This window comes from Aquimarina aggregata, from assembly GCF_001632745.1.
GTDB lineage: Bacteria > Bacteroidota > Bacteroidia > Flavobacteriales > Flavobacteriaceae > Aquimarina > Aquimarina aggregata.
The window spans coordinates 230,686-288,356 of record NZ_LQRT01000060.1 but is presented as its reverse complement, the minus strand read 5'-3'; the positions used below and the strand labels follow the sequence as shown (position 1 = coordinate 288,356).

43 protein-coding genes and 1 pseudogene (1 of these 44 running past the window's edge) are annotated in these 57,671 nt (G+C 33.2%); 22 read left to right on the top strand and 22 right to left on the bottom strand.

Annotation, left to right across the window (positions count from 1 at the left end; genetic code table 11):
* From AWE51_RS25815 to AWE51_RS25805, 3 genes are all read left to right on the top strand, one after another.
* Window positions 1-1,244 carry the 3' portion of a hypothetical protein gene (locus AWE51_RS25815; RefSeq protein ID WP_066320279.1) on the top strand. 229 nt of this gene lie to the left of the window's left edge, so the window shows 1,244 of its 1,473 coding nt (coding positions 230-1,473); its start codon lies beyond the left edge, outside the window; its stop codon occupies window positions 1,242-1,244.
* 19 nt (window positions 1,245-1,263) lie between these two features.
* Window positions 1,264-2,166, top strand: a complete 903-nt coding sequence (locus AWE51_RS25810) for a histone deacetylase family protein (RefSeq protein ID WP_066320276.1) — start codon at window positions 1,264-1,266, stop codon at window positions 2,164-2,166.
* 74 nt (window positions 2,167-2,240) lie between these two features.
* On the top strand, window positions 2,241-2,588 hold the full coding sequence (locus tag AWE51_RS25805; RefSeq protein WP_066320273.1) for a DUF2116 family Zn-ribbon domain-containing protein: 348 nt from the start codon (window positions 2,241-2,243) through the stop codon (window positions 2,586-2,588).
* Window positions 2,589-2,644: 56 nt separating this feature from the next.
* Here the strand turns inward: AWE51_RS25805 and AWE51_RS25800 are convergent, their stop codons facing one another.
* Window positions 2,645-3,112, bottom strand: coding sequence for a CBS domain-containing protein (locus AWE51_RS25800; protein ID WP_066320271.1), 468 nt, complete (start codon window positions 3,110-3,112; stop codon window positions 2,645-2,647).
* A gap of 222 nt (window positions 3,113-3,334) precedes the next feature.
* Here AWE51_RS25800 and AWE51_RS25795 point away from each other — a divergent pair, with 222 nt between their 5' ends.
* From AWE51_RS25795 to AWE51_RS25785, 3 genes are read left to right on the top strand one after another with little or no spacing between them, the layout of a single operon-like run.
* A complete protein-coding gene (locus AWE51_RS25795; RefSeq protein ID WP_066320269.1) occupies window positions 3,335-5,707 on the top strand; it encodes a M28 family peptidase in 2,373 nt (790 codons plus the stop codon).
* A gap of 10 nt (window positions 5,708-5,717) precedes the next feature.
* The gene (locus AWE51_RS25790) at window positions 5,718-6,086 is read left to right on the top strand and encodes a hypothetical protein (RefSeq protein ID WP_066320266.1); all 369 of its coding nucleotides are present in this window, start codon (window positions 5,718-5,720) and stop codon (window positions 6,084-6,086) included.
* Entirely contained in the window at window positions 6,086-6,892 is an 807-nt protein-coding gene (locus tag AWE51_RS25785; RefSeq protein ID WP_066320262.1) for a Rossmann-fold NAD(P)-binding domain-containing protein, read from the top strand. The genes AWE51_RS25790 and AWE51_RS25785 overlap by 1 nt, the downstream gene beginning before the upstream one ends.
* A gap of 62 nt (window positions 6,893-6,954) precedes the next feature.
* On the opposite strand, the gene AWE51_RS26800 is transcribed toward AWE51_RS25785, so the two are convergent.
* The 4 genes from AWE51_RS26800 to AWE51_RS25770 form a co-directional block, all read right to left on the bottom strand.
* Window positions 6,955-7,110, bottom strand: coding sequence for a hypothetical protein (locus AWE51_RS26800; RefSeq protein WP_157766236.1), 156 nt, complete (start codon window positions 7,108-7,110; stop codon window positions 6,955-6,957).
* Between the two features lie 370 nt (window positions 7,111-7,480).
* Complete coding sequence (locus AWE51_RS25780; protein WP_066320259.1) at window positions 7,481-8,227, bottom strand: succinate dehydrogenase/fumarate reductase iron-sulfur subunit; 747 nt, start codon at window positions 8,225-8,227, stop codon at window positions 7,481-7,483.
* 5 nt (window positions 8,228-8,232) lie between these two features.
* Window positions 8,233-10,248 carry a fumarate reductase/succinate dehydrogenase flavoprotein subunit gene (locus AWE51_RS25775; RefSeq protein ID WP_066320257.1) on the bottom strand — a complete coding sequence of 672 codons (2,016 nt, stop codon included), beginning with the start codon at window positions 10,246-10,248 and terminating at the stop codon, window positions 8,233-8,235.
* 13 nt (window positions 10,249-10,261) lie between these two features.
* On the bottom strand, window positions 10,262-10,924 hold the full coding sequence (locus AWE51_RS25770; RefSeq protein WP_066320250.1) for a succinate dehydrogenase cytochrome b subunit: 663 nt from the start codon (window positions 10,922-10,924) through the stop codon (window positions 10,262-10,264).
* A 215-nt stretch (window positions 10,925-11,139) separates the two neighbouring features.
* Between AWE51_RS25770 and AWE51_RS25765 the strand changes: the two genes are divergently transcribed.
* Window positions 11,140-12,276 carry a methionine aminotransferase gene (locus tag AWE51_RS25765; protein WP_394332246.1) on the top strand — a complete coding sequence of 379 codons (1,137 nt, stop codon included), beginning with the start codon at window positions 11,140-11,142 and terminating at the stop codon, window positions 12,274-12,276.
* A gap of 29 nt (window positions 12,277-12,305) precedes the next feature.
* Here the strand turns inward: AWE51_RS25765 and dinB are convergent, their stop codons facing one another.
* Window positions 12,306-13,406: a DNA polymerase IV gene (dinB, locus tag AWE51_RS25760; protein ID WP_082832624.1), complete on the bottom strand. Its 1,101-nt coding sequence runs from the start codon at window positions 13,404-13,406 to the stop codon at window positions 12,306-12,308.
* 194 nt (window positions 13,407-13,600) lie between these two features.
* Between dinB and AWE51_RS25755 the strand changes: the two genes are divergently transcribed.
* The gene (locus AWE51_RS25755) at window positions 13,601-14,731 is read left to right on the top strand and encodes a helix-turn-helix domain-containing protein (protein ID WP_157766235.1); all 1,131 of its coding nucleotides are present in this window, start codon (window positions 13,601-13,603) and stop codon (window positions 14,729-14,731) included.
* 75 nt (window positions 14,732-14,806) lie between these two features.
* Complete coding sequence (locus tag AWE51_RS25750; RefSeq protein ID WP_157766234.1) at window positions 14,807-15,817, top strand: hypothetical protein; 1,011 nt, start codon at window positions 14,807-14,809, stop codon at window positions 15,815-15,817.
* Between the two features lie 48 nt (window positions 15,818-15,865).
* Here the strand turns inward: AWE51_RS25750 and AWE51_RS25745 are convergent.
* Window positions 15,866-16,249 (bottom strand): annotated as a pseudogene (locus AWE51_RS25745) (Y-family DNA polymerase); the annotation flags it as partial.
* Between the two features lie 140 nt (window positions 16,250-16,389).
* Here AWE51_RS25745 and AWE51_RS25740 point away from each other — a divergent pair.
* The 8 genes from AWE51_RS25740 to AWE51_RS25705 all read left to right on the top strand — a co-directional run bounded on the left by AWE51_RS25740 (window position 16,390) and on the right by AWE51_RS25705 (window position 23,858).
* Complete coding sequence (locus AWE51_RS25740) at window positions 16,390-17,049, top strand: Rossmann-fold NAD(P)-binding domain-containing protein (protein ID WP_066320235.1); 660 nt, start codon at window positions 16,390-16,392, stop codon at window positions 17,047-17,049.
* A 140-nt stretch (window positions 17,050-17,189) separates the two neighbouring features.
* Complete coding sequence (locus tag AWE51_RS25735; RefSeq protein WP_157766233.1) at window positions 17,190-17,888, top strand: hypothetical protein; 699 nt, start codon at window positions 17,190-17,192, stop codon at window positions 17,886-17,888.
* Between the two features lie 60 nt (window positions 17,889-17,948).
* A complete protein-coding gene (locus AWE51_RS25730; protein ID WP_066320230.1) occupies window positions 17,949-19,058 on the top strand; it encodes an AraC family transcriptional regulator in 1,110 nt (369 codons plus the stop codon).
* A 17-nt stretch (window positions 19,059-19,075) separates the two neighbouring features.
* A complete protein-coding gene (locus AWE51_RS25725) occupies window positions 19,076-19,918 on the top strand; it encodes a DUF2911 domain-containing protein (RefSeq protein ID WP_066320227.1) in 843 nt (280 codons plus the stop codon).
* 50 nt (window positions 19,919-19,968) lie between these two features.
* Entirely contained in the window at window positions 19,969-20,436 is a 468-nt protein-coding gene (locus AWE51_RS25720) for a CYTH domain-containing protein (RefSeq protein WP_066320385.1), read from the top strand.
* Between the two features lie 116 nt (window positions 20,437-20,552).
* Window positions 20,553-21,458, top strand: a complete 906-nt coding sequence (locus AWE51_RS25715; protein WP_232517457.1) for a hypothetical protein — start codon at window positions 20,553-20,555, stop codon at window positions 21,456-21,458.
* Between the two features lie 284 nt (window positions 21,459-21,742).
* Window positions 21,743-22,642: a hypothetical protein gene (locus AWE51_RS25710; RefSeq protein ID WP_066320223.1), complete on the top strand. Its 900-nt coding sequence runs from the start codon at window positions 21,743-21,745 to the stop codon at window positions 22,640-22,642.
* 337 nt (window positions 22,643-22,979) lie between these two features.
* Window positions 22,980-23,858 carry a transporter gene (locus AWE51_RS25705; protein ID WP_157766232.1) on the top strand — a complete coding sequence of 293 codons (879 nt, stop codon included), beginning with the start codon at window positions 22,980-22,982 and terminating at the stop codon, window positions 23,856-23,858.
* A gap of 90 nt (window positions 23,859-23,948) precedes the next feature.
* On the opposite strand, the gene AWE51_RS25700 is transcribed toward AWE51_RS25705, so the two are convergent.
* The 3 genes from AWE51_RS25700 to AWE51_RS25690 all read right to left on the bottom strand — a co-directional run bounded on the left by AWE51_RS25700 (window position 23,949) and on the right by AWE51_RS25690 (window position 28,823).
* Window positions 23,949-25,886, bottom strand: coding sequence for a T9SS type A sorting domain-containing protein (locus AWE51_RS25700; RefSeq protein ID WP_066320218.1), 1,938 nt, complete (start codon window positions 25,884-25,886; stop codon window positions 23,949-23,951).
* Window positions 25,887-26,152: 266 nt separating this feature from the next.
* The gene (gene pbpC, locus AWE51_RS25695; protein WP_066320217.1) at window positions 26,153-28,507 is read right to left on the bottom strand and encodes a penicillin-binding protein 1C; all 2,355 of its coding nucleotides are present in this window, start codon (window positions 28,505-28,507) and stop codon (window positions 26,153-26,155) included.
* Window positions 28,508-28,526: 19 nt separating this feature from the next.
* Window positions 28,527-28,823, bottom strand: a complete 297-nt coding sequence (locus AWE51_RS25690) for an antibiotic biosynthesis monooxygenase family protein (RefSeq protein ID WP_066320215.1) — start codon at window positions 28,821-28,823, stop codon at window positions 28,527-28,529.
* Window positions 28,824-29,237: 414 nt separating this feature from the next.
* Between AWE51_RS25690 and AWE51_RS25685 the strand changes: the two genes are divergently transcribed.
* Complete coding sequence (locus tag AWE51_RS25685) at window positions 29,238-31,478, top strand: M12 family metallo-peptidase (RefSeq protein WP_066320213.1); 2,241 nt, start codon at window positions 29,238-29,240, stop codon at window positions 31,476-31,478.
* A 78-nt stretch (window positions 31,479-31,556) separates the two neighbouring features.
* Here AWE51_RS25685 and AWE51_RS25680 read toward each other — a convergent pair whose 3' ends face one another.
* The 7 genes from AWE51_RS25680 to AWE51_RS25650 form a co-directional block, all read right to left on the bottom strand.
* On the bottom strand, window positions 31,557-32,705 hold the full coding sequence (locus AWE51_RS25680) for a DUF418 domain-containing protein (protein ID WP_066320211.1): 1,149 nt from the start codon (window positions 32,703-32,705) through the stop codon (window positions 31,557-31,559).
* Between the two features lie 23 nt (window positions 32,706-32,728).
* A complete protein-coding gene (locus AWE51_RS25675; protein WP_066320204.1) occupies window positions 32,729-38,254 on the bottom strand; it encodes an alpha-2-macroglobulin family protein in 5,526 nt (1,841 codons plus the stop codon).
* A gap of 170 nt (window positions 38,255-38,424) precedes the next feature.
* Window positions 38,425-39,804: a COG3014 family protein gene (locus AWE51_RS25670; protein WP_066320383.1), complete on the bottom strand. Its 1,380-nt coding sequence runs from the start codon at window positions 39,802-39,804 to the stop codon at window positions 38,425-38,427.
* Window positions 39,805-39,913: 109 nt separating this feature from the next.
* Entirely contained in the window at window positions 39,914-40,504 is a 591-nt protein-coding gene (locus AWE51_RS25665) for a penicillin-binding protein activator LpoB (RefSeq protein ID WP_066320200.1), read from the bottom strand.
* Window positions 40,505-40,568: 64 nt separating this feature from the next.
* Window positions 40,569-40,988 (bottom strand): hypothetical protein, encoded by a 420-nt coding sequence (locus tag AWE51_RS25660; RefSeq protein ID WP_066320194.1) that lies wholly within the window; start codon window positions 40,986-40,988, stop codon window positions 40,569-40,571.
* 295 nt (window positions 40,989-41,283) lie between these two features.
* On the bottom strand, window positions 41,284-42,360 hold the full coding sequence (locus tag AWE51_RS25655; RefSeq protein WP_066320192.1) for an isoaspartyl peptidase/L-asparaginase family protein: 1,077 nt from the start codon (window positions 42,358-42,360) through the stop codon (window positions 41,284-41,286).
* A gap of 12 nt (window positions 42,361-42,372) precedes the next feature.
* Window positions 42,373-43,356: a toll/interleukin-1 receptor domain-containing protein gene (locus AWE51_RS25650; RefSeq protein ID WP_066320190.1), complete on the bottom strand. Its 984-nt coding sequence runs from the start codon at window positions 43,354-43,356 to the stop codon at window positions 42,373-42,375.
* Between the two features lie 324 nt (window positions 43,357-43,680).
* Here AWE51_RS25650 and AWE51_RS25645 point away from each other — a divergent pair, with 324 nt between their 5' ends.
* The 4 genes from AWE51_RS25645 (at window position 43,681) to AWE51_RS25630 (ending at window position 52,777) form a co-directional block, all read left to right on the top strand.
* On the top strand, window positions 43,681-44,754 hold the full coding sequence (locus tag AWE51_RS25645) for a PA0069 family radical SAM protein (RefSeq protein ID WP_066320187.1): 1,074 nt from the start codon (window positions 43,681-43,683) through the stop codon (window positions 44,752-44,754).
* Window positions 44,755-45,293: 539 nt separating this feature from the next.
* On the top strand, window positions 45,294-47,306 hold the full coding sequence (locus tag AWE51_RS25640) for a M12 family metallo-peptidase (RefSeq protein ID WP_082832622.1): 2,013 nt from the start codon (window positions 45,294-45,296) through the stop codon (window positions 47,304-47,306).
* A 75-nt stretch (window positions 47,307-47,381) separates the two neighbouring features.
* Window positions 47,382-50,936: a VPS10 domain-containing protein gene (locus AWE51_RS25635; protein WP_066320181.1), complete on the top strand. Its 3,555-nt coding sequence runs from the start codon at window positions 47,382-47,384 to the stop codon at window positions 50,934-50,936.
* Between the two features lie 620 nt (window positions 50,937-51,556).
* Entirely contained in the window at window positions 51,557-52,777 is a 1,221-nt protein-coding gene (locus AWE51_RS25630; RefSeq protein WP_066320178.1) for a S8 family serine peptidase, read from the top strand.
* Window positions 52,778-52,870: 93 nt separating this feature from the next.
* Here the strand turns inward: AWE51_RS25630 and AWE51_RS25625 are convergent, their stop codons facing one another.
* The 5 genes from AWE51_RS25625 to AWE51_RS25605 all read right to left on the bottom strand — a co-directional run bounded on the left by AWE51_RS25625 (window position 52,871) and on the right by AWE51_RS25605 (window position 57,639).
* A complete protein-coding gene (locus AWE51_RS25625) occupies window positions 52,871-54,544 on the bottom strand; it encodes a helix-turn-helix domain-containing protein (protein WP_066320175.1) in 1,674 nt (557 codons plus the stop codon).
* A 118-nt stretch (window positions 54,545-54,662) separates the two neighbouring features.
* The gene (locus AWE51_RS25620) at window positions 54,663-55,313 is read right to left on the bottom strand and encodes an HD domain-containing protein (protein ID WP_066320173.1); all 651 of its coding nucleotides are present in this window, start codon (window positions 55,311-55,313) and stop codon (window positions 54,663-54,665) included.
* A gap of 11 nt (window positions 55,314-55,324) precedes the next feature.
* Entirely contained in the window at window positions 55,325-56,326 is a 1,002-nt protein-coding gene (locus AWE51_RS25615; RefSeq protein WP_066320171.1) for an acyl-ACP desaturase, read from the bottom strand.
* 12 nt (window positions 56,327-56,338) lie between these two features.
* Complete coding sequence (locus AWE51_RS25610; RefSeq protein WP_317041856.1) at window positions 56,339-57,079, bottom strand: lysophospholipid acyltransferase family protein; 741 nt, start codon at window positions 57,077-57,079, stop codon at window positions 56,339-56,341.
* A 149-nt stretch (window positions 57,080-57,228) separates the two neighbouring features.
* On the bottom strand, window positions 57,229-57,639 hold the full coding sequence (locus tag AWE51_RS25605; protein WP_066320169.1) for a BrxA/BrxB family bacilliredoxin: 411 nt from the start codon (window positions 57,637-57,639) through the stop codon (window positions 57,229-57,231).
* Between the last annotated feature and the right edge of the window lie 32 nt (window positions 57,640-57,671).

Below are 57,671 nucleotides of genomic sequence, written 5' to 3'. Positions count from 1 at the left end.
AATTTGAAAGACCAAAAACCCAAGCAAAAAACATCATTGATGCTGTAGAATCAAATAATGGACAATATTTATTTTTAGTATCAAATAACTCTAAAAAGAAATTAGAACTTATTACAATTGATTCGCAAACAAAGACAACTGATTTAATAACTACTCCTATTTTATCAAAAAATGAACGTTATTTAGAAGCTTTTGCCCATAAGAATCAAATTTTTATACTCACCCTTATCCCTAAAACTTCAAAAATAAACGTTCACAAGATAAAAAAGGCTGCCAATATAGAAACTTTGGAGTATGATCTTACAAATGAGATTTTCTTTGATAAATATGATAAACCAATGCTACTGTACAGGGCTTTCGCTTCATTAAATAGCTCTAAACTTAATATTGAGCGCATAGAATCTGACATCCCTAATGCTTTAGAAGCTAGCTCAAAAAAAACAAAACTTTACATACAGGATGATCGTATTATATTATCACTGGATATTAGCAATCGATATAGTCAACTTATTACCCTTGATCTTAAAACAAATAGCTTTGATCTTACCTCTATTGAAAAACCTCAATTGGATGGTGTTAATAGAAACAATAAACAATTTGTTAAATCAAACTCTTTTTTATCAAAGAAACTACTCTATCAAATTAGTGGTATGCGAGGTGAAATGAAATTCAATGTAACTGATTTAGACTCTAAAAAAATAATAAAAGAAATTACTTTACAAAAAGAAGACTCAATTTCTTTCAAGAACACTCCTATTATTCAGGAAGGAGGATATTACAATTCACACCGTGAAATGGAAAAAACTCAAAAATTCTTACGAAAAATTGCACTATCCAACATTGCTGTTTCTGTACTACATAAACAAGATACCATACGCGTTACTTTGGGAGGTGTAAAGGAAATTGCTGCAGGTGGTGGTGGATTTGGTATGCCAATGGTTGGGTTTGGAGCAATAGGCGGGGCAGTTGCTGGCTTAGGAAATACATTCGTAACACCGACATTTTATGCATATTCGGGCTACACACATACAAAATCTACTCGTATTGATTGTTTATTTGATGAAAACATCACACATGTTCAAGGAGAAGTAGCTGTAAATGCCTTTGATCATATTAAAGAATTTTCTGACGGTATACTTTTTAATAAAAAAGCCGAGACTGTTTTTAAATTTAATGACTATTTTATACATGGATATTATAATTCTCTTCACAAAAAGTATTTTCTAAGAAAATTTGAGGATTGAATATTTAATAATTTTTTACATGCTCAAAATAGCCTATCATCCAATCTACACACATCCTTTGCCTGAAAAGCATAGGTTTCCGATGATTAAATATGAGTTGTTACCTAAACAGTTGTTACATGAAGGAACTTGTACGGTAGATAATTTTTTTGAACCTGAAATTCCAGATTCAAAACCTATTTTAGCCATTCATACGGAAGAATACTATAAAAGTCTGATCGAATTATCTTTAATCCCAAAAGTAGCTAGAAAAATAGGGTTCCCATTATCCAAAGAGTTGGTTGATCGAGAGATCATTATAGCAGACGGTACGATAAAGGCCTCTGAATATGCGCTGCAGTATGGTATCGCAATGAATATAGCAGGAGGCACTCATCATGCCTATACAGATCACGGAGAAGCTTTTTGCTTATTTAATGATCAAGCCATTGGCGCTCGATATCTTTTAGAAAAAGAGCTCGTAAAAAAAGTACTAATTGTAGATCTTGATGTACATCAAGGAAACGGAACTGCAGAAATTTTTAAAAATGATCCTAGTGTATTTACCTTCTCGATGCACGGAGCAAATAATTACCCTTTTAAAAAAGAAAAATCTGATCTGGATATAGCGCTTTCAGATCAAACTAATGATGATTCTTATCTAAAGGCTCTAAAAGAAACATTACCTAAGCTTATCCGAGACCAACAGCCAGATTTTATCTATTATCTTTCAGGAGTTGATATTTTAAATACAGATAAATTGGGAAAATTAGGTTGTACCCTAAAGGGTTGCGAAGAACGGGATCGATTTGTGTTACAAACTTGTTTTGATCACAATATTCCTGTAATGTGTGCTATGGGCGGGGGATACTCTCCTGATATAAAAATCATTATAGAAGCTCATGCAAATACCTTTAGATTGGCACAAAGTATCTTCTTTTAAACACTACTGAAATTCGCTTAGTCATTTGTACACGGATATTTATTAGTATATTGACCTTTAAATGAAGAATTAAGATGCAAAAAGAGTGTCCCGTATGCGGAGATAGAATTATTGGTCGTGCAGATAAAAAATTCTGTAGTGACTACTGCCGAAATGCTTTCAATAATCAATTAAATAAAGACAGTAAAAATTTAGTTCGTAATATTAATAATTTACTGCGCAAAAATTACCGTATTCTCGAAGCTCTTAATCCAAATGAAAAAACTAAGACAACCAAAGCGAGGCTTATTGCCAAAGGTTTCGATTTTCAACATTTTACAAGCATTTATGTAACCAAAACTGGCAATACCTATTATTTTGTGTATGATCAGGGGTATTTACCTTTAGAAAATGAATTTTATGCCTTGGTAAAAAGAAATTAAAAAAAAGGTACAAATCCTTAACGGCTTTGTACCTTTTAATAGCATTGACGTTTGTGTCACTTATGCCAATTTTGGCTATTCATCCTTAATGCTGCTTTCATAACATCTTTTTGACTTATTTGACCGACTAATTTTCCATCTTCAAGGATAGGAAAACGTCTTCTCTTTGTCTGGATAAATTTATTGGCCGCATCGAAAATATTAAGATTTCCATCTATTGTTTCGACATCCTTAACCATAAATTTATCGACTGTAGCATCGTCAATAGGCATGTTATAATAACGACTTTCGTTTAATTGTTTAATACAATCTCCTTCAGAGATTATACCCAGTAATTGATTTTGATCATTTACAACCGGCCCCCCAGAGATCTTATGCTTGACTAGGGTTTCAATTACTTCCATAACTGGTTGATTTGGGCTAAATGTAATCAGATCTCTTGTCATATAATCCGAAACTTTTATTTGTGTCTCGTCTTGCTTCTTAGTCTTAGATCGAGCCCCTTGAAAACTGATTATTCCCATATTAATTAGTGATTTAGTGAATCTTAAATATAGTGATTCCCAATTACTTATTCAAATTACATTAGAACTTTCGCACATTTCAAACCTGATTTTTGACACATTCTTAACGTTTCTTTTTTAATTACAAGATATCAATAAACGTGTAGTAACAATATTCATTTTAAATTGGCATTAGTTTAATAATTGTAGCGTTTTTCTTACCTTTAACAAAACCAATACACAATGCGCAAGTTTCCCTCATTAATTACCCTTTTTCTCATCATAATTTCTATCTACTATACTTTTCATAGTAGTAAATCACATACCATAACAGATCTTAACACACCTAAACAAGAATTTTCTACCCTACGCGCGCTGGAGCATGTCAAAAGCATTGCAGAAAAACCTCATTACCTAGGAAGTCCTGCCCACGAGGAAGCTAAATCATATATTGTAAATGAATTATCTAAAATGGGGCTACAGCCTCAAATTCAAGAAGGGTTTTCTATTGGTAAATCAGGCAACTGTAGCAGGCCACAAAATATCCTTGCCAAAATAAAAGGAAGTAGTAATGGTAAAGCATTAATGATAATGTCTCATTATGATAGCTCTCAACACTCCTCTTTTGGTGCAAGTGATGCCGCAAGTGGGGTTGCAACAATTTTGGAAGGTATTAGAGCATATCTTGCAACTAATAAAACACCAAAAAATGATATCATTATTTGTATTACCGATGGAGAAGAATTAGGACTTAATGGAGCAGATCTTTTTGTCAAAAAACACGAATGGAGTAAAAATATAGGGCTTACTCTTAATTTTGAATCTAGAGGGAGCGGTGGAGATTCATATATGCTTATAGAGACCAATGGGAAAAATGGGAAAATGATTGAAGAGTTTTCTAAAGCAGGAGTACGATACCCTGTAACCAATTCGTTAGCATATAGTATTTACAAAATGTTACCTAACGATACAGACCTTACTGTACTAAGAGAACAAGGGGATATAGAAGGTTTTAACTTTGCCTTTATAGATGACCATTTTGATTATCATACTGCAAATGATACATGGCAAAATTTAGATCTTACAACCTTACAGCATCAAGGAAACTATCTAATGCCTCTAATATCTTATTTTTCTGAAGCAGATATCACTAATCTAAAGTCTGATAAAGACTATATTTATTTTAACATCCCAATTTTCAAACTTGTAAAATATCCTTTTAGCTGGATTTATATATTGTTAATCATATCAATTGTTTTATTTATCGCATTGATTATTTATGCCAAATTTGCCTATAGAATTCAATTTTCTTCTGTTTTAAAAGGTTTTGGTCTGTTTCTATTAGCATTAAATCTTGCTGGGTTTCTCACCTTTGGACTTTGGGAATTGTTTAAAATAATCTACCCCCAATATCAGGAAATACAGCATGGATTTACGTATAATGGCTATATATACATTGCCCTATTCATTGTGTTTTCAGTTTCAATTTGCTTTAAAGTATATGCCAGATTTGGAAAACCTGAAAAACTAACCAGTTTAATGATTGCTCCCTTATTTATGTGGTTAGTAATTTCGATCATGTCGGCCGTATATCTAAAGGGTGCAAGTTATTTTATAATCATTATGCTTTTTGGATTACTTTCTTTCTTTGTCTTGATAAGACAAAAGAAACCTAACCCTTACTTAATGGTAATTCTAGCATTTCCATCAATTTTTCTTCTTTCACCATTTATTGCGTCATTTCCGGTTGCTTTAGGATTAAATATTCTTTATGTATCAGCTATATTGTCTGTACTATTATTTGGAATATTATTACCTGTTTTTGGGTTCTATAAACGAAAAAATCTTGTTGGTAATATTGGTCTTGTTCTTACTTTAGTTTTATTGATTACAACTCACATAAAATCCGATACGACAGAAAATAGACAAAAACCCAATAGTCTTATTTATATACTTGATGCAGATCAAAATAAAGCGGTTTGGGCATCTTATGACAAACACCCGGACCCTTGGACCGAAAATTATATTAATGCTGATGAAAATATTGCAGAAACTTACAATGCAAATACACTAATTAGTAAATACGGACGCTCATTTACCTATGCTAATCAAGCCCCTACAAAAAACATACGTCAATCAAAGTTAGACATCAGTAAAGATACTATTATTGGAAATCATAGATATGTAGATCTATGTATCGCGCCACAACGAGATATAAATAGAATAGACATCTTTAATGAAACCGTTTTTAATTTTAAAAACTTAAAAGTTAATGGAGAAACAGCTACTGATTTTGAATATTCTGATAGTATAACTTATAATGCATTTACCAAAAGATGGAAAGAACATTTGTTGTCCTATTTTGTACATAAAAATGAGCCTTTAGAATTACAAATGGAATTTCATAAAGATTCATTGCCGAAATTCGTATTCTACGAATCGTCTTATGATCTCCTTACCAATGCGCTTTTTTCTGTACCTAAAAGAGAAACTACAATGATGCCCAAACCTTTTATTGTAAATGATGCTGTAGTGATCAAAAAAAGTTTTGCTTTGCAGGAATATGTAGAAAAAAAGGAGGATACTTTAGCTGTGAGCAAAACCTTGCCTCAATAAAATTTAGCTAGTGCAAAATAACATTTTAAGACAGATAACAGACATTCAAGTACAAGCGAATCGATTAATAAAAGAAAAAGTAGATCTTGAACAGATATCACAATTTGCTCTATATACAGATGAAATGAAATCTTTTCTTTTACAAACAATTAAAGATGATTTTATACAAAATCATATTGCAGAAATACCAAATCTCAATTTAGACGAAAACACTAGACCAACTGGGATTTTAATACTTTTATCATTTATTATGGGAGGTGCCGGAAATTCTTATTACCATGATAAACAAAAAATCGATCATGCTAAAAAGATTATAAGAGAAATTAGAAATAAGTATGCATCTATAGAATTCATGCTTAAAAATTATTTTAACTCGTAATGACAAAAATTAGTATCCTAGGAACAGGATGGTTAGGATTACCATTAGCAAAGGCATTGATTGCTTCAGGCAATATCATAAAAGGCTCTACCACTTCAGAAAATCGATTGGATATATTAGAAAAAAACAATATCGATCCATATCACATTACACTTACTGAAAATGGACCGAATGGCGATATCCATTCTTTTTTAAACCATAGTGAACTATTAATTATCAATGTACCTCCTGGATTAAGGCGAGATCCAACTATTAATTTTGTTGCCAAAATACAGCATCTTATTCCCTATATAGAAAAATCTACTATCAAAAACGTGATTTTTGTAAGCTCTACGTCGGTTTTTGCTGAGCAGGAAGGTTTTCCCTTAATTTCTAACAAAACGCTTCCAAACGCGACTTCAAATGCCGGAAAACAACTTATTGAAGCTGAACAATTACTCCAACAAAATAAAAATTTTAGAACTACGCTACTTCGATTTGCCGGACTTTTTGGCCCTAATAGACATCCAGCCCAGATGCTATCCAGAAGAACCAATATCAAAAACCCAAATGCTCCAGTCAACCTAATTCATCTCGAAGATTGTATCGGGATCATTAAAAAAATTATAGAAACGAGTACTTGGGGACAAACATTGAATGCTTCTCATCCCGATCATCCAATAAAAGTTGATTACTATAGTGAGGTTTGTAAACAAATGGGATTACCCTTTCCTGATTATAATTTTGAAACTACTTCTAAAGGAAAAACAGTTGATTCAAAAAATATTATGAAAGTATTAGATTATAAATTTAGATTTAAACTATAAAAAAAGCCACTCAAATAAAATTAAGAGCAGCTAATTCAAATTATTTTTTTAACTAATTAAGATTATTTCTCAGCAGGTAGTTCTTCTTCTTCTTTTGTAATTACGATTTCTGAAAGCGACGGTCTTGTGCCTGTTCCTCCAATTACGAAACGCAAAGATTTTTTAGTTATACCTTTTATTTCTCCTTTTCCAATAAAATCAATTGATAATTTGTTCATATTAATTTAAATTTATTTTTAGTTATCTACTCTATTAAAGGCTTTTCGATTTCCACCTATCTATTTCTTAACAAAAATTATCTTCTAAGTTATTATGTCTGTGACTTACCCAATCAAAACAGGTTAAGATGAACGTCAAAAATCTATAGTGTAATTTTTAAAATTGGACTGTTTCATTCTCATACATATTAAAAAAAAATTATTTATTTTACTAATTACTACAACCATAAGATTTTTAAATTCTTGATTTCCATTAATTAGTGTAATTGGTAAAATAAATGTTACCCCTAAAAAGCATTTTTTTCAAAAAAAAAAAAACTCTAAATCAATATTTGATTTAGAGTTTTTAAAATTATTAGATTTTAAAGGATTATCCTTTAATACTTGCTTTTAAATATTCGCGATTCATACGAGCAATATTCTCTAAAGAGATTCCTTTAGGACATTCGATCTCACATGCTCCAGTATTGGTACAGTTACCAAAACCTTCTTCATCCATTTGATTTACCATGGCTAACACACGATCAGTGGCTTCTACTTGTCCTTGTGGCAACAACGCAAACTGTGACACTTTAGCCGAAGTAAATAACATCGCTGAAGCATTTTTACAAGCTGCTACACAAGCACCACAACCAATACAGGTTGCTGCGGCAAATGCATCATCTGCATTGTCCTTATTTACTGGTATCGCATTTGCGTCTATTGTATTACCCGATGTATTAACAGAAATATATCCTCCTGCATGTTGGATTCTATCAAACGCACTACGATCCACCATTAAGTCTTTCACGACAGGAAAAGCCTTGGCTCTGAACGGTTCAATATAAATTGTATCACCATCGTTAAATTTACGCATATGTAACTGGCAAGTTGTAACCAAACGATCTGGTCCATGTGGCTCTCCATTAATTTGTAAAGAACAGGATCCGCAGATTCCTTCTCTACAATCATGATCAAATACTACAGGCTCCTCTCCTTTAGTAATTAATTGTTCGTTTAACACGTCTAACATTTCTAAAAAAGACATGTCTCCTTCAATTCCTTTCACCTGATAGTCTACTATCGCTCCTTTTGAAGAGGCATCTTTTTGACGCCATATTTTTAGTGTAAGATTCATAGCTTTTATTTATAAGAACGTGTTTTTAATTCGATATTTTCAAAGACCAAGTCTTCTTTATGCAGTTGAGCATCTTTAGGCTCTCCTTTATACTCCCAAGCAGAAACATATTTGAAATTTTTATCGTCTCTTAATGCTTCACCTTTTTGTTCTCCTGATTGCTCAACAGATTCTTCTCTAAAATGCCCTCCACATGATTCATTACGGTCCAATGCATCTTTTGCAAATAACTCTCCTAATTCTAAGAAATCTGCTACTCTACCTGCCTTTTCTAATTCGGGATTCATGCTATTTGCATCTCCAGGAACCTTTACATTTTTCCAGAAATCCTCGCGTAAAGCCGAAATTTCTTCGATAGCTTCTTTTAGGCCTTGTTCATTACGAGACATTCCACATTTGTTCCACATGATTTTACCTAATTTTTTATGGTAATAATCTACAGAATGTTCTCCTGATCCCCCCATTAATTTCTCGATTCGATCTTTAACATCTTTTTCTGCTTGATCAAATTCTGGAGTATCTGTAGGGATCTTTCCTGTTCTAATATCTTGAGATAAATAATCTCCTATCGTATATGGCAATACAAAATATCCATCTGCAAGCCCTTGCATTAATGCAGAAGCTCCCAACCTATTTGCACCATGATCAGAGAAGTTTGCTTCTCCAGCTGCATAACATCCAGGAACTGTAGTTTGTAAATTATAATCTACCCAAAGACCACCCATTGTATAATGCACCGCTGGGTAAATCATCATTGGTGTCTTATATGGATTTTCATCAACGATTTTTTCATACATCTGAAATAAGTTACCGTACTTATCTTCGATAACCTTTTCTCCTAACTCGCGAACTTGATCAGCACTAGGATTATGCAATCCAGAAGTTAATGCTTTTTCTTTTCCGTAACGTTGAATTGCTGATGCAAAATCAAGATATACAGCTTCTCCGGTTTTATTAACTCCAAATCCAGCATCACAACGTTCTTTTGCTGCTCTAGATGCCACATCACGTGGTACCAAGTTTCCAAAAGCGGGATAACGACGCTCTAAGTAATAATCTCTTTCTTCTTCTGCTAATTGTGTAGGCTTTAATTTTCCTTCACGTATAGCTTGCGCATCTTCAATCCTTTTAGGCACCCAAATACGTCCGTCATTACGAAGAGATTCTGACATCAATGTTAACTTAGATTGATGATCTCCTGAGACTGGAATACATGTTGGGTGAATTTGAGTATAGCATGGATTTGCAAAGAAAGCTCCTCTACGGTGTGCTCTCCACGCCGCCATAACATTACTTCCCATAGCATTTGTACTTAAAAAGAAAACGTTTCCGTATCCTCCAGAAGCTAAAACAACCGCATGGGCAGAGTGACGTTCTATCTCACCTGTAACCAAATTACGTGCTATAATTCCTCTGGCTTTTCCGTCTACTTTTACTAGATCTAGCATTTCGTGACGATTAAAAGCCTGTATTTTTCCTCTATTGATCTGGCGATTCATTGCAGAGTATGCGCCTAACAATAATTGTTGACCCGTTTGTCCTTTGGCATAAAATGTTCTTGAAACCAATACCCCTCCAAACGAACGGTTATCTAATAAACCACCATATTCACGTGCAAAAGGTACTCCTTGTGCAACACATTGGTCTATAATATTACCCGAAACCTCAGCTAACCTATGTACATTAGCTTCTCTAGAACGGTAATCTCCTCCTTTAATAGTATCATAAAAAAGACGATAGTTAGAATCACCATCACCTTGATAATTTTTTGCAGCATTAATTCCTCCTTGTGCCGCAATTGAGTGCGCACGACGTGGAGAATCCTGATAACAAAATGTTTTAACGTTATATCCTAACTCTGCCAGTGTAGCGGCAGCACTTCCTCCTGCTAATCCAGTTCCAACAACGATAACATCAATGTTTCGCTTATTAGCAGGGTTAACCAGGTTAATTGTATTTTTATGTTTTGTCCACTTATCCGCCAGTGGACCTTCAGGTATTTTAGAATCTAAAATTGACATACTAGTGGTGTTTTTAATGTTGATTAAAATGAAGTGCTATTGCAACAACAATAAATCCTAATGGAATAACAATCGAAAATGCTTTAGCAAACTTAGATGCTGCAGCAGAATATTTATTATTAAATCCTACAGATTGGAACGAAGATGCAAATCCGTGCCATAAATGCAATGTTAAAAACACAAATGAAAGTACATACAATCCTGTTCGAACCGGGCTTTCAAATTTATGTAACAATTCTGGATAGTATCGTGTTGGATCTTCTGGAGCAAACTCTATGTATTTATGAACCATTTCTGGAACCCAAAAGTCATAAAAATGCAACCCTAAAAAGGCTAATACTACCAATCCAGAATAAATCATATTCCTAGACATCCATGAAGCATTTGCTCCACCATTATACTTTGCATACTTAACTGCTCTAGCTTTGTTGTTTTTTAATTCTAATACAAATCCCATTACAAAATGAAAAATTACTCCAAAAATAAGCACAGGTTGTAATACAAATTGTACTACCGGATTGGTTCCCATAAAATGAGACAATTCGTTAAAGATATCTGCGCTAAAAATTGAAGTGAAATTTATTGTAAAGTGTTGTAATAAGAAAAAAACTAAGAAAAGTCCCGAAAGTGCCATGGCCACTTTTCTAGCTATTGAAGATTTTATCAATCCACTCATTATTTAAAATGTTTAATTATTCTTTACAACAAAAATAGGGCTCACTACTATTTTAGCCAAGCTTTAAGATGTCTTTATTTCACTATTTATAATTAATATAAAGAAGAAAAACTTTGTTTATCATTAGCTCCTAAAACGTTTGAAATATAGAATTAACTTTAAACAAAAAACAGTATTGTTTTTTACATTTATACTAATTTTACCATATGCAAAATATGAATTCCAAACTTCCGCAAGTTTCTACAACTATTTTTACAGTAATGAGTAAACTTGCATCACAGCACGATGCTATCAATTTATCACAAGGTTTTCCTAATTTTGGAGCAAGCCCTAAACTAATAGACTTGGTGACCCAAGCCATGCAAAAAGGATATAACCAATACGCCCCCATGCCTGGTTTACCTTCTTTAAGAGAAATCATCGCGCATAAGACGAATTCGCTATATGAATCTAATTACAATCCTGAGACAGAAGTAACTGTCACATCAGGTGCTACGCAAGCAATTTTTACCATTATTGCTGCATTTGTACATCCGGGGGACGAAGTAATTGTTTTTAAACCTGCATATGATTCTTATGAACCTTCAATAGAATTATATGGCGGAACGATCGTTCCTGTTCAGCTCTCTGCACCTTATTTTAATGTCGATTGGCAAGATGTAGCGTCAAAAATCACTTCTAAAACCAAAATGATCATTATAAATACCCCTCATAACCCAACAGGCAGTGTTTTATCTAAAGATGACATGTTGCAATTAGAAAAGCTTTTAAAAAATACCGACATCATTTTATTAAGTGATGAAGTATATGAACATATTATTTTTGATGAGCAACAACATCAAAGTGCTGCGCGATTTCCTGGATTAGTAGAACGCTCCTTTATCACGGGTTCTTTTGGAAAAACTTTTCACACAACAGGTTGGAAAATGGGGTATTGTCTTGCGCCAGAAGCTCTTATGGTTGAATTTAGAAAAGTGCATCAATATAATGTATTTTGTACTAGCCATCCCATGCAATACGCACTTGCCGAATATTTAAAAACTCCAGATCATTATCTCTCACTTCCAGATTTTTACCAAAAAAAGCGGGATTTATTTTTATCACTACTCAAAGATTCTCGTTTTACGTTCTCCCCTGCTCCAGGAACATATTTTCAAATACTGGGATATTCAAAAATTACGGACGAAGGTGATATGGCTTTTGCCGAGCGATTAACAAAAGAACATAAAATTGCATCGATCCCCATATCTGTCTTTAATTTAAACCAACAAGATGATAAGGTATTGCGCTTTTGTTTTGCCAAAACGGAGGACACTATAAAACGTGCTGCAGATATTTTGTGCGGGATATAGCTACAATTGGAAAAACCCTGGAACTCTAATCAAAAATCAAAGCGCAACTGGATAATCTCGACTTCTTCTTTTTCTTTTTTGTGATCTTGACCTGTATTGAGGTTGGATAACGAAATTCCTAAAAGTCGGACAGAGTTTTTCATTTTATCTTGATACAATAACTCTTTTGCTGTTTCTAATAAAATAGTAGCATCGTTTACAAAATAAGGCAACGTCTTACTTCGGGTTTGCAAGGTAAAATCACTGTATTTTATCTTTAAAGTAACTGTTCGCCCGGCTACTTTGCTTCTTTTTAATCTTTTTTGAAGTTCTTCGGCAATATTTTCTAACCGTTCTAGCATATAAATTTCAGAAGATATGTTTTCGCTAAACGTTCGTTCTGCAGCAAGAGATTTTCGTTCTCGATTAGGTTTCACTTCACTTTTGTGTATACCCCTTACAATTCTATAATAATGCCCTCCAGATTTACCAAAGTGTTGTGTAAGGAATTCTTCGGATTTTGATTTTAAATCTTTGCCAGTATAAATCCCCATTTGATACATCTTTGCTCTGGTTACTTTTCCTACACCATAGAATTTTTTGACATCCAGATCTTCAAGAAAATCGATAACTTCTTCTGGGTTTACAGTTTTTTGTCCGTTTGGTTTATTATAATCACTGGCAACTTTAGCAATAAATTTGTTAATTGATATCCCGGCAGAAGCTGTTAGACCTACCTCATCCAAAATCTGCTGTCTTATTTCTTGAGCAATTAAGGTGGCGCTTGGATTACCCTTTTTATTTTCGGTAACATCAAGGTATGCTTCATCGAGAGATAGTGGTTCTACCAAATCTGTATATTGAAAGAATATTTTTCTAACTTGAGATGAAATCTCCTGATAACGATCAAATCGAGGTCTAACAAAAATTAAATCCGGACAAAGTTTTCTTGCTGTAAATCCTGGCATTGCTGATCGTACTCCAAACTTTCGGGCTTCATAACTAGCTGCACTAACTACCCCACGTTTACCACCACCACCAACAGCTAATGGTTTTCCTTGCAGTTCTGGATTATCCATCTGTTCTACAGAAGCATAAAATGCATCCATATCTACATGAATAATTTTTCTATGTGTTAACTTTTCTTCCAATAAAAAAAGATTCTGGTTCTTACAAAGTTATGACACATTTAAGTTAATTAACAACAAAAATATTTTTAAAAAGTAAATTAGCAAGAGCCATAATTTTTTGGCTATTTTTGGCAACCAAAATTAGTAAAAAACATTACTTAGAGTTGATACAAAAATCCAAATAATCAACTTTTAGATTTTAACCTACATCTCTTTTGAAAACCATAAATTACAATCTTTTTCAGTTATTCATACTATTTGTTTCGGTGCATGGGATTATTTTTAGTCTTGCCGTTTTTCTGGCAAAAAAACACAGATCTAAGAGTAGTGTTTATCTTGGACTAACCGTTCTTTTTATATCCATAAGCAATATTCAACACATGCTCATTGATATTAATTTTTTTTCTGAAACTTCAATAGTTCGAAACACTTACATTCCATGGCAGTGGCTTGTTGCACCTATGTTTTATCTTTTTGCCCACTATTTTTTAAACAAAAAAAAAATCAAAAAAAAACACCTATTTTATCTCATCGGTCCGTTTATAATTATTACTGCCATTCATGGCGGTCAATTTCTTTATCAACAATATCTAAATCCTCAATATATCATAACCAAGTATTATGAGCGCGGATTGTTTTTATATACAAACTTAATTTCCTTTGTACAAACTCCGGCAATAATTTATTTGATGTATACTATAGTATTAAAATTCGAGAACCTTTTCGATAATGAAAATACTTTAAGAAAAATCAAGAAAGAAATCAATTGGTTAAAGTACATCATTCATTTTGGTGCAGCAATAGCTGCAATAGGAACATTTTCCGCAATTATAGGAATTATATTGGATATGAAACAATCTTTTTACGCATATCCTTTTTTTATTTCTATTTCAGTATGGGTTTATTGGATCGGATACATAGGGATTCGAAGATCATCTTCTCATCTAGAAATAAAAAAAATTAACAATTTATCATCATATCAAAATAAAGGTATGGCCACTTTTGAGAAAATCAATCAACATATAATATTGAAAAAAGTATATCTAAATCACAATATTAACCGTGATACAATAGCCGAAAATTTTGAAATCAGTAATGGATACTTATCACAATTAATTAATACTCATACCGAAGGAAATTTTAATGATTATATCAACAAATTACGAGTAGAACATTCAAAAAAAATATTGTTAGATAGTCAATATAATAGCTACACTATAGAATCTATTGGATTGGAATGTGGATTTAAATCCAAATCAAATTTTTACAGTGCATTTAAAAAATTTACAAATCAGACTCCCAATCAATATAAAAAAAACAAAATAAGTTCTGAATCCTTAACTTAAAACGTATCCAGAACTTTGGTTTGCCTAATAAATCTAGCTTTGCCTAGAATTCTTAACAACAAAAAAATATCATTTATGAGAAAAATCGCTTCGTTATTAATTTTTTGCATGATCATTATTTCATGTGAAAAAGATAGCCTTGAAAGTATGCCTGAAAAACAAACTACTTTCGATAATCAAGATATTATAGGTCCTGAAAATAAAGCATCAAGTGGAAGAACTTTTACAGATGCTACGGGAACCATCGAAATCTATATTGGTAGTACTCAAGTTTTTCATAATGGCAATCCCAACCTAGTATCTGGAAATGCATATGTCCCTAATGGGTTTGTATGTATCGGAGGAGGTGCAAGAATAAATATTCCTTATGCTTATCCCCCTTATTCATCTGATCCTGGATCATTGTTAACTATGTCCGCTCCTTTAAACAATGGTTTATTTAACGGATGGCAGGCAGAGGCAAAAGCCCATTCTAGACCCAACGGAAACCCTTGGTCTCTTCTAGTAGATGTTGTCGGAATGAGACTTAAAGACAATAATGGAAATTACATTCCTGCTCAAGACCTTAAAAACAGTTTACGTCTTTTTTCCAGAACATCTGCTAGAGCAGGTCACCCAAGTACTTCAGTAGCTGTTTCAAACGGTTATCAATTAATAGGAGGAGGAGCTAAAGTAAATTGGTCAGGATATGGAAATCTTCTGACAGAGTCTTATCCTTTAGGTAATTCTTGGAAAGTGAAAAGTAAAGATCACTTGGTTGTATCTCCTGCCACAATAACAGCATATGCTATAGGAATCAAAAATACAATTCCAAATTTCGGATCTTTTAAAATAGATCAAGTAGCAGATTGTAAAACTCCAAATTATTATGCCAGTATATACAGTAGAGATGCATTTTTTGAACGTAGTGAAGGTTATCTTACTACTTGCGCGGGTGGAAAAACCACTTACAATGGAAACGGAAGAATGTTAGTAGGCCTATCAAGTTTTCAACGAGATGGAAGTTTTGTAGAATCCAAAGATCACTTATCAACAGATACGGGTACTATCTGTGCTTATGCGGTCGGCATTAAAAAAATCCTTTAAAACTTACATTACAAATAAAACTTTGGGGTTTAACTAATTATAGTTGAACCCCATTATATTTTCGGTAACATCAAGATATGCTTCATCGAGAGATAGTGGTTCTACCAAATCTGTATATTGAAAGAATATTTTTCTAACTTGAGATGAAATCTCCTGATAACGATCAAATCGAGGTCTAACAAAAATTAAATCCGGACAAAGTTTTCTTGCTGTAAATCCTGGCATTGCTGATCGTACTCCAAACTTTCGGGCTTCATAACTAGCTGCACTAACTACCCCACGTTTACCACCACCAACAGCTAATGGTTTTCCCTGCAGTTCTGGATTATCCATCTGTTCTACAGAAGCATAAAATGCATCCATATCTACATGAATAATTTTTCTATTAGCAAGTACTTCCTCCACAGTACAAAAATAAGGGATATTGATCATTCAAATTGTAATATATTTATACAGAATAAAAAAAGGAGATTAAACATACTTCTTCTGTTATCTCGAGCGGAGTCGAGAGATATTTCTGATCGTATTGCACCTCGACTCCGCTCGGTGTGACAGTTAATTATTTAATCAAAATGTCAAAAACTGCAATTATATTAGGCGCCACAGGATTAACGGGTAGTATTTTGCTAAAAATGCTAATTGAAGACACTAGATATCATAAAATCAAGTTGTTTTCCAGAAAAAGTTGTGGTATTGCTCATCCTAAAATAGAAGAACATTTAATTGACATGCTGCAATTAAGAGATCAAGCTGAGAAATTTACCGCCAATGAAGTTTTTTGCTGTATTGGTACCACTAATGCAAAAACTCCTAATAAAGAATTCTATCACCAAATTGATTACGGAATCCCTGTAAGCGCTGCAAGATTGTGTAAAACCAATACAATTAATACACTTATCATTGTTTCTGCTCTTGGAGCCGATTCTGAAAGTCGGATTTTTTATAATAGAACCAAAGGTGAAATGGAAAAAGCTGTTTTAGAATTCGATATTTCAAAGACACATATACTCCAACCATCTCTAATTGCAGGAAAAAGGAATGAAAAAAGATTTGGAGAATATTTCTTTAAAATCGTTATGAAAATAATGAACCCCTTATTTTTAGGTCCATTAAAGAAATATCGCTCTATACATCCCGAAACGATAGTCTCGGCAATGATTTGGCTTGCTAATCATGAGTTTAATGAACAAAAGATTGTTTCTGATAAGATAAAGGATTTTGTGGTTACCTAATATTTAAGCTAATTATACACAAATGATACGTACACATACGGTATTTGTACGTCTTAAGCCCCATTTTTATTCACTTTTTCAAAAACCGCATATACATTTGTTTCAAATAAATTTTAATTCTTAAAAATTCAATGAAACTTATGAAATTAATAAAAATTGCAGCTTTAGGACTCTTAGTATGTCTGTCTAATTTTAGTCTAAATGCACAATCTAAGAAACAGTCTTATAGTTTTAAAAAAGGTGAAATACTAGACATCTTACTCCTAACAACAAAACCAGAAGGAGGTGCATTATTTGATCGCTATAAAAAAACAGCTTTTCCTGTTGCATCAAAAAGAAGTTATAAACCACAACCAGGGTTTATTATCAAAGAAAGTACACAAAGTAGTTTTCATCCTCAGAATTTCCTATTCGGAAAATGGGATAATTTAGAAAGCAGAGAAAAGTTCTTAGCCGAAATTGAAACTGAAGTTCCAGATTTTCACAAACAACGTAGAGATATTTGGTCTATCTTTAATATGACCTATTATGAAATGACTAAAGACATCTCCTTCGAAATCGATAGGAATAAATATAATGTTGTAACCTCGTATTGGAAAAAAGATGCTAATGCATTTAATACTTTCAAAAAAGAATGGATACAAAAATCTAAAAATAAGGGTGGAAAAAACATTCTTGCTCTTACCAAAGGCATATCTCCTTTAGGATACTATTACAATCCTGATTATATGGTGATAACACAATGGGAAAACAAAGCCGCTTTTGATGCTTTTTACAAAGAAAATCTTAAAATGAATCACAAAGGAGTAAAAGATGTTAATCAGTTTGTGATTAACTAACTATTTTGTACTCTAAATTCAGAAAAAGTATTCGAATTATAAAACACTCAAAACTGCGCTATGCAATCTATTTTAAATCAACTTGTTTATTTTGGATATTTACAAAGTATATTTCTATTGCTTATCTATGTATTTTCTCCAAAAAACAGAAAGAACATCAATGAATATATTGCCATTTTTGTGCTGGTTTTAATGATTGGGCTCACGGGTCGAGTATTGTTTTTATCCGGAATTTTTGGCGCTAATCATCGCTTAATTGTTTTTTCTGAATTTGCTACTTTATTATTTGGAGCAACAATCTATTTGTTTACTAGATCTTCTTTACTTGGAAAACGATTTTCAAGTAAAGATCTATTACATTATGCCCCTGCTTTTTTCTACAATACTATTGCAACAATAATCTTTATACTACCTTCTGACGAGATTATCAAAGAACGAATTGATAGTGGAGAACAATTTAGAAACATACTTTTATGTGTGGGTATTGGACTAATTTTTAATATCACGTATTGGATAATGAGTCTAAGGTTATTTTTAAAATTTAGAGCAAAAATTCAAAATGAAATTAGTTATACTGTACAAAGTCGATTTTTTTTAAATTTTTTAATTGCTATTGGTCTGTGTTTATTGTGTTGGACAACTATGTATTTTTCATGGATAGTAGGTTCCACTCTTTTCAATAAATCCGCATGGCAAATTATTTGGTTAAGCATTGCCTCTATCATTCTTTTTATCGCATTTTACGGAATGAAAGAGCCTGATTTATATAAAATCACCTCATTGGTAAAAACAAAAAAGTACTTACAATCAAAATTATCTAATGAGGATCTTACCCAATTAAAATCAAATCTAGATCGATTAATGGAAGAAAAAAAACCGTTCCTCAATCAAAAATTATTAAAATCCGAATTAGCCGAAATGATTGGGGTAAGTAATCCTGAAATAGCTAGACTGCTAAACGAAAGGATTGGGATGAATTTCTTTGAGTATATTAATTACTATCGTATTAAAGAATTTGTAGAGCTTGCCAAATCTGATAAAGCCAAGAACATGACTTTTTTTGGGCTTGCGCAAGAAGCAGGGTTTAATTCAAAAACTACTTTTAATAAATCCTTTAAAAACCTAATGGGAACTACTCCAAAAGATTATTTCTCGAATAATACACACTAATCTATAAAACTAAAACCATGATAAAAATTCTCTACCTAATCATACTTTGCGCACTAAGTATGACTACCACAATTACCGCACAAATTAAGACTCCAGCACCTAGTACATCTGCAAAAGTTATACAAACTGTCGGACTTACAGATATTGAAATTGCATATTCCAGACCCAGTGCCAACAATCGTTTGATTTTTGGAGATCAAGGCCTCATACCATATGGTAAGTTATGGAGAACCGGAGCAAATGCAGCAACCAAAATTACTTTCGGTGACGAAGTAACCATTTCTGGGAAAAAATTGAAAGAAGGTGCATATGCTATACTTACAAAGCCTGGTGCTTCAGCATGGGAGGTATACTTTTACACCTATGAAACTGGTAACTGGAGTAATTATAAAGATAAAAAACCAGCATTAGTAGCAACTGTCAACTCAATTCTGACAAATGATAAAACAGAAACGTTAACTATCGGTTTTGATGATATCAAAATGAATAGTGCTTCACTTTTATTTTTATGGGAAAATACAAAAATAGCATTACCTTTTGTTGTAGACGTTGACGATAAAGCAATGGCTAGCATAAAAAGTACTCTCGCCGGCCCAACCGCAATTGATTATTTTAGAGCAGCTTCTTATATGCATGATGCGGGTAAAGACTTAAACACGGCATTATCGTATATTCAAAAAGCAAATAACAGCAATCCACGATTCTTTCAGTTAAGGAGAGAAGCACTTATTCTTGCCGATCTTGGCAGAAAAAAAGAAGCTATTGTAGCTGCAAAAAAATCTACTGAATTAGCTATTAAAGCTAAAAATGATGATTTTGTTCGACTTAATGAAAAATCTATCAAAGAATGGTCTAAATAATAATTATTGTGTAGTATATACCGATGGGTTTACTGTATCTTCGTTATACTATGATTGAAATAGAACGTAAATTCCTGGTTTCTTCAGAAGCTTTTAAGAAAGTATCCAAAACAAGTACTCGCATAGTACAAGGATATCTAAATTCTAATCCAGAACGCGCAGTACGTGTTCGAATTAAAGGTGAGAAAGGCTTTCTCACTGTAAAAGGAAAAAGTAATAACACTGGTACCTCCAGATATGAATGGGAAAAAGAGATTAACGTGGTCGAGGCAGAGCAACTCTTAGCACTTTGTGAAAAAGGAAAAATTGAAAAAATACGATATGAAATACCTTCTGGAAATCATATTTTCGAAGTAGATGTCTTTTCTGGTGAAAATCAAGGATTAATTTTGGCAGAAATAGAATTAAATCAAGAAGATGAACCTTTTCTAAAACCAGATTGGTTAGGTAAAGAAGTTACCGGAGATATACGATATTTTAATTCTAATTTGGTTAAAAATCCTTTTCGATTTTGGTAAAAAAAAGGCCTTAAGTTTTAGTTTTTTTTAATTAACAAAACAGTAACATATTTTAACCGTAAGGCATGTGCAATTAAAACGTCTAAGCGGACTTATTATTAACCAAAAACATGAATATGTTACACAAATCTAAGCGATCCTTAATAGGGATCATGTTACTTATGTGCCCTTTTTTATCGGCTTTGGCACAAATCCCAGTAAACGGATTCTACCCTGAAAAACACTCACTTACAATTGCACCTAGTTACTCGTTTAAAAGTTCTGATCAATTTTATAGAGGATCTACCCTGTCTGAAGGAAATCCAGCTGGTTTAGGAGAAATTTCTTCTTCTATTATTTCCTTTTATGGACAATACGCTATCTTGGATTGGCTATCGACAACAGTTACTTTACCTTTTATTAGCATCGAAAGTGAAGATGGTGCATTAGATCCCGTTCAAAATGTAGCACAAGTTGAAGGAGTCCAGGATTTAGGACTATTTGTAAAGGCAAGAGTATTAGAAAAAAACTTCGACGATTCTTCTAAGATCACTTTAGGAGGAGCTTCTGGAGTTACTTTCCCTGTTGGAGATTATGAAGGAGCTGGCGTACTTTCTTTAGGTAATCAAGCAACAACCGTTAATGGTTCGGCTATTTTTCAATACACCACACCTTTTAAAATATTTAGTGAAATTCAACTAGGATATAGTTTGCGTAATAGTAGTGATTTTGATATCCCAAATGCAATGATGTATGCAGCAAAGCTTGGCTATCACAATAACTTATTTTATGTTCATACCAAACTAGAGATACAAGATTCTATGTCTGGTTTTGACATTGGTACTCCAGAATTTGGTGCTGCTGGTGGTCCTGCTATTTTGCCAGAAACCGAAGTAGATTATACTAATCTATCTTTTGATTTTTATGTTCCTGTTTATAAAAATACAATAGGTGTTTCTGCAGGTTATGCAGCAACATTAACAGGAAGAAACTACAACAAAGAATCTGGTGTATCTTTTGGGTTAGTCTACAATGCAAGATAAATAGCTAAATCAAAATACTATTTCTTATTTATATATTCTATTGTATATGTTGATAGCCTATATACAATAGAATATATAAAACTTTTATAAAGCAAGGTAAAGCATAAATTCCTACATATAAATGAAGAATTTACCTACTTGTATACCTTAACAAAACAACAGAAACCCCATAAATAATTGATATTTAAATACTTATTTAGATATTTTAACACCATATTAACGTTAATTTTTGTTAAAACCATGATAAATCCCTAATTTCATGTAACTAACTTAAATTAATATGTATGCAAACTACTTCTAGAAATTTGATATTGTTACTGTTTTTATTATCAATATCGTCAATTACTGCACAGACCATAATAAATGGTTTTTTTCCAAACAAAAAAGAACTCACTGTTGCATCATCCTACTCTTTAAAAAGTTATGATAACTTCTATAGAGGAGAAACACTTACTGCCGGAAATCCTGCCAATATGGGAGAAATATCATCATCGATTTATAGTTTATATGGAGAATACGGTATTTTAAACTGGTTATCAACCTCTGCTACTATTCCATACATCTCGGTTGAAAACGAAACTGGGGCACTTGATCCTGTGCAAGGTGTTAGTCAAGTTGAAGGCGTTCAGGATTTAAACGTATTTCTTAAAGCCAAAGTCCTAGATAAAACCTTTAGAAACAGCTCTAGAATATCTCTAGGTGGTGCTACTGGTGTTACCGTACCTGTTGGAGGTTATGAAGCAGCTGGTGTATTATCATTAGGTAGCGGAGCTACTGTATTTGACGGTTGTGGATTTGTACAGTTTACTACCCCATCTAACTTATTTCTTGAAGTACAAGCAGTTTATAGTTTAAAAAATAGTTCTGACTTTGAAATACCAGATGCAGTTATGTATAGTGCTAAACTCGGTTATTATAACGATTGGTTTTATGCACATGCTAAAATTGGTGTTCAAAACTCGCTAAGCGGATTTGATATTGGCTCACAAGAATTTATAGATGCTGGTGGTCCAAATGCTTTACCCGAAGCCGAAGTTGATTATGCCAATTTCTACTTAGATCTTTATGTGCCACTCTATAAGAAGACTCTAGGTGTTTCTTCAGGGTATGCCGTAAATATGGATGGTCAAAATTACAATAAAGAATCAGGCTTTTCATTTGGACTAGTGTATACTGTTAGATAAATTAATCATATTCATGTTGTTATCCCCCAATGACAACATTTTATAATCACCATCAGACTAAATTTAGTTTTGATGGTGATTGTATTTTAGGTAATATCAACTTTTTTCTTTTTGTTTATCACGTATCTCTTCCTAAACCTCATTAAGCTTTTAGACATAAAATAGTGTAAAAATATCAAAAATTGAGTATTTTATCGATAATATTTGCATTATATGGATTTTTTAAATACTTTACGCTAAATTATTTACATAATTTTAACACTTAACTCCATTTTTTAACCAACCAAAAATATTCAACGCCTATGATACTATGATTACAATTTCTACCCCCAAAAAGATGATCTTACTACTATTATTAGTAAGCGTCTCATCACTATCTGCCCAAACTATTCTTAATGGCTTTTTTCCGAAACAGAATGACTTAACCATTGCTTCATCCTATTCATTTAAAAGTTATGATAATTTTTATATGGGTGAATCATTATCCCAAGCTAACCCTGCCAATATGGGAACAATATCATCATCGATTTTGAGTCTTTACGGAGAATATGGTTTTCTAGATTGGTTATCAACAACTGTGACAGTTCCTTATGTATCCGTAAGAAACGAAAATGAAATTGCAGACCCTATTTTGGGAAGCAGTGAAATAGAAGGTGTACAGGATTTAAGCCTATTCTTTAAAGCCAAAGTTTTAGAAAAAGAATTCGATAATGCTGCTAAATTATCTCTTGGCGGTGCTACTGGAATTACATTACCTATTGGTGGATATGAGGAAGCCGGAATTTTATCTATTGGTAGTGGAGCAACAGCTTATGATGGTTGTGGATTTGTTCAATTTTCGACTCCTTCGAATCTATTTATAGAAATACAAGCCGCTTATAGTTTAAGAAGTAGTTCTGACTTTGATATTCCAAATGCCATGTTGTATAGTGCAAAACTTGGATATTACAATAAGTGGTTTTATGCACATGCAAAAGTTGGTGTTCAAAATTCATTAAGTGGACTTGATATTGGTACACAAGAGTTTATAGATGCTGGCGGTGCTAATGTTCTATCTGAAACTGAAGTAGATTACACCAATCTTAACTTAGACCTTTATGTACCTGTTTATAAAAATAACTTTGGAATATCTACAGGATATGCCGTAAACATGGATGGAAGAAATTATGATAGAGCTTCTTCTTTTTCTTTAGGCTTAGTTTATAAAACCAATTAATCTAAAAAAAACACCATCAAAACTAGTTTTGATGGTGTTATATACTTGAATCAATTGCACTATTTTAACGTGGTTTTTATAATTTTTGAATTATTCAGAAATTACGAACTTCTTCACTACAGAGTTATTGTTTTCTGTAATTTTTAGAAAGTAAGAACCTCGGGGCAATCTATTTACATCTAACTGTAATTTTCCTGATTTAATATCATGATTAAAACTCTTTGTCTTAATAACTCTTCCTGCAATATCTAATATTGATGTACTAATACTAGATCCTTCTTTAATTTTGTAACCAATATTAAGAATATTGGTAGTTGGATTAGGATACAGGTTTAAGTTATTTAATGCAATAGCATTAACGGTTCCTTTTGTAGTTGTTGCTACAACTCTGGTTGTACCTACACAAAAGTTTTTAGTTTCTGATGACGCAAAAGAAGCTCCTGATGCAAGTGTACCTGATGCATCTGTTAATGCATAAGACCCAGAACCATAACTACAACACATCCCGTCACCATACGTATCATTAATCGTTAAGTCATAACAACCAGACTCTAAACAAAGATCTATTGCTAATGTACTTCCATCTGCTTGATTTGGATATGTTCCTCCAGATTTAACTACGACACCTTTGCTATCTTTGACAGTCCAGCTTGTTTCTTCTGGATAATCATCAAATTTAAGTGTAAGCGTAACATCTGTACATGTCGGAGGGTTACCTCCACCACCATCAGGGTCATATCCATCAATTTTCTTAAGACCACTTCCAGGTGCCAACCATTGCTGGAGATTAGGAAATGAAAGATCAAAACGTCCGTAAAGGTCAGACAAATTATTACCGCAAGCAGCTCCACCTCCGTGTAATTGACCAACAATTCTTTTATTTTGATCAAATAATGGTGATCCCGACGAACCTGGTTCTGTAGTACCGTCATCCCAATCATTTACTTCCCAATGTGTATCTACAGTGTTTCCGTTAAAAGTTCCTATAGACGGTGCATCGTTATCAAAGGAGATTTTTTTAACATCTCCACTAGGATGATGAATTCCTGTAGTTTTAGTTGGGTTAGCGCCTGTAGCGTCCCATCCAGAATAATACACTTTATAACTGCTAGGAGGGGCTGTTGATAATCTTAACAATGAATAATCTGTAGCAGCTCCTTTTTTAAGCAATTGTGATCCTGAAACCGATTGATTTAGGGATCCATCTGTATTATTGCAACCGGCAGATTGGTAGTTAAAAACAAATACCCAATTGGATGTATCACTACCCGTACAATGATTTGCTGTTAAAAAATATGGAGTTCCATCGTTTGCTGTATTATTAATCAATGCTCCAGTACAAAATCTACTTCCATTTGCTAATGTAATTAATGCGACGGATCTAATTTGATCTTTCCAAGGGTTGCCTTCTGCGCAGTTAACATTGTTATTACAAGAACCAGAATCCCCAAAAGCTTTAGCTAAGCCATAAATACCTCTGTAATCATGAGCTACTTTAGCGATTTGTAAAGATGGGTTTTCATTAACTAAGCTAGGCTGATAATACTCAATAATTATCTTATCACCCATTATAGGGGCCGTACCCAATTTTCTTGATTCTTTATTATTTAATGCTGTAAAAGCTCCTTTAACATCTGTTTTATCTTCGTTGTAGATAAATAATTTAGATCCTTCAGGTAAATAAAAATTAGAAAAGGTAAGATTAAGGGATTTTGCTCCTTTAGACTCTAACTCTAGTAGCCAAAATTTATCCCCATTCTCATTCGTAAACCACTTCCCAGAATTTTTTGGGTTTAGGTTTACATCATGAGCATATGCAAAACGTAAGGGAACATCTTTTGATGCTTCTTCACCATCTTCTTTTAGCAATTTTACAACATCAACTTTGGGTAATTCTACTGTTGAAATTTCGGTAGATTTCGAAAAATTTTCTTTCGAAAATAAGGGCTCTCCACCCTGACTAATTTGCGCATAAGCGCTCGTAATTAAGCATAAAAATATGCTTAAACTAATGGTTAGGTTTCTCATTTTAAGAGTATTTGTGTTAAATATAGTACAATTGGTCAATATTAGTTAAATATACAACTCTTAAAAAAATAATCCATCCCCTAAACGCTTCTTTTTATGACTGTTAAGAAAAGATTAACTAGATAACTTATGGTTCTAACAATGATTTAACACAAAAACAAAAAAAAGTTAAACCATTAAATTACAGCTAGTTACGGGTTTCAAATATAAAAGTCACTTTAAAACCTTATGTTTAAAATTAAACTAATCAATTATTATAGTTTGGACTATTCTTTAACCGTTAGTTTTCTTTTTAGCTCATTACCTTTTTCATCTACGATTGTAATTAAATGATCTCCTACTTTGGGTAATACAGGCATTTCATGAAATTGCTTTGTGGTTCCTACAAATTGGTTATCTATATACCAAAAGACTCTAGTTTCTGGATCTGTATGTGCAATTTTAAGAACGACTTCATTGATTTTACCATCAAATCCTTTAGGTAAATAGACGCTGCTATTTTTTTTAGGAAAAATAAAATCCATTCTTGCCTGAGATTCTTTTATACAATCTGATCGATAAGGCGGTAGTGACCTATAATCGGCATTATTTGTTTTGAAGAAATACTCTTGTAAGGGGGGCAATACAAACCATGGTTCATGGATAATCTCGGTAATTGGCTCACATGATGAGTTAACACGATATTGCATACTTAAATCTAAGTGTACTAATTTATGTAAAGAACAAGGTCTGGTTTCTCTACCAGAAATAGGAATATACATTTGTTTTGTAGGGCAATGATTACTGGCCAAAAAGCCACTTTTAGAGCAAACATTAGTCATTACTAAGTCATCATAGGGGATTGGAAACCATTTTGAATCAGGTAATAGATTAAAAACATCAAATAATACGGGAGCTGCAGCATTTAATCCTGTTAATCCAGGACGTCCCTCTCCATCTGCATTGCCAATCCAAACACCAATGACATGATTTTGGCTTGTTCCAATAGCCCAAGCATCTCGGTTTCCAAAACTTGTTCCTGTTTTCCAGGCAATTTCTTTAGAAGAATCATAAAACTCCCATGCTTCGTCTCCCTCTGGACGATTAACTTTTTTCATAGCCTCGTATGTTAGCCATATACTTCCTGCTCCGTATATTGGTTTTTGGCTAGTTTTCTTTCCGAAATCGACACTATCATCTGCTAGAATAATAGGTTCTGCAAACTCATTTATAAAATATTCACTTGATGTATCTTCAAAATGTTTTAAAGTACCCGTAAACCCAGCATAAGTTTTACACAAGTCCCATAAATTACCCTCTGCTCCACCAACAATTAGTGATAATCCATAATGATCTGCACTGTATGTTAAGCCTTTTATTTTAAACATGTTTAACTCCTCTCTAAATCTCTGTAAACCGTACTGTTGTAGCAATCTAACTGCAGGAATATTTAAAGAACGAGCAAGAGCTCTGCTCGCGGGAACAGCTCCGCTATAACTCTCATCATAATTTTTAGGAGTATATCCTGCAATGACAGTAGGAACATCAGAAACTAGTTGTTGCGGCAGTAACTCTCCTTTATCCATCATAGCAGCATATAATAGCGGTTTTAATGTACTACCTGTACTTCTGTTCGCTTTAATGATATCAACATCTTTTTGATGATTTTTATCTGTACGGGTATTACCCACATAACTTAATACTTTTCTTGTATCTACATCCATTATCAAAACTGCCATATTATGAACTTCATTTTGTTTTAATGATTCATAATGTTTTGATACTATTTTATTTACTTGTTTTTGTACTATTAGATCGATGGTAGTTTGTATTCTTTTACCAGTATGTTTTTTTGCTATTCTATCTAACAAATGAGGCGCAGTTTGTGGCAATACATAAGGTTTGCTAGGTAGCGTTTCACTAATAGCCAACTCATACGTTAAGGAATCTATTGTACTTTGCTGCAAAAGTGTTTCTAATAATCGATTCCTTTTTTGCTTTAAACGTTCTTGATTTTTACCTGGATATATTAATGAAGGGGCATTTGGCAATACCGCTAGAGTTGCACTTTCTGCCCAAGATAATTGATACGCGGGCAATCCAAAATATCGCCATGCAGCCATATCGATACCAACAACATTACCTCCGTATGGAGCATGAGATGCGTATAGCTCTAAAATGTTTTCTTTTGAAGTACTAAGTTCTAACCGTGTGGCCAGAATAAGTTCTTTTAGTTTTTCAAAATAGGTTCTACGTTGGCCTTTTCTAGATAGACGAATAACTTGTTGTGTTATGGTACTACCACCACGAACGACTTTTCCTGCTTTACTATTTTCTTGGATCGCTTTAAGAATGGCTACTGGATTAAATCCAAGGTGTCGATAAAATTGCTGGTCCTCAAAGGCAATAATACATGCTTTAAATTTATTTGGAACACTATCTGTTTCAGGGAAACGCCACTGACCATCACTTGCAATTTTTGCTCCTAATAATGTTCCATTTTTAGTCTCTATTACTGTTGCTGTTGGATTTTCAAACAAAGGAGTTGGTAAACAGAAATAATACCATATCACTACTAATCCAAAAACAATAAAACGCTTTGGATGTTTTTTGATATAATTCTTAAATTTTATTCTAATCATTTATCCTACTAAATAAACATTAGTTTTCTAAAACAGAAAAATAATGCTGAACAACTGGAAATGGATCATAAAAATGGTGTAAAAGATTCTTCCAATCTTGATACCCTTCCGATTTACGAAAACCCTCTTCATGATCAGTAATAGTTTTCCATTCTACTAGTAAAAGATATTTATCTTCTTCCTCTACACATTTAAGTAAATCATGGCGTAAGTATCCTTTCATAGTTATAATTATGTTTTGCGCTATTTTAAAAGCTTTTTCAAACATTTCTGATTGATTAGGCCTTATATATAAAATTACTTGTTCTAAAATCATAATAATTTAAAGTAATACGTATTATTAATTTTCATAGGTAAGACCATTATTATTCATGTATTTGATTTACATGTTTTTAGCATTATTACTCTTAAAAAAAGTCTAATTGGCATTAAAAAATCGAAATATATCAATACCCTACAAATTCTAATTCACATTAAACGAATACTAAAAACATATATCGTTTCAGAGATACTGCCTCTACATTTACTGCAACAATCAAAAAATTACCTTCTTGTTTAGAGTATCAAAACTAACATTTCTAATCATTTAAGCACTACTTTTTTGAAACAATGGAATAATCACACGATTTAAAAGGAGGACGTTGAAAGCGTCTTATTGTGATTCATTTACACTAAATAACGATCTGTATTTTGGTCAACCAAAACACAAAACCTCTAAAACCTAACTATTATGAAAAAAAATTTCTTTTTATTATTCACTCTTTTTACAGCAATTTCCTTTGCTCAAACCAAACCTAAAACTCCTAATCAAAGAGTAATACAAGAAAAAAATGCTGGAGCTTTATTCGAAACTGTTAACCTTTTTAATAGTGTTGTCAAAAGTAAAGTGAGTGAATTAGTACCATCTGAATTTAAAGAATATACTATTTTTTCTTTCGACAAAAGCCAGTTAGCTTCTTTTAAATCTAAGGCGCCAACAACTATAAACTTATCTATTCCAGATCAAAAATCTGAAATGTCTCTGGAATTGGTTAAAGCAAGAATTACTACAAATGATTATCAAATTATTGAAATGCCATCTGGTAAAACCATTAAACCTGATGACCAATTGGTACACTATACAGGTATTGTAAAAGGGGAACCAAACTCTGTAGTAGCTATAAGCTTTCTTAATGATGAAATTTCGGGAATTATTAGTTTTGGTAAAGAGTCCAGTAATCTTGTTATAGGCAAACTTAAGAATAGTAGTAATCAAATCATATACAGGGATAATGACATCTCTCACCTTAATAATTTTGCTTGTCAGGCCCTTGACAATCCAGAAAAAGAATCAACACAAAAGCAATTTTCAGGCAATAGTCTAGAAAAAGCTGCGATAAAGTCCCCTAAAATCTTTTTTGATATTGCAAATGATATAGTAAAAGATAAAGGTGGTGCACAAGGTGCTTCAAACTATATAGAGGCCCTATTTAATCAGGTTGCAGTATTATATGCAAATGATAATATTAGTATTCGCTTATCGGGAATAAAAGCATGGACCTCTACTGCTCCTTTTAGTAATGATTTAAATAAGTATCGTGAGTACAGAAATAAAAATAGTTTTAATGGAGATTTAGGACATCTTGTAACCTATAATTATTCTGGTGGTCTTGCTTGGGTAAATGGCCTATGCGGATCTTACAAATATGGAGTTTCAGGTATTCACAAATCATTCAAAAATGTTCCTACTTATTCTTGGTCCGTATTAGTAGTTGCACACGAATTAGGTCATAATTTAGGTTCGCCTCATACACAAGATTGTAAATGGAATAATAATAACACAGCGATTGATGGATGTGTCGATACCGTTGGCGGATGCGCAAAACCAGGTATACCTTCTGGTGGAGGTACTATAATGAGTTATTGTCATGTTACGAGTGCAGGCACAAATTTTAATAAAGGTTTTGGACCTCAACCAAAGGCTCTTATTATAAGTACTATCAACTCTAAGGGTTGTGTCGGAAATATCCAAAATCCAAACTGTAATTGGTCCAAAAAACCTGGAAACGGTACTGATATTGGCGCTGGATCAAATAAAGTATACGTTGTGGGCACGAATAAATCCATATATCGCTGGAATAATAGCAACTGGATTAGAATGTCTGGAGTAACAGCAAAACGTATTGACGTTGCCTACGGGTCGCCCTATATTGTAACAGATAAGAATGAAATTTATCGAAATCTAAGTAATACTAGATGGACAAAGGTCCCAGGAAAAGCATTCGATATTGGAGGTAACCATAATACACTTGTTCATATAGGCAATGGAAATAATATTTATAGCTATGCCGGAGGCGGAAAATGGAATCTTCTACCTGGTAATGGAAAAGGTATACGTATAGATGTTGCAAATGATGGAAATCCTTGGATCGTTGGCACTAATAACCATATCTATCAATATATTGGTTCTACCAATAAATGGAGTAAAAAAGGAGATTTTAAAGCATCAGATATATCAATTTCTCGAGAAGGTGATGTATGGGCACTTCAGTTAAATAGTGGTATTCCTCATAAATATAAAGGCTCTGGAGTATGGGAAAAATTTAATGGAATCTTGACTAATATTTCTGTACAAGATAATGGTCATCTTTGGGGAGTGAACAAAAACACAAATATTTATGAAAACACTTGCGTTTCAACGGCTAATATTATTGAAGCTCCAATAGTAAGTGCACTAGAAACAGACGAAGTAAAAATTTATCCAAATCCTGCAAAGGATATTTTGAATATAGAATTAAATAGTCAAAACGATATATTTAACCTCGATATTAGTGATATTAATGGAAAAATTTTGCAAACCCATTTAATTGATACAAACCCAAATACTAATACTACTAAAAGTTTAGATGTTAGTGAGCTTACTACTGGTATTTATTTTGTTAAAATGAAAGGTGAAAAAAAGATAATTACACATAAGATATTTATTGAATAGATATCTTATGTCACTTATTTAAAAAGAGGAAGTCCTGGCTTCCTCTTTTTAGTTAGTTTCAATTCACTCTTTTACTGCTTACACCTTTATCCAAGTTATTTTTCTCCAAATTTTCTCAAGAGGTCCTTGTTCATATTTTTCCAACCACCATGACGAGAATTTCATTTGAAATATTAACGCTAAAATGCCTATCAAAAAAGTAGTAAATGATCCACAATATTTATAAAGTCCAGCTCCCCAACCATAATATAGTATGGCACCTATAATCGACATTAAAATATAATTTGTTAGCCCCATTCGTCCAAAATCTGAAAATTTTGCTGCCCATACTTTGCCATTGTTATGACGCCAAATAATAACAATAAGTGATAGCATAAAGAACATCATAACAAGTTTAAAGTAACCATCTATAATAGGTTTAAATATTCCTAAATGCAATTTATTTTCAATATGTTGAACCCATACATCTCCTATTACATCAAACACCAAACATAACATAAATGTCAATACCAGAAAATGATACCAAAATCGAAGAGGTTTGTCTGTTAACATTTTAGTTTTACTAAAATAAACTCCTAAAAAAAATAGTCCAGGTATAGCAAATATTCGCCCTACGTTCCAGCTCCAAACTATTGACCCTTCATATCCAGAGGTTAAATTAATCTTTAATACTTCTAAAAATGATCCATCCACAAGAAACTCATTAATATTAACCTTTGGGTATGGAAGTCTGAAATCAATAACACTATTATTAATTAAATAACTTCCAAAAGTGTATATATTAACGGGGTTAATTAGGAGTACAATAGAAAGAATTAGAATACTTCGATTACTCATATATGGAGCAATTACCAACGGTAGTCCAAGAATGGCATACATAATCAAAATATCTCCCCTAAAAAAAACCAAGTGAAATATCCCTAGAATGATTAATATAAACATTCTCCAAAAATGTCTTAAGAAATACATCTCTCCTTTAGCTACTCTATTTTCATGAATAATCCAATAACTTAATCCAAACAATAATGAAAAAAGAGCAAAAGCTTTTCCTGAAACTAACAAGAATAGATTATCCCAAACCCATCTATCTATTCTTATTAACCAAGGAATATTATAAACTGGTTTTTGATAAAAATCAAAATGTTCAATATGATGAAGTAATAAAATGCCTGCTAAAGCTAGCCCTCTTAGTGCATCAATTAATACAATTCTATTGTTATTTGCCATTATTAATTACAAAGTAATCATTTCTATTTCACAACCTCTACCCATTTTCCTTGGCTACGCACTATATAGTCATTATCATACATAGCTTCACATTGGATACCCGGTAAGTAATATTTACCTAAATAAGATGCATTTAATAAAATAGTCATCGTTTTACTTTCTTTAGGTTTTAAATTAAAATAGAAATTAACTCGATCATCTCGTATATCAGTATGGGTAACTTTATTCGCTTTAAATGATCCAAAATCTGTAAAACGGGTGTTTACTACTTCCCATCCGGAGGGGAAAATTTCGGTTAAAGCAATATCCTTTACTTTACTATTAGACGTATTGGTAATGGTTACTTCTGCTACAAAATCTGTTCCTTGACTTAGTTGTTTAACCTCAATAATTTTACCTTCTCTTGTTTTATAATCGACAATAGCCTTAAAATTATTCTGAATAATTTTTTCTTTTCCAACAGGTAATATCCCATTAGTAGCAAGTTGAACAAAAACAGTATTGTCTTTTTTATTTTTTAATACTAAAGTGTTATTCTTTTGCAATATTACGTCACCAGAGGTTGCTATCGTTTTATTAGTCTTGGCATTAGTTGATTTACCATTTAAACTGTATGTTACATTTATTCCTTTTCCTCCAACATATGATGCATATTTAGCCATTGCTAATAATGCATATGAAGTAGTTTGGGTACTCATCCAACTCTTGGATGATAATTCTTTAGCTAGATCTACTGCTATTTTTTGTGCGTTAGCCTTTTGATCTAATGCGACTAAGGTTTCTAATGCCATTGCACGGTTGCGATTCGTAGATCCATATGTATAGTAGTAATATCTCCTAGGTTCAAAATGTATCGTAGCGCCATTAAGCAGCTCTTTTGCGGCTGTTTCTTGTCCTACTAATCCATAAGCTATAGCTAACCTTAATTTAGCTTCATTTGAAAGCCCTGAAGTTTCTCGTAAACGATTCATTGATGCAAGGTCAGGACTATCTGCCAAAGCCAATGTATACAATCTATAAGCTTGTGCGAGATCATTACCCCCATTACGCCATCGTTTAGCTTGTTGTTGTTGATAATTAATCCAATTGCTTTTAAAGCCAATTGGTAACACATATCCTTGTTTATTTGCTTCTAATAAAAAATGACCTGCATAAGTGGTACCCCAATCATTAGGGTTACTATATCCGGGCCAATAAGACATCCCTCCATTAGGTTGAATGTATCGCTTAAGTTTATTAATTGCAGATTCTACATTTTTCTGAATTTTTTGTTGTTGATCAGATGGAAGGTCAAATATGTTTCCAAGATATAACTGAGGAAAGGCTGCAGAGGTTGTTTGTTCTACACACCCATGAGGATATCGAATTAGATATTTTAATCTACTTTCAAAATTCATTGGTGGTAATGAAGATATCTCGATTGTAGCACTATTAGTTCCAGAAATCCCAAAAGCAGCAAAGTCAACTTCTTGTTCACTATTAGGTTCTAATACAATTGAGGTTACTTCTGTTGTCATTGGGTTTGGATTGACAATATCAATTGAAACCTTGTAAGATGCTTTTTCTCCGGCTCCATTTGCTACAACTTCGATATCTGTAATTGATGCTCCTTCTAAAACTTCTATATCAAAATAAGCCATTTTTTCATCGGGCTGAGCGAATGATAACTTCTTTTGTGGTTCTCCGATAACTGTAAATCCTTTATTCGGTTTTAGGGTTACGGTTACATCTTTTACTTTATTTTCCATTGCAAAAACAGTAACTGGAATAGTAACTTTTTCACCCGGTGTAATTTTTCGTGGTATCGATGTTAATACCATTAGGGGTTTACGAACAGGAGTTGTTTTATCAACACTACCATATGCGGCATTATCTGCATCTGAAGCCACAATCATAGTTCTTACAGATCCCACGTACTTAGGTATTTTAATTTGATGCGCTCTTGTTTCTCCTTTTTTGAGTTCAAAAGGTCCTTTGTACACTACCATTGGTTTAAAACGGTTTGCTTTTTTAGCCTTACCTCCACCGGCTTCTGCATCACCTCCTATACTAAATACTTGATTTATACTTCCGCCATAGGCTCCGATTACATCATCATATATATCCCATGTTTTTACACCAAGAGCTTCTCTAGCATAAAAAGTATTCCAAGGGTCAGGAGTTTTAAATCGAGTAAGATCTAACAAACCTTCATCAACTATAGCAATAGAATATGTCATTGATTTCCCTTTTGCCTCTCCTACTTTGATTGTGATTGTCTCTTCAGGACGTAGTACATCAGGCATCGTAATTTTAGGCTGCACTTTAGTATTTGGGTCTTCTACAGAAATCGGAACTACACCGTATAATCGTATAGGCAGGTCGTTTACTGTTGAAGCATGCGGTTGCAATAACGTGATATGGATATACACATTAGGAGTATATACCTGATCAATTGGCAATTCAAATTTAGTTTCTCCTTTTTGAGGTGTAACCCATTGCGATGTTAACACTTCCGTTCCATTTTCGACAGTGACCAAAGCTCTACCTCCTTCACTAGAAGGAAAAGTAACTATGGCTTTCTCACCTACATTATAGGTGTTTTTATCTGTTGAAAACAAGAGCATTGTTGCTGCCGAAGGATCGTTTTTACGAGATTTCCCAGCCCATCCCGGCCAATCAATATACATTGTTTTTCCTGTTGCATGTCCCCCATTTGGATCCACGACTCTCACTAAATATCTCCCCCATTCTGGGTACTTTAATTCAAAATTGAAACTTGCCTTACCTTGACTATTTGTAGTTACTTTAGTCTTAAATACTTCGTTACGATATGAACTTCTGTTGTATTGTGATAAATTATCAGAACTGCTATCCCACCACCATCTCCAATGTACTTTGTACACATAAACTTCTAGGTTTTTTACTGCTTTTGGATTTCCTTTTTCATCAACAGCGACCACATCAAAATTATGCTTGGTATCGGTAAGAAGCATTCCTCGTGCTTTATCTCCTTTAGGAACATTGATTCCTACATAAGTTGAATAAGGCGAAAAATCTTTACTAATCACATCGGTACTAAAATCACCTCCATTTTCATATACCTTGGTGATAAAAGATGCTCTCAACATTCCTGCAGCTTTATTCGTAAGTTTTGATTTTAAGTTAAAACTAGCTTTTCCATCTGCAGATAACTTTCCTTTGAACACCTCTTGTTCCTCGGTATTAAATCGACGTGTTGGATCATCAAAAACATAGCCCGGAAACGTTTTAAAACTAGTCTTTTTAGAAGTAAATCTGGCATTAATATCAGATTTAAGATTTCTAGCAATAGCACCGTGTAACCAAAGTGCTTCAATATTTCCTTTTATGGTTGCGTTACTACTTAGTACTTCATCCTCAAAAGTAGTTTTTATCTTAAGTCGATTAGGTTTTATCGTTTCAATTTTTAAAGCCTTGGTAAAACTTGCTCCACCCACTTGTACTTTAGCTTGCCAATTTCCTGTAGGTGCCTCTTGAGCAGTATTCACTGCAAAATTATACACGTTATTCGTTCCTTCAGTTTTAGTATCTTGATACGTTACTTTACCATAAGGATCTCTTAATTCAAATTTTACAGGATGTCCTTGTGGTAGTTTATTTGCATTATCATTAAGCATAAATGATAAAAACAAGGTGTCTCCTGGTCTCCATACCCCGCGTTCGCCATAAATAAAACCTTTAATGCCTTTTTGAAGTCTTACTCCAGAAACATCAAACTTACTCACTGACAAAGCATTACCATCATCTAATTTTACATAGGTTTGTTGCTTACCAGACGTTGCAATTGCAAAATAAGCCGGTCGATCTGCATCAAAACCTGTCATTCCTTGCGCATCGGTAGTGGTAATACCCATTTCTTGTTGCTGATAGTTATAAAATCTCACTTTTACATTAGGAATAGGGTTGGTTGTAATAATATCATTTACCGTGACCATATACGAATGGTTAAGGCCTTTTTTGATTACAACCCCAAGATTAGACGCTAATATGTTTGCTCCTATTTTTTTATTTCTGAAATAAGAATTACTACATGGGTTATCACGTTCTTGCCAGTTATACCCATTATAACTTTCATAGTAATATTGTGAACTATCCCAAAAACTGGATGCTGACTCTTCATCGTATGTTTCTGCTAATTCTTGAATAGTTGTATCATCTGCTTTTACACCATCACATTTGTATAAAGAATGCACCTTACGATATCTAAGTTCTACACGATAGATCGCACCTGGATCTGGTGTAATCAATGTTTTTAAATCTATGGCAAAAGCGTTCCATTTGCTCAAATTTAATGAAGCATTTTCTTGAAGATTAATGAGTTTTTTAGCGACTGGTCTTGCAACGCTTCTAAGGTTATTAACTCCGTTAAGATTATTACTTTGCAAAAACTGAAGTACATTATCTTCAAAAACTTTAATCACCTGTACTTCTACTGCACGTAGATTAACAGCTTCAAAATTAAATTTTAAATTATCTGATGTTGGTAAAATCACTCCATTTTGTAAAAGCCGAACCTCTGGTTTTGGCTGTTGAAAAGATACTTTCTCTGTATAGGTATTCTTAAGTTTATAATTATCTGTACTTTGAATACCTTCAAAAACGGTTACATCTAATGTTCCCTTAAGTTCCTTTTTAGGATATACTTTTAGTACATTTCCATTCACGGTATATTTAAGTCCGTTGGCTCCTGAAATGGTGACTAAACCATTAAAATTTTGACTTTTCTTTAAGGGGTCTGAGAAATTAACTTCAACATATTGGTTATCTACATTGGCTACAGAAACACTAATCACCGAAAAATTATTTTTACCAGGAATTGACAAAACGTTTTCTCCTTGAGTATCAATCTTGAATTTTTTACCAGACCATTTAATTTCAACTTCAGAATCGTCTTCAAATCGTTGAATACTATCTATTCTAAAGCCAAATTGTCGGCTCTTATCAATGGTCTCACTAAAAGTAATATTTACATTTTTTCCTTTTTGTGAAGCTGTAATTAGTTGTTTTGCAATGTCAAATTTTAATTGATCACTAGTCGTCAATGTGCCATCTATGTACTGCCAATCTTTACTATAGGACTGTAAATTATCGGTAATAACCGAAAATTGTTGCTTTAATGTTTTTACTGTAAATACGAATTCTTCATCTAAACCTTCCTTAATATCTTCTACTAGATCTTCAAGGTCAAGAGTAAAAGTATATTGTGTATCTTCTTTAAACCCTTCATCTGGTTGAAAAGAGATCGTGCGATTATTTACAGCAATTACTTTTCCTTTGACATTTGGAGAAACCTTAAATAGGCTTTTGGGTAATTCTTGATTATCATCCCAACCATTTACTGGGGTTTGCAATACAACATATACATTATCCAACACAGAAATTACTCCCGAAGAAACATCAGAGATATAATCTCGATATTTAGTAACTTCTGAAGCATTAGCTCTGGCAATAGATTGCTCATCTTTTTTCTTACATGAAAATAGCAACGTTACACAAAGTAACGCATAGAAGATTTTTGTTAGTCGCATAAAAAGATTGGATTTTGTTGACTTTATAAATGTAAGATAATTTTTAAAGTCTTGAAGCGCACTACAAAAAATTATTCTACGATAAAATCTAACAAAGATTTTGACAATATATCTAAGCAATTTTTCAGCTCATACTTCTCTCTGATATGATATTGCTGATCCACCTTTTTTTATAAAATTTCGGGCGTAGTAATTTTGGCAAAAACTAGACTACCATATTTTTGAATCGAAATAGACTTGGTCGTCGTATTGTTATATCGATCTTCTAGTACCACATCTAATTTGTTTTTTCCTTGTTTAACAGGTACTCTTGAATAATGAATGTGCTCTGGTAAACTTTGCCAATTGCGCGTATCTGCTCCTTCTGTAATAGCATTAAATATTCCTAATAAATTTCCTGAAAGCTCATCCTTACTTTTAAGTAAATATTCTGATGTTTTTTTTGTAACCAATCTCAAAGCAACATTACCTATTTCTCTATACGTTCTATCTTTTAATGTTTTATACGCTATATTGTTGTAATTTTCTGTTAATTGAAAAGGGTATTCTACCGAATCTATCTGAATACTAGCTTTACGAAATAGTGCTTGGCGACTTACATACTTTGGAAAAGCTACGCGAAAGATATCCAGACCCACATCATCAGAATAATCTATCGGAAGAGGAATTGTGAGATCTAATTCTTCATTAAAGACAGAGAAAAAACCAATATCGCTACCTGGAACAACTGAAAATGTAAATGCGGTCTCATCCTTATAAGGTACCAAGCCATTTTCCCAAAAAACAACAGCTTCTCTTGTTTCTTCTTCTTTTCTTTGGTAAGAAATGCCTAATAGATCTTCATATCGTTCAATTTCACTATAAAAGCCCATAAAATCGGCAGTTCGAAAAAAATCTTCTTTTAACTGGTTTGGAATTGCAACGCCAAAATAATTACCCCCGTTTTGGAGATATAAATCAATAGCATTGCGATATGCTATGAATGCATTATTTTGATCTCCAGAAGATTCATATAACAATCCTTGAAGTGTTAATGCAAAAGTATCATTTACATATCTGTTTTTCTTTCCCTCTGGATATTTTTGATTTAGATATTGTAGTTGTAAAGTAATTCTTTTGGCTTCTACAAGGGCTTCGTCAATGTCCTTAAGAAAGAGATAATTTAATGCTTTATAGTAGTGTATCGCTACTTTTTCAAAATCTTCGCCTTTATAAAATTGACGTTCAGGATTTGTAAGCACTCCTAGTATTTTACCCCCAACATCTCTTTTGTTTTCCTCGATTAGTGCATCGGCTTTATTAAAAAACTCATTACTACGGAGATAATTATCATCTAAATATGCTATTTTTCCTTTTTCCATATAAAACAACAATTCATTTCTTTTTTTCTTTAAAAATGAATTTTGATCAACGGTTTTCAATGCTCCGCTATAATCATTTTGTTGAATTTTTTGTTGAAATGCATCGCTTTTACCCCTATATGTGCTGCAACTCATCAAAACAAAAATCAAGCTAAAAGCGATATACTTAAAATCTATTTGGATATTCATAATTGTCTTTGGTTTAAATAACTCTCCTTGGACCTTCATGATTTTTTAAGATCATGCTCCCACCAAATAAAAGTCAAGAAGAGTTAATAGCTTACAACAATAGTACTTTTTAGTTTTTTACAAATTTCTTAATCTTCTTATCTCCAATCCATACTTTTTCGTTAGACTGAATATCGATTAATTCTAAATCAACCTGGTAATACACTACTTTGTCACGCTTATGCGCATCTACAATAGAATTAATATTACCTTGGATGATATAATCTGCGCCTGTTTCAAGTCCAAATTTTTTCATGGTTGTTACCGATGCATTATTTTGTTGATCTGCCCGTTCACCGCGCAATTCTTCTCTCATTTTTCCTCCTTGTACTACTTTTGCTCTTTGTGTATTTAACAATGATTTCTCGATATCTTTTACAAATGTTTCACTTTCGATATGTTCATGACTTTTATTTCTGATTAAGCCTACTATAACCACTGGTTTTTTTCCTTTTTTTATTGTATGATCTGATGCCCAATTAGCGTTTACAATCTGATTACTTAAGTCTTCTGCTGTAAATCTAGAGTCACTATCGTTCCATCTTCCACTTACCTCTATTGTGCTATCTGTAGCAACTCTGGTAATCTGTCTTGAACATGACATGGAGATCATTATGATAATTAAGAAAAGTGCTTTGTATTTTACTCGTATTGTTTTCATCTGATATTATTGTTTTTTTATGATTTATTTCTTGGGTATTTTTTAATTAATGTTGACAGTTTTTTTACCAAAAACAAGTACTCCATAGTGCTACTTCTAAAACTCCTAGGCCTATAGCAACAGGTACTGACAGATCGTTAGAATAATTGTAACCATATCCATTAACCCCATAAGCGTTGAAATAATATGGATCATAACCATATGCATATGTTGGGTTTTGGGCTCTTGCAAGAGCTCTTTCATGACGTCTTAATCGCCTTTGGGCTCTTCGTTCTCGTTTTTCTTCGATAGGATCTCTTGCTGTATAGGTTTCTTGTAGTGTGGTTCCTTGTTGTAACGTATATGAACTGCGAATTGAATCGTATTTTTTCAAGGACACTTCATAATTTGGATTTTGAAGCCCTAAAAGATCTTTAGATTCTTGTGCCTTTAGCATCCCCTGATAACCAAAAAATACTACTAGTATAATTATAATGTTTTTCATTGAATTAAATTTTTATTGATCTACTATTTCCCATTTGTGATAACATTAGTATCATTTGTTATCCTAAAACAAACAAGGTGCGTATTACCCTACTTTATTTTAAATAACTAACAAAAAATTTCTAGAGATTGCATAAAAAAAGAAGCTCTTAATTATCATTAAGAGCTTCTCGAAAGACTATATTAATGGCTCTATTTACAATTGTAAATAAGCACATTCTAGTATCATATTAAATTAAAACCACATTGGTCTTATAAAAGGATAGAAACGTTGTATATATTATTAAATGTTATGGCTACTCTTCTTCGTTGTATATTCCAACAATCAGTTCTCCTTCTGCATTCATAGTTGCGCGATACATTCCGGCAGTATTAAACTCCATAGATACATTGCCTTTATTATCGATCGCTATGATACCCCCTGTACCGCCTAACTTCGTTAATTTTTTCTGAATCACTTCGTGCGTTGCTTCTTGTAACGACAATCCTTTATATTCTATCATCGCAGAAACATCGTAAGCAACCATACCCCGAATGAAGTATTCTCCCCAACCTGTACTAGATACTGCGCAAGTAGCATTATTTGCATAGGTTCCTGCTCCGATAATTGGTGAGTCTCCTATACGATTCCATTTTTTATTGGTCATTCCTCCTGTAGAAGTACCTGCAGCCAAATTACCATTCTTATCTAAAGCTACGCAACCTACTGTTCCAAATTTTGAATCTTTAATTAATGGATCATAAAATGCCGTAGTTTTATTTGCTTCTTTACTTTTTAATTTCTCTTTTACCTGTTTTAAGGCTTTCATTCTATGTTCTGTATAAAAATATGATGGATCCACAAGTTCTATATTTTGTTCTTTGGCAAACGCTTCTGCCCCTTTACCAGATAATAAGACATGAGGAGAGTTAAGCATGACTTCTTTTGCAAGGTTAATTGGATTTTTTACTGTTTTTACTCCTGCTACTGCACCAGCGTTTAGCGTATTTCCATCCATAATAGAGGCATCTAATTCATTTACACCTTCGTTTGTAAAAACAGCACCCTTTCCTGAATTAAACAATGGTGAATCTTCGAGGATATTAATTGTTTTTTCTACAGCTTCTAAACTCGTTCCTCCATTTTTTAAAATTGTATGACCAACACGAATTGCTTCTGTGAGTTTAGCTCTAAATTCGGCCTCTTTTTCTGGAGTCATATTTTTTTTCAAAATGGTACCTGCACCCCCATGAATAACAATTCCAAACGTATCTTGAGCGTCAGTAACAATTGTTTTGGGGGTATCTACTTTTGCTATTTTTGTAGTTTCTTTATGTTGTTGTTTACATGCTATAAAAAAAACAAAGCTTAAGGCTATTAGGACTCTATTCATTTCAAAAATAATTTAAAGAGGTTTGTGTTTACTATAATCTACTAAAGCTATTCTTCCTTGGAAGAATCTAAAAGTTAAATGTATTACATTTCCACCGTTATCTTCTAAGCTTATAGATTTATTTAACTCAAACTCATAAGGTTGCTGCTTTCCTCCTTCGATAGCAATATTATCGGCATATAGCTCAAATCCTTTAGTTTGTTTTAATAAAGGTTCTAATTTACCAGAAATAGCAGGTATTTGTCCTGATTTATTGATAATAGCAGATCCCGAACTATTATTTTTTTCTACAGTCACTGCAATATCCTCTTTAGGATTAACTTCTTTAAAAAGCACTGCTGGATATTCTGGATGCGAAATTAAAACAGTATATACTTTTCGAGTTCTAATAATAAAATGCGCCAATCCTTTTTCATCTGTTATCCCTTCTAAATATGTAGAGTTATCCGCAACTAATACCACATTGGCATTTTTGATATTAACTCCTTTTTCGTCAGAAACTTTTAATGAAAATATAAACGGTTTTGCACTAACCATGGTAGAGAGTTTCGACCATTTTTTTCTAAAAAAAGTTTGATCTTTAGTTACTTTCTTTTGGATCAAGGTGGCTAATTCCTCTGGTGTTTTATCTTTCAGATCAATATAACCTACTGTTTTAAGAATTCCGGGAATCTCTGTATCATCGAACCTTGCAGGTAAAATATATTCGCGACTTTCTTGAAACGCTCTGGCTTGCATCGAAACTCTCTCATGATTTGTCCATAATTTCTGATTATAAAAACCTGAGATAAACATAACTGTATACCTTGCTTTACTTTGGTAAATCTCTGATAAATGTTCATACAAGTTCTTTCCCCATAGATTTGCCTCTTCAAACAAATCATAGAACACTTTAATGCCTTTTATTCTCAGGCTATTTGCAACTTCTTCAACATACGCCCGATTCTCTCCTGCAAAGGAAAGCGCAACATCATACTCATAGCTATTATTTTTCATCATTGCTTATTTTTCTTTTTCAACCAAAAAACTTAATTGACTTTATTTATAGCGCCAATTTTCATACCAATTTTAGACATATCACAATCGTCATAAATCGTTTATGATATCTGTATTTCTTCTCTGTAAAAAATTAACAAGAGCTATCGACTATTCTGATAAAAATGCATACTTATACTAGTAAAAACTAGATCAGAGTATAGTCTTGATTCATCATCTGGTTGGTATAGTACAAAATTAACTTCTTTATTTGGAAATATTCCATTTTTTATAGGAAATATTCCAACAAAAGTTTTACTTTTAAACCGTAAAAAAACCGTACTCATGAAACCAGAAAACCGCATCAAAGGCAGGGGAGCACAGGAAAAAGTGCAAAATAAGTTCTTTATTCACAATCATGAGTTGCGCGATGATTTCTTAAATTATTGCCAAAACGAAGGAGAGCAAATCGACAAGTATAAGACAACTTTTATTGAAACGTTTCCAAAAACAATTATCAATAAAGTAACAAGTCCAGATGTGGGTATGGCATACTCTCTTAATCCATATCAAGGTTGTGAACACGGATGTGTATATTGTTATGCTCGTAATTCTCACGAATATTGGGGTTATGGTGCAGGCCTAGATTTTGAAACTAAAATTTTGGTTAAAAAAAATGCTCCCGAACTATTAGAAAAGAAAATACGAAACAAAAACTGGAAAGCCTACCCCATTTCTTTATCCGGAAATACTGACTGTTATCAACCCATAGAAAACAAACTAGCTATAACGCGAGAACTGCTTAAAGTGTTTCTGAAATATCGACACCCCGTCGGAATTATAACCAAAAATGCACTCATCCAACGAGATATGGATATTCTTTCAGAACTAGCTAGTTATGATTTAGTTTCAGTATATCTTTCTATCACTTCACTACAAGAAGAGACTAGACGAATTCTAGAACCCAGAACGTCAAGTATTAAAAAACGCTTGGAAACCTTAGAGAAATTAAATGGATTGGGGATCCCTACAAATGTTATGATGGCTCCTATTATTCCTTCTATTAACAGTCATGAAATTCTACCTCTGGCTAAAGCTATTTCAGAACGAGGAGCAAAAAGCATTGGATATACTATTGTTAGGCTTAATGGAGCAATCGGAGGGATTTTTACTAAATGGCTAGAAACTGCTTTTCCTGATCGCAAGGATAAGATTTTACATCAGATCATGCAATGTCATAATGGTAACTTAAATGATAGCGTATTTGGCAGAAGAATGAAAGGAAGTGGTCAAATGGCTGATCAGATTCATCAACTTTTTGCTTTAGCCAAAAAAAAGTATTTCCCAAAACCAGAAAAACAGTATTTAAATTGTGATTTACATGAAAACTATAAAAACAATCAACTTAAACTATTCTAACTGTACTTAATTCTACTTTATACAAGTAAAAAATATTTAAGTTTATAAAAAAGTTGAATATTACAAGTACTATTATTAAAAAAATTAATATCCCAATACTCCTGTTTAGCAAAAAATTGTAATTTTGGGTCACCAATTTAAACCGTCAAAACACAATCCCATACTAACTAATCATCAAAGCTCTTAAAATGAAAAAATCCCCAAATCATTTCCGAAGTTCGTCTTCCCTTTTTTTAAAGAAAACACTATTTCTAGTATCAAAGCATAGCTATACTACTTTGAAATAATCCTATTTTAGAAATAAGAACAAAAAAATACAGCAAAACAGCTGTAAATCAATCATTTCAAAAAAATTTATAACCTATTAATATAAGGATTATACAATCCTTGTATCGACTATATGTTATTCTAGATTACCCTAAAATCTTCTATGTACTAGGGTATTATCCGGATGATACATTGGGTTGTTTTATAATACGTCCAACATAGTAAACCAATAACTTAATATATTCATTTAAACCCCTTAAAACCCAAACTTTATGAAACGTATTTTTACATTTCTCGTCATGTTGTTTATGACAACGCCTTTTTTTGCCCAATCCCATAACCTTAAACCTAAACAACAAATTGCTACAGCCAAGCGCTTAGGAAAACCTTTTAAAGATGTTTCTTTATTTAGCCTGAAAAAAGGAAAATCTAATGTCCCCCTTCCTAAAGAACTTAAGGAATACTCTATTTTATCCTTGCAATCATCTGTCATGAAAAATTTTAAGTCATCTGCTCCAGAGGCTATGAATCTTTTATTACCAGGACAAAAATCATCAATGCTTTTAGAATTAGTAAAAGTAGAAATTGCAACAGATGATTTTTCGATTGTAGAAATGCCATCAGGAAGAATTATTCAACCCAGTAAAAATATCGCGCACTATCGCGGAATTGTTAAAAACAGTCCTAATTCTATTGCTGCTCTTACCATTGTAGATGGTGAAGTATCTGGAATTATAAGTTTAGATGATCAGATAGGTAATTTGGTACTTGGCAAATTAAGTAAAAGCCAAGATCATATTCTTTATGAGGATAAGGATATTAGTCACCTTAATGATTTTGTCTGTCAAACCGAAGATATTCACGCTAAAGGAATCGAAAAAAACGATTTTTCAAAAGAAGCTCCTGCTGCTAACCAAGTTAAGTGTCCTGAAATATTTTTTGATATCGGTAATGATGTCGTTAGAGATAAAGGAGGTAGTCAAGCAGCTAGTAATTTTGTTCAAGCTATGTTTAATCAAGTAGCGATATTATATGCTAATGATGGCGTAAAAATAAAACTTTCTGGTATTAAAGCTTGGACATCGACTACTCCATTTAATGGTTTAGATAATTTTCGTAGTTATAGAAATCGAAATGGATTTAATGGTGACCTCGCACATTTTGTAACCTACAATTACTCGGGTGGTGTTGCTTGGGTGAACGCTCTTTGTGGTTCCTACAGATACGGTTTATCAGGTATAAATCGTAATTATCAAAATGTTCCTAGATACTCTTGGAATATATCCACAATTGCTCATGAATTAGGTCATAATTTTGGATCAAGTCACACGCATTCTTGTTCTTGGAATGGTAATAATACTGCAATCGATGGCTGCTATAATACCGAAGGAGGCTGTGGTCGTCCAGGAATACCTTCTGGAGGAGGAACTATTATGAGTTACTGTCATTTAACCAGTGCTGGAACAAACTTAAGAAAAGGGTTTGGATCGCAACCCCGAAACGTAATTCAGAGATCAATCAGGAGAGCAAGTTGTGTAGGTACTTGTTCCGACGGTGGTGATGGCGGTGGTGACGGTGACGAAGTAAACTGTGTCGGGATTGATGAGTGGTCCGGTAATGTAAACTATACAGCAGGAGATAAAGTAACTTACAGAGGTAGACTATTTGAAAGAACAGCAAATAATGGCTGGAATGATCTAGGAGAGTGTAGTTCTGATCCATGTTCTAGAGCTGTACAATGGACAGCAAACACAACATATTCTCCTGGTGACGTTGTTATTTATCAAGGCAATGTATGGCTAAGAACAGCAGATAATGATTGGGAAGCCGTACAATGTAATAATAATAACATCGATCCATGTGCCACTGTAGCCCCATGGGCAGAAGGTATTAATTATGGTGCCGGTGATCAAGTTGTATTTGAAGGCAAAGTATTTGAATGGTCAGGAACCCAATGGATTGAAATAGCCACTTGTGCTGGTACTCCTGCATCTTCACCTAGGAATGCAGATGTATTAAAAGCAAAAAGTTCTAACATTATACTATACCCTAATCCAGCTAAGGATTTTATCACATTAGAAATAGAAAATGTTAATGGTAAGCATACAAGTATTATTATTAAAAATATGCAGGGTACCAATATTTTCACAAAAACCATCAATAAGACCTCTCCTCGTAGAAGTGTAAAAGAAACTCTAGATATTCAATCGTTGAATAGCGGAATTTACTTTATACAAATAATCAACGGTGATACAATTAGCACTAAAAAGATAAATATCAAATAAACTCTTATTGTAAATTTTTAGAAAGGGTATGTAGTACAACGCATACCCTTTTAACCATCTTATAAAATAAAACCAATGACACAACTCAAAAAAATATCTCCTTTTTACTGGAGATTAGTTCTAGTGCTTTTCTTTTTAATCAATCCGATGAATTATCAAGGTTCTGCACAAGAATTATTTCAGATGATGCAAAATCAAAATGACTATAGTGTAAAAAAACTAGAACGTTTAGGAACTAAGTATTATAAAAACCGTGAAAAAGGTAAAGGAAGTGGATATAAGTTATACATGAGAAATTTGTACTGGGCTAAACGAAATGCCGACGCAAATGGTCGTGTTATAAGTGCCAGTCAAGTTGTAAGTGAATCCGAAAAATTTCAGAAATCCTGGAACAAAAACAGTAGTCCTACTTCAAAAATTGTACAAAGAAGTAGTAATTGGAAAGAATTAGGTCCTTTCAACTGGTCACGAACTTCAAGTTGGACTCCGGGACTAGGAAGAGTTACAGCTATTGCTGTAGAGCCTTCACAACAAAAGATTATCTATGCCGGTTCTCCAGGAGGAGGTATTTGGAAATCTATTGATGCTGGTAACAGTTGGAAACCGCTAGGAGATCAGATGGCTAATATGTCTATTTGGTCAATAGCAATAGATCCCAATAGTACCAACACCGTATACCTAGGAAACTCTGCGGGTCAAATTATGAGATCTACAAATGGAGGTACTTCATGGACGCAAATATACAGAGTTAGTGGTACCCCCAGAAGAATTCTTATTCACCCAAGCGATAACAGAATTTTTATCGGGACATCAAGAGCACTTTATCGATCAACCAATGGCGGGAGTTCTTTTAGTTCAGTACTAAATTCTCCTGCAGAAGATGTTGAATTTAAACCTGGAAACACAAGTATAGTTTATGCCTGCGGAAACAGTTTTTATCGATCAACAAATGGCGGGCGTTCTTTTAGCCGAATAACTAGTGGAATTTCTGCCACTGAACGTATGAAAATGGCAGTAACTCCGGCCAACCCAAATGCCATTTACCTAGTTCAAAAAAGAGGAAGTAGTTTTGGGTATTTGTATCGATCTCTAGATGGTGGTAGCAATTTTACACAACGTGCGAACTATAATAGCATATCTACTAATCAGGTATATTTTACACAAGCCTCTAGAGATATGGCCATAACAGTATCCGACTCCAATGCAAACGAAGTTTATTTGGGAGGAATGGATTTCTCAAGATCTACAAATGGTGGTACTAGCTTCTCCAAACTAGCTACATGGAGTTCTCCAGAAGATAGATCTTATGTTCATGCCGATATCGAAGTAATGCAATACATCAACGGTACTTTGTATGTTGGTAGTGATGGTGGGATATTTAGAAGTGTTAACCGCGGAAATAATGTGACCGATTTATCACAAGGAGGATTAGGTATCAAACAATACTATCGTATTGGTAATTCGGCAACAGATGCAAATATGATTGTAGGAGGTTCACAAGATAACGGAACCAATATAATGTATGGATCATCTCGGCAATTTAAAGAATGGTTAGGTGCAGATGGTATGGAATGTTTTATCGACCATAAAAATAAAAATGTAATATACGGTACAGTACAGTTTGGTTCGTTGTACAAAAGTACAAACGGAGGTAATAGTATTGGAAGTATTAGCAAACCTGGTAATTTTAGTGGAGAATGGGTAACTCCTTTTATGATGGACCCTATTAACAATAAAAAGATTTATGTAGGATACAGAGATCTATATCGAAGTAATAATGGTGGTAGCAGAGGCAGCTGGAGTAATTTAACAAGTAACATCAATCTTGGTGGTAATCTTGATGAAATGGCAATCGCAAAATCAAACAACAACTACATATATATTGCTCAAGAGGGTCGAGTATGGAGAACCAAAAATGGACAAAATAATAATCCAACCTGGACCGAAGTAAGTAATTTTAGAGGCAATGTAAATTTTATCGCCGTAGACCCAAATAATCCTGAGCGAGTGGCAATTGCTGCCACTGGATCCAGAGTGTACCTATCTATAAATGCCGGAAATACCTGGGTGAATATTAAAAGAAATCTACCTAACATATCTGCACAATGTTTGGTTTTTGATGACACCTCTGCCAATGGTTTATATGTGGGAATGCAATCTGGTGTATACTACATAAATGATGCACTTAACAATTGGACTCCTTTTTCAACAAATTTACCCAACGTTCAAACAAGTGATCTAGAAATTCATTATGCTACTCGAAAAATTCGAGTCGGTACTTATGGACGTGGTATTTGGGAGTCTGATCTTTTTGATGGGAATATTGATACCGAAGAAATAAATCCACCTAGTGATTTAGTTTCAGAAGTAAATCAAAAAGACGTAACCCTAACTTGGAAAGACAATTCTACTAACGAAAATGGCTTTACTATCGAGAGAACAACAGGTAGTACTTATGAAAGAATAGGTTTTGTAGAAACAGGTGTAGTTACTTATACTGATAAAAACTTATCCAACAATACTTATACGTATCGTGTTAGAGCTTATGACAATGATAGTTACTCAAATTACTCTAATACCACTAAAGCAGTCGTGGGAGACACTGATACTTATGATGTTAATGCACCAAGTGATTTAGTTTCAGAAGTAAATCAAAAAGATGTTATTCTAACCTGGAAAGACAATTCTACTAACGAAAATGGCTTTACAATCGAAAGAACAACAGGTAGTACTTATGAACGAATAAGCTTTGTCGGCACCGGTATAGTAACCTATACAGACAAAAATGTAGCTAATGGTTCTTATACCTATCGCGTTAGAGCATATGATAGTGACAGTTACTCTGACTACTCTAATACCGTTACTGCGGTTATAGAAAATATTAATATTATTGACAATTGTGAGGGTTGCGTTGTTTACGAAACTAATAGTGAAGAGACCACAAACGAAGACCATTCAAAAGAAAAAGCCGCAGATGGCGACCCCAATACATACTGGCACTCTAACTGGTATGACGATGGTGCATCACATCCTCATTATATCTCTATAGATCTTGGAGAACAAAAAGATTTGGTTGGCTTTTCTTACCAAGGTAGACAAACAGGTACAACAGGTATGGTAAAGGATTATATTTTATTTGGATGGGACGGTAATAATTGGCAACAATTAGCCACGGGTGCATTTCAAAAATCCACACTCAAACAGACTGTAGAGTTCGATAAATTTAAATGCCGATACATATACTTTAGAGCGCTATCTGAAGTAGATGATAAACGATGGGCGTCTGTTGCCGAATTTACAGTAAGATATACCCCTGGCCAAACTAATCCTGAAGCTCTTAACGCACCAATTCAAAATCCTGTTCCTCCGACTGTTGATCTTACAGATTTTGACGGTATCAAAGTATTTCCTATTCCTTTTGGAAATGAATTGATGATCAAAGGTGTTTCCTCAAAAAAAGCAGCACGTTCCATTCAGTTAATTGGCACAAATGGTAAGCTTCAAAGAACAAAGACTTCTTTAAATGGGGATTTGATAACTCTAGACACGCATCAATTGCTCAAAGGGTTTTATATTTTGCGTATAGAGCAAAATGGAACTGAAAAAAACATAAAGATTTTCAAAAAATAAAGAATACAACAAAGAAAAGATATGTTTTTTAAGTGCAATTTATGAATCTATGAGTTGAGTTTAAAGGTACTTGTTAGGTTTATGGCCTAAAACACTTAAAATACTAATTTTGATATTGCAATCAGTACTATCTGAAAGTAGCTAAAAGTTATTGCCCAATATGCACATATTGGGCAATTGCTTTTTTTATTAAATAAGGTTTATTTGTTAAATTTTAGTCACTTACAAATTTATGTAAGAAATATTGCAGATTTATTCCTAATGAAAATGCACTTATTTATTAAATTAACGTTAATTCAGTCTTAATATACAGTTAACTTTTACTGTACTGTTTTTAGTTTTGTATCTTAATTTTCTTTCGAATTTTTGTTCTGTTTCAAAATTCTCTTTTTTGTTCAGCCCCTTTGTTTCCAATAACGCAACAGTGTTGCATTACTGAATGTTAAGGGATATTTCCTCTTATTTAGTGGCACACGAACTACACGCAACCCTTTTCTTGTTACGCTTTTGCCGTATTTCATTATTAAAATTAATCTCTACTTTTGAATAATTGACTTGAAATAACTCAACGCTTTAATTTAATTTTAAACTCAAATATTTAACACAAAAATCAAGTAACAATGAAAACTAAATTGAAAATTTTAAGTATCGTAACCGTTTCATCTTTCTTCTTTTATAGTTGTGAAAAAGATTCAAATGAGCTTACTGATATAGAAACAGGGGTAGAAATTACTGATACTACTATAGGGGCAGATCAAGCAATACCTGGAGAGTATATTGTAATTTACAAAGAGGATAAGTCTCTATCTGGTAAAAGTGCTGGAATGAAAGCTAAATCCTTACAAACGTTATCAAAATATGCTATAGGAGAGGATAACATAAAACAAACCTACAGTGATGCTATTCAAGGATTTGCAGTTAAGAATTTAACTCTAAAACAAGCAGAAATGCTTAAAAATGATTCTGAAGTAGCTTTTATAGAACCAAATTATATTCATAAATTGGATGTAGATATGGGTAAACCTGTAAGTACGCTTCCTGCAACAGTACAAGGAAAAGATGCTACTAAAGATACTCCACTTCCTAACGGAGATTTTTTACCTTGGGGTATAGAAAGAGTAGGAAGAGCTAATGGTAGTGGTAGAACTTGCTGGATTATCGATAGTGGTATCGCTCCACATAGTGATCTAAATATTAATACTGGTAGAAGTAGAAGTTTTGTAGGCGGATCATGGCAAGATCAAAACGGACACGGAACTCATGTAGCAGGAACCGTTGCTGCAAAAAATAATGGATCTGGAGTTGTAGGTGTAGCTTTTGGAGCTACTGTTGTTTCTGTTAGAGTATTAAATGCTGCAGGAAGTGGTGCTACATCTGGTATTCTTTCTGGAGTAGATTATGTAGCTCGTAATGCAGGAAATGGAGATACTTGGAACTATAGCGTAGGATTTCGTAATAGATCTACTTCACAAGCCATTGATAATGCCTTTAGAAATCTTGAAAGAAGAGCGATCGGAGCTATGGCAGCAGGAAATAGCAATGATGATACGCAATTTTATTCTCCTCAAAGATTACAAACAAGTAGAATTTGGAATGTTGGTAACATGACTCGTTCTGGGGCTGCTGCAGGATCTTCAAACTTTGGAAGAAGTGTAGATCGTTGGGCTCCTGGTACTGCTGTATGGTCTACTTGGTTAAACGGTCAATTTAATAGAATCTCTGGTACATCTATGGCATCTCCACACGTAGCTGGTATTTTATTACTAAGAGGTAATAGTACTGGAACAAATGGATCTGTTAGAAAAGGAGGATACACTGCTCCTATTGCTACTGTAAATTAAATAAACAATCCAATATATGTTTTGAATTTGTTAGAGGCTGGGGTTAAACCCAGTCTCTTTTTTTTGTGGTAGAACGATAAGATCATCCGATTTTTATTTCTCTAATTCTTTGATAAAGTACGATGGATAAATCCCTGTGTTTTTATAAAATGCTTTTGAGAACGCTTCTGCATTATTAAAACCAATTTCTTGTGCTATTGCTTTTATAGTATATTTTCTAAACATTCTATCTTTTTGCAATCTATCGATCACAAAGTCAATACGCAAATCATTAATATACGTACTAAATGTCTTTTCTTTAAACGTATTAATCACTTTAGAGAGATAGCTAGAATTAGATCCAAAACTTTTGGCTAAGTCCTTAGCATTAAGAGTTGCTTTTAAAAACCCTTTATTCTCTTCAAACTTTTGCAATTGATCTAGTAAATTATTTACAGTTTCTTTATTAAGCGTAGAACCACTTGACTGTTTACTAGCATCATCTTTTTTAGCCGTCTTATCTCGTAATTGTATGAATCGTTTTTTAAATAGTCGTTGTCGATAGTTGTAATAGATCACTCCAAACAAACTTAACCCCAAAAGCAACGATATAATAATGTTTTTTGAATATATACTCTTATTTTCAGCCTCTAAAGCTGTTATAACTTTTTGTTTTTCTTGCAGCAGTTGTGGGGTATCGAATTCTTTATTAATCTTTTCAGATAAATCTTTGTAGTTATTATTTATCGTACTATCAATGAGGATTAGCCTTTCCAAATATTTCAATTGATTATTCTTGTCATCGTTCTCTTTAAAATGATTTATCAAAATTTCGTAACCATCTCTAGTTTCTGGCATTACTTCAGAAATTTTTTGGACAATACTATCAGCTTTTATGAATTCTTTTATTCCTTTACTTTTAAAGTTTAGTGAAGTCAAAGTTTTCCCTAAATAATAGTGAGCAATAGATAGATTTGCAAGATCATTATTCTCATAAAGTTGATCCATTGATTTTTTCAAGCTGTCCTTTGCAACACTATATTCACCTAATTGATATTGAGTAACCCCTTCATTTAAAGTAAAATACACAGCCATATTAGCCTCTTTCAAATTAAAAGACTCCTTAAAACCATATTGATTCATTATTGACGCAGAATCCAGTAATTTATTCCTACGATAAGAATCTGAAAGAGCAAAAATAGTTTCTAAATATTCCGATGGATAATTTTCTTTTTCTTTCAAAAAGAAGTTATAACTTTCTTTTAAAATCCTTAGGGCCATTTTATTTTTCCCTAGTCTACTTTTTAAGATACCTATCCCATTCTTTGATGTAGATAAGAGATAAAAGTTTTGATACTTCTCCGATTCTTTTTGTAATTCAAAAAAATTATCTAAAGCTTTAGTAAAGTTACCCTTATCATAATAGAATATCGCTTTACTTAGATATACCAAAGAGGGATAATCTTTTGAATGATATCGTTCATTATCTAAGATATTAATAATACTATCACTGTATTTTAAGGATAAGTCCGAACTATTAAGGACACTATGAAAATAATATCCATTCATTATTTTCATAGTGTCAGCATCTTTTTTAGCCAACTCGAGATATTTATTTGCTTGAATTACAGCAATCGAAGAATCTGTTAAGTTACTATAAAATTGATCCACTAATTCATCATATGTTTTACTTTTCAAAGAATCAGGCGCTACAAAAGACTGCCCATATCCAGTAAGGGAAATAAAAAAAAGAAAAAAGATGAATTTATGATACTGTTTTAACTGCATAGCCAATACTTTTTAACGCAGATCAAAAGTATTTAAATAGAGGCCTTTTAGGCATACAAAAACCTAAAAATACCCGAAACAATGCACTGATTTTATAAAAAACAGGTCATTTTACAATTCATAACTCACCTTGCCACTCTTTATAGAATTGGTCTAAGAAAGTTTCCATATAGGTATGGCGTTGTTGGGCGATTTTTTTACCAGTTTCAGTATTCATTCTATCTTTTAATAAAAAGAGTTTCTCGTAGAAATGATTTATGGTTGGGGCTGTAGATTTTTTATACTCCTCTTTACTCATATGCAGATTAGGAGCAATGTCAGGATCATAAAGAGCCCTGTTTTTAAAGCCTCCATAGTTAAAACATCTAGCTATCCCTATAGCACCAATGGCATCTAACCGATCGGCATCTTGTATAATATCTAATTCTGGAGAGGTGAATTTTTGTATAACGTTTCCACCTTTAAAAGAGATATTCTCGATGATGTTTACCACATGATCAATCACCTCTTTTTTAACATGCAGTCCTTCTAGAAATTCTGATGCTACTCTGGGTCCTACAGTTTCATCACCATCATGAAATTTAGAATCTGCAATATCATGTAGCAGTGCTCCCAATGCAATAATAAGGTGATCTACGTTATCTTCGCCTTTAGCAATTAGTCTAGCATTATTATATACCCTTTGTATATGAAACCAGTCATGCCCTCCTTCGGCATCTGCTAGTTTTTCTTTTACAAAATCTATGGTCTTGGATATAACTTTATCCATAGTGTTATCTACTACTTGATTAAAGCAGGTTGTACCCATTTAAATTCAAAAACATCTTCTGGGATTACTAGTCGCTCACTAATACGCTGCATTCTGGCAGGTAATTTCATTACAAAATCACGTGCTTTCTCTGCCTCATCAGTTAAATCTACCAGTTTATCGATTTCCCATTTGTCGATTAATCGTTGCATGATGTCAATATAATCTTGAGAGGTATACACTCCTAGACGTTGTGCAGCATTCGAAAATTCTTCAAAAGCAGTTCCTATAGCATCTCCCGACTCTCTAAGAAAATGAGCTGGCATAACGATTTTATGTTTCATCATATGGCTAAAGGCAACCATCATTTGGCTAGGATCGACTGCAAAAATATCTTTTACAAACTCGCTATATGCATTATAGTGGCGCATTTCGTCTCCTGCAATAATTTTACACATTTTTGCTAGAGATTTATTAGAATATTCTCTTGCTAATTTAGCAACACGACTATGAGAGATATTTGTAGCTAATTCTTGAAAACTTGTATATACAAAGTTTTTGTATGGATCTCTATCTGTACCGATATCGAAACCATCATTGATTAGGTGTTGTGTAGTACGCTCTACTTCGATCATATTCACTCGACCAGAGAGGTATAAGTATTTATTTAAGGTATCACCGTGTCTGTTTTCTTCGCTAGTCCAATATCGTACCCAACGAGACCATCCATTACCTTTTCCATCTTCATGTTGGTTTACCCCTTCTACATCCATCAACCAAGATTCGTAAGTAGGTAATGCTTCTTCTGTAATAGTATCCCCAACCAAAACTACCCAAAAATCATAAGGAAGTTCTTTTGCCAATTCTCTAAGTTCTTTAACTTCTTCAAAAAAAGTGTCCTCATTTTGAGAATCTGGTAAAAAATCTGTTGGCTGCCATACCTTGTCTATTGGGATCAAAAACTTATCGATATATGATTCGATTTTTTTCTCCAATAACTGCATTACTTCTAATCTAATATTATCTATAGCCATGATGATGGTGTGTTAATTTCGTATTGCTAAAGTAACCCTTTCTTCTATCTTTTTTATCAATAATTCGGGTTCTTTATCTATCGAGATGGGTTCCTGTACTTCTAGCGTTAAATGTATCCCGATTCCCATGGGGAAATTTCCGTACTTTACTAGTTTCCAACTGTTGTTTATCGTTACAGGTACCACAAGAGCTTCAGGCGCATTTTTAAACAAAATCTTTAAGCCGGTAGCTGCAAACTCTTTAGGGTTTCCGTCTTTACTTCGGGTTCCTTCAGGAAAAATTACCGCTGCAAAATTATGTTCTGCGATATATTTTCCGAATTTTGACAGTGCTGGTATGGATTGCTTTGGGTTTTTTCTATCAATTAAAACATGACCGCCATGCCTTAAATTAAAGGAGATACTTGGAATTCCTTTTCCCAATTCGATTTTAGAAATAAATTTTGGCTTATGTCTTCTCAAATACCAAGAAATTAATGGGATATCAAACATGCTCTGATGGTTCGAAACAATGATCAGAGGTTTATTTTTTGGTAAATCATGTTGATTTTTAAAACTAAAGGTAACTCCTAGTGCATGCAAACATCTTAACAAACATAAATTCATGATGTTAATGACACCTCTATGAGCTTTAGCGCCTCCTAATGTTACACCTAGCCACTGTAACAAATGAAAAATGACTAGTGTTAATCCAAAAAGTAAGTAGAAAATTACAGAAAGCGGATAACTTAATATCCTTTTTATTGCCTCCATGATCTCTTTTAAAAATTATTAAATATGTCTTGTGTTATCGACGTGCAAGGTCTTACATTATTTCAAGTAAACCAATAGTTTTATAAAATAAAAACCGTTTGCATAGACAAACGGCTTTGTATTTTTATAGCATATATAATGCTTACTTTTTAACAATGCTCGTTGTACGCATCTTTAAGGTTTTCTGCAATCATATCTGCTGGTCTTCCTTCGATATGATGACGTTCTAACATGTGCACTAATTCTCCGTTCTTAAACAAAGCCATTGATGGCGATGATGGAGGAAATGGAATCATAAACCCACGAGCCTTATCTGTAGCTTCTCTATCAACACCTGCAAAAACAGTTACTATATGATCTGGTTTTTTATCATTTATTAAAGAAGCCTTTGCTCCTGGACGCGCATTTGCTGCAGCACAACCACATACTGAATTTACAACCACTAATGTTGTTCCTTCTTTTGCGATAGCAGTTTCTACAGCTTCGGCAGTTTGCAATTCATCAAAACCTACATTGGTAAGATCTTCTCGCATTGGTTTCACTAAATCTGCTGGATACATATTTCTTTTATTTTTTTGTATTACAATTTTAT

Coding starts and splice junctions, on each gene's coding strand:
- AWE51_RS25810 (WP_066320276.1), top strand. CDS start 1,264: ATGCTCAAAATAGCCTATCATCCAATCTACACACATCCTTTGCCTGAA.
- AWE51_RS25805 (WP_066320273.1), top strand. CDS start 2,241: ATGCAAAAAGAGTGTCCCGTATGCGGAGATAGAATTATTGGTCGTGCA.
- AWE51_RS25800 (WP_066320271.1), bottom strand. CDS start 3,112: ATGGGAATAATCAGTTTTCAAGGGGCTCGATCTAAGACTAAGAAGCAA.
- AWE51_RS25795 (WP_066320269.1), top strand. CDS start 3,335: ATGCGCAAGTTTCCCTCATTAATTACCCTTTTTCTCATCATAATTTCT.
- AWE51_RS25785 (WP_066320262.1), top strand. CDS start 6,086: ATGACAAAAATTAGTATCCTAGGAACAGGATGGTTAGGATTACCATTA.
- AWE51_RS26800 (WP_157766236.1), bottom strand. CDS start 7,110: ATGAACAAATTATCAATTGATTTTATTGGAAAAGGAGAAATAAAAGGT.
- AWE51_RS25780 (WP_066320259.1), bottom strand. CDS start 8,227: ATGAATCTTACACTAAAAATATGGCGTCAAAAAGATGCCTCTTCAAAA.
- AWE51_RS25775 (WP_066320257.1), bottom strand. CDS start 10,248: ATGTCAATTTTAGATTCTAAAATACCTGAAGGTCCACTGGCGGATAAG.
- AWE51_RS25770 (WP_066320250.1), bottom strand. CDS start 10,924: ATGAGTGGATTGATAAAATCTTCAATAGCTAGAAAAGTGGCCATGGCA.
- AWE51_RS25765 (WP_394332246.1), top strand. CDS start 11,140: ATGAATTCCAAACTTCCGCAAGTTTCTACAACTATTTTTACAGTAATG.
- AWE51_RS25750 (WP_157766234.1), top strand. CDS start 14,807: ATGAGAAAAATCGCTTCGTTATTAATTTTTTGCATGATCATTATTTCA.
- AWE51_RS25740 (WP_066320235.1), top strand. CDS start 16,390: ATGTCAAAAACTGCAATTATATTAGGCGCCACAGGATTAACGGGTAGT.
- AWE51_RS25735 (WP_157766233.1), top strand. CDS start 17,190: ATGAAATTAATAAAAATTGCAGCTTTAGGACTCTTAGTATGTCTGTCT.
- AWE51_RS25730 (WP_066320230.1), top strand. CDS start 17,949: ATGCAATCTATTTTAAATCAACTTGTTTATTTTGGATATTTACAAAGT.
- AWE51_RS25725 (WP_066320227.1), top strand. CDS start 19,076: ATGATAAAAATTCTCTACCTAATCATACTTTGCGCACTAAGTATGACT.
- AWE51_RS25720 (WP_066320385.1), top strand. CDS start 19,969: ATGATTGAAATAGAACGTAAATTCCTGGTTTCTTCAGAAGCTTTTAAG.
- AWE51_RS25715 (WP_232517457.1), top strand. CDS start 20,553: ATGTTACACAAATCTAAGCGATCCTTAATAGGGATCATGTTACTTATG.
- AWE51_RS25710 (WP_066320223.1), top strand. CDS start 21,743: ATGCAAACTACTTCTAGAAATTTGATATTGTTACTGTTTTTATTATCA.
- AWE51_RS25705 (WP_157766232.1), top strand. CDS start 22,980: ATGATCTTACTACTATTATTAGTAAGCGTCTCATCACTATCTGCCCAA.
- AWE51_RS25700 (WP_066320218.1), bottom strand. CDS start 25,886: ATGAGAAACCTAACCATTAGTTTAAGCATATTTTTATGCTTAATTACG.
- pbpC (WP_066320217.1), bottom strand. CDS start 28,507: ATGATTAGAATAAAATTTAAGAATTATATCAAAAAACATCCAAAGCGT.
- AWE51_RS25690 (WP_066320215.1), bottom strand. CDS start 28,823: ATGATTTTAGAACAAGTAATTTTATATATAAGGCCTAATCAATCAGAA.
- AWE51_RS25685 (WP_066320213.1), top strand. CDS start 29,238: ATGAAAAAAAATTTCTTTTTATTATTCACTCTTTTTACAGCAATTTCC.
- AWE51_RS25680 (WP_066320211.1), bottom strand. CDS start 32,705: ATGGCAAATAACAATAGAATTGTATTAATTGATGCACTAAGAGGGCTA.
- AWE51_RS25675 (WP_066320204.1), bottom strand. CDS start 38,254: ATGCGACTAACAAAAATCTTCTATGCGTTACTTTGTGTAACGTTGCTA.
- AWE51_RS25670 (WP_066320383.1), bottom strand. CDS start 39,804: ATGAATATCCAAATAGATTTTAAGTATATCGCTTTTAGCTTGATTTTT.
- AWE51_RS25665 (WP_066320200.1), bottom strand. CDS start 40,504: ATGAAAACAATACGAGTAAAATACAAAGCACTTTTCTTAATTATCATA.
- AWE51_RS25660 (WP_066320194.1), bottom strand. CDS start 40,988: ATGAAAAACATTATAATTATACTAGTAGTATTTTTTGGTTATCAGGGG.
- AWE51_RS25655 (WP_066320192.1), bottom strand. CDS start 42,360: ATGAATAGAGTCCTAATAGCCTTAAGCTTTGTTTTTTTTATAGCATGT.
- AWE51_RS25650 (WP_066320190.1), bottom strand. CDS start 43,356: ATGAAAAATAATAGCTATGAGTATGATGTTGCGCTTTCCTTTGCAGGA.
- AWE51_RS25645 (WP_066320187.1), top strand. CDS start 43,681: ATGAAACCAGAAAACCGCATCAAAGGCAGGGGAGCACAGGAAAAAGTG.
- AWE51_RS25640 (WP_082832622.1), top strand. CDS start 45,294: ATGAAACGTATTTTTACATTTCTCGTCATGTTGTTTATGACAACGCCT.
- AWE51_RS25635 (WP_066320181.1), top strand. CDS start 47,382: ATGACACAACTCAAAAAAATATCTCCTTTTTACTGGAGATTAGTTCTA.
- AWE51_RS25630 (WP_066320178.1), top strand. CDS start 51,557: ATGAAAACTAAATTGAAAATTTTAAGTATCGTAACCGTTTCATCTTTC.
- AWE51_RS25625 (WP_066320175.1), bottom strand. CDS start 54,544: ATGCAGTTAAAACAGTATCATAAATTCATCTTTTTTCTTTTTTTTATT.
- AWE51_RS25620 (WP_066320173.1), bottom strand. CDS start 55,313: ATGGATAAAGTTATATCCAAGACCATAGATTTTGTAAAAGAAAAACTA.
- AWE51_RS25615 (WP_066320171.1), bottom strand. CDS start 56,326: ATGGCTATAGATAATATTAGATTAGAAGTAATGCAGTTATTGGAGAAA.
- AWE51_RS25610 (WP_317041856.1), bottom strand. CDS start 57,079: ATGGAGGCAATAAAAAGGATATTAAGTTATCCGCTTTCTGTAATTTTC.
- AWE51_RS25605 (WP_066320169.1), bottom strand. CDS start 57,639: ATGTATCCAGCAGATTTAGTGAAACCAATGCGAGAAGATCTTACCAAT.